This window comes from uncultured Paraglaciecola sp. (genome assembly GCF_963977085.1).
In the GTDB taxonomy this organism is placed as follows: domain Bacteria; phylum Pseudomonadota; class Gammaproteobacteria; order Enterobacterales; family Alteromonadaceae; genus Paraglaciecola.
The window spans coordinates 230,686-288,356 of sequence record NZ_CAXBNC010000005.1; the positions used below are offsets into that span (position 1 = coordinate 230,686).

At 40.6% G+C, this 57,671-nt stretch carries 48 protein-coding genes and 1 tRNA gene (1 of these 49 running past the window's edge); 25 read left to right on the plus strand and 24 right to left on the minus strand.

Translation table 11 applies throughout. The features are described 5' to 3' along the window. Both clpS and clpA read left to right on the plus strand, forming a co-directional pair. Nucleotides 1-163, plus strand: the 3' portion of a protein-coding gene (clpS, locus tag AAC000_RS08400) for an ATP-dependent Clp protease adapter ClpS (protein ID WP_339721774.1). Its footprint begins 158 nt before the window's first position; 163 of the gene's 321 nt are visible here — the last part of the coding sequence; the start codon falls outside the window, past its left edge; its stop codon occupies nucleotides 161-163. A gap of 57 nt (nucleotides 164-220) precedes the next feature. Continuing rightward, nucleotides 221-2,497 carry an ATP-dependent Clp protease ATP-binding subunit ClpA gene (gene clpA / locus AAC000_RS08405; RefSeq protein WP_339721776.1) on the plus strand — a complete coding sequence of 759 codons (2,277 nt, stop codon included), beginning with the start codon at nucleotides 221-223 and terminating at the stop codon, nucleotides 2,495-2,497. A gap of 127 nt (nucleotides 2,498-2,624) precedes the next feature. Here clpA and infA read toward each other — a convergent pair whose 3' ends face one another. The 4 genes from infA to trxB all read right to left on the minus strand — a co-directional run bounded on the left by infA (nucleotide 2,625) and on the right by trxB (nucleotide 5,393). Further along, nucleotides 2,625-2,843, minus strand: coding sequence for a translation initiation factor IF-1 (infA, locus tag AAC000_RS08410; protein WP_007618153.1), 219 nt, complete (start codon nucleotides 2,841-2,843; stop codon nucleotides 2,625-2,627). A gap of 84 nt (nucleotides 2,844-2,927) precedes the next feature. After that, complete coding sequence (locus AAC000_RS08415; protein WP_339721883.1) at nucleotides 2,928-3,626, minus strand: arginyltransferase; 699 nt, start codon at nucleotides 3,624-3,626, stop codon at nucleotides 2,928-2,930. 10 nt (nucleotides 3,627-3,636) lie between these two features. Next, nucleotides 3,637-4,350 carry a leucyl/phenylalanyl-tRNA--protein transferase gene (aat, locus tag AAC000_RS08420; protein WP_339721781.1) on the minus strand — a complete coding sequence of 238 codons (714 nt, stop codon included), beginning with the start codon at nucleotides 4,348-4,350 and terminating at the stop codon, nucleotides 3,637-3,639. An 89-nt stretch (nucleotides 4,351-4,439) separates the two neighbouring features. Further along, nucleotides 4,440-5,393, minus strand: coding sequence for a thioredoxin-disulfide reductase (trxB, locus tag AAC000_RS08425; protein ID WP_339721782.1), 954 nt, complete (start codon nucleotides 5,391-5,393; stop codon nucleotides 4,440-4,442). 346 nt (nucleotides 5,394-5,739) lie between these two features. Between trxB and yfbV the strand changes: the two genes are divergently transcribed. Further along, nucleotides 5,740-6,186 carry a terminus macrodomain insulation protein YfbV gene (yfbV, locus tag AAC000_RS08430; RefSeq protein WP_339721784.1) on the plus strand — a complete coding sequence of 149 codons (447 nt, stop codon included), beginning with the start codon at nucleotides 5,740-5,742 and terminating at the stop codon, nucleotides 6,184-6,186. Between the two features lie 312 nt (nucleotides 6,187-6,498). On the opposite strand, the gene AAC000_RS08435 is transcribed toward yfbV, so the two are convergent. Both AAC000_RS08435 and AAC000_RS08440 read right to left on the minus strand, forming a co-directional pair. Further along, nucleotides 6,499-7,260 (minus strand): arginine deiminase family protein, encoded by a 762-nt coding sequence (locus tag AAC000_RS08435; protein WP_339721785.1) that lies wholly within the window; start codon nucleotides 7,258-7,260, stop codon nucleotides 6,499-6,501. 193 nt (nucleotides 7,261-7,453) lie between these two features. Then, nucleotides 7,454-7,939, minus strand: a complete 486-nt coding sequence (locus tag AAC000_RS08440) for a SprT family zinc-dependent metalloprotease (protein ID WP_339721786.1) — start codon at nucleotides 7,937-7,939, stop codon at nucleotides 7,454-7,456. Nucleotides 7,940-8,024: 85 nt separating this feature from the next. On the opposite strand from AAC000_RS08440, the gene AAC000_RS08445 reads away from it, so the two are divergent. Then, nucleotides 8,025-8,516: an acyl-CoA thioesterase gene (locus AAC000_RS08445; RefSeq protein ID WP_339721787.1), complete on the plus strand. Its 492-nt coding sequence runs from the start codon at nucleotides 8,025-8,027 to the stop codon at nucleotides 8,514-8,516. 87 nt (nucleotides 8,517-8,603) lie between these two features. Here AAC000_RS08445 and sppA read toward each other — a convergent pair whose 3' ends face one another. Next, nucleotides 8,604-10,463, minus strand: coding sequence for a signal peptide peptidase SppA (gene sppA, locus AAC000_RS08450; protein ID WP_339721788.1), 1,860 nt, complete (start codon nucleotides 10,461-10,463; stop codon nucleotides 8,604-8,606). A 159-nt stretch (nucleotides 10,464-10,622) separates the two neighbouring features. On the opposite strand from sppA, the gene AAC000_RS08455 reads away from it, so the two are divergent. Beyond that, nucleotides 10,623-12,650 carry an NADPH-dependent 2,4-dienoyl-CoA reductase gene (locus AAC000_RS08455; RefSeq protein WP_339721789.1) on the plus strand — a complete coding sequence of 676 codons (2,028 nt, stop codon included), beginning with the start codon at nucleotides 10,623-10,625 and terminating at the stop codon, nucleotides 12,648-12,650. Nucleotides 12,651-12,664: 14 nt separating this feature from the next. Continuing rightward, a complete protein-coding gene (locus tag AAC000_RS08460; protein ID WP_339721790.1) occupies nucleotides 12,665-13,738 on the plus strand; it encodes a YHYH protein in 1,074 nt (357 codons plus the stop codon). A gap of 73 nt (nucleotides 13,739-13,811) precedes the next feature. Here AAC000_RS08460 and AAC000_RS08465 read toward each other — a convergent pair whose 3' ends face one another. From AAC000_RS08465 to AAC000_RS08490, 6 genes are all read right to left on the minus strand, one after another. Next, nucleotides 13,812-16,940, minus strand: a complete 3,129-nt coding sequence (locus AAC000_RS08465; protein ID WP_339721791.1) for an efflux RND transporter permease subunit — start codon at nucleotides 16,938-16,940, stop codon at nucleotides 13,812-13,814. A 49-nt stretch (nucleotides 16,941-16,989) separates the two neighbouring features. Further along, nucleotides 16,990-18,297, minus strand: a complete 1,308-nt coding sequence (locus AAC000_RS08470; RefSeq protein WP_339721793.1) for an efflux RND transporter periplasmic adaptor subunit — start codon at nucleotides 18,295-18,297, stop codon at nucleotides 16,990-16,992. After that, nucleotides 18,290-19,696, minus strand: coding sequence for an efflux transporter outer membrane subunit (locus tag AAC000_RS08475; protein ID WP_339721795.1), 1,407 nt, complete (start codon nucleotides 19,694-19,696; stop codon nucleotides 18,290-18,292). Before AAC000_RS08475 ends, AAC000_RS08470 begins: the two co-directional genes overlap by 8 nt. A gap of 366 nt (nucleotides 19,697-20,062) precedes the next feature. Next, complete coding sequence (locus AAC000_RS08480) at nucleotides 20,063-20,392, minus strand: hypothetical protein (protein WP_339721797.1); 330 nt, start codon at nucleotides 20,390-20,392, stop codon at nucleotides 20,063-20,065. A 75-nt stretch (nucleotides 20,393-20,467) separates the two neighbouring features. Beyond that, on the minus strand, nucleotides 20,468-21,703 hold the full coding sequence (locus AAC000_RS08485; RefSeq protein WP_339721798.1) for a M56 family metallopeptidase: 1,236 nt from the start codon (nucleotides 21,701-21,703) through the stop codon (nucleotides 20,468-20,470). After that, nucleotides 21,696-22,088 (minus strand): BlaI/MecI/CopY family transcriptional regulator, encoded by a 393-nt coding sequence (locus AAC000_RS08490; protein WP_339721800.1) that lies wholly within the window; start codon nucleotides 22,086-22,088, stop codon nucleotides 21,696-21,698. Before AAC000_RS08490 ends, AAC000_RS08485 begins: the two co-directional genes overlap by 8 nt. A gap of 299 nt (nucleotides 22,089-22,387) precedes the next feature. On the opposite strand from AAC000_RS08490, the gene AAC000_RS08495 reads away from it, so the two are divergent. After that, a complete protein-coding gene (locus tag AAC000_RS08495) occupies nucleotides 22,388-22,594 on the plus strand; it encodes a cold shock domain-containing protein (protein ID WP_007618104.1) in 207 nt (68 codons plus the stop codon). A gap of 186 nt (nucleotides 22,595-22,780) precedes the next feature. On the opposite strand, the gene lpxH is transcribed toward AAC000_RS08495, so the two are convergent. Both lpxH and ppiB read right to left on the minus strand, forming a co-directional pair. Next, nucleotides 22,781-23,509, minus strand: a complete 729-nt coding sequence (lpxH, locus tag AAC000_RS08500; RefSeq protein WP_339721803.1) for a UDP-2,3-diacylglucosamine diphosphatase — start codon at nucleotides 23,507-23,509, stop codon at nucleotides 22,781-22,783. Between the two features lie 87 nt (nucleotides 23,510-23,596). Beyond that, on the minus strand, nucleotides 23,597-24,091 hold the full coding sequence (ppiB, locus tag AAC000_RS08505; RefSeq protein ID WP_339721804.1) for a peptidylprolyl isomerase B: 495 nt from the start codon (nucleotides 24,089-24,091) through the stop codon (nucleotides 23,597-23,599). A 160-nt stretch (nucleotides 24,092-24,251) separates the two neighbouring features. Here ppiB and cysS point away from each other — a divergent pair, with 160 nt between their 5' ends. After that, nucleotides 24,252-25,631 (plus strand): cysteine--tRNA ligase, encoded by a 1,380-nt coding sequence (gene cysS, locus AAC000_RS08510; protein ID WP_339721885.1) that lies wholly within the window; start codon nucleotides 24,252-24,254, stop codon nucleotides 25,629-25,631. 40 nt (nucleotides 25,632-25,671) lie between these two features. On the opposite strand, the gene AAC000_RS08515 is transcribed toward cysS, so the two are convergent. Then, nucleotides 25,672-26,334 carry a hypothetical protein gene (locus tag AAC000_RS08515; RefSeq protein ID WP_339721806.1) on the minus strand — a complete coding sequence of 221 codons (663 nt, stop codon included), beginning with the start codon at nucleotides 26,332-26,334 and terminating at the stop codon, nucleotides 25,672-25,674. A gap of 215 nt (nucleotides 26,335-26,549) precedes the next feature. On the opposite strand from AAC000_RS08515, the gene AAC000_RS08520 reads away from it, so the two are divergent. Next, on the plus strand, nucleotides 26,550-27,011 hold the full coding sequence (locus AAC000_RS08520; protein ID WP_339721807.1) for a hypothetical protein: 462 nt from the start codon (nucleotides 26,550-26,552) through the stop codon (nucleotides 27,009-27,011). A gap of 74 nt (nucleotides 27,012-27,085) precedes the next feature. On the opposite strand, the gene AAC000_RS08525 is transcribed toward AAC000_RS08520, so the two are convergent. The 4 genes from AAC000_RS08525 to gloB all read right to left on the minus strand — a co-directional run bounded on the left by AAC000_RS08525 (nucleotide 27,086) and on the right by gloB (nucleotide 31,124). Beyond that, the gene (locus AAC000_RS08525) at nucleotides 27,086-27,544 is read right to left on the minus strand and encodes an isoprenylcysteine carboxylmethyltransferase family protein (RefSeq protein ID WP_339721808.1); all 459 of its coding nucleotides are present in this window, start codon (nucleotides 27,542-27,544) and stop codon (nucleotides 27,086-27,088) included. Continuing rightward, nucleotides 27,531-28,565 (minus strand): ion transporter, encoded by a 1,035-nt coding sequence (locus AAC000_RS08530; protein WP_339721887.1) that lies wholly within the window; start codon nucleotides 28,563-28,565, stop codon nucleotides 27,531-27,533. The genes AAC000_RS08525 and AAC000_RS08530 overlap by 14 nt, the downstream gene beginning before the upstream one ends. Nucleotides 28,566-28,589: 24 nt before the next feature. Then, a complete protein-coding gene (locus tag AAC000_RS08535; RefSeq protein ID WP_339721810.1) occupies nucleotides 28,590-30,260 on the minus strand; it encodes a LysM peptidoglycan-binding domain-containing protein in 1,671 nt (556 codons plus the stop codon). A gap of 93 nt (nucleotides 30,261-30,353) precedes the next feature. Then, entirely contained in the window at nucleotides 30,354-31,124 is a 771-nt protein-coding gene (gloB, locus tag AAC000_RS08540) for a hydroxyacylglutathione hydrolase (protein WP_339721811.1), read from the minus strand. Between the two features lie 64 nt (nucleotides 31,125-31,188). On the opposite strand from gloB, the gene AAC000_RS08545 reads away from it, so the two are divergent. Then, nucleotides 31,189-31,956: a methyltransferase domain-containing protein gene (locus tag AAC000_RS08545; protein ID WP_339721813.1), complete on the plus strand. Its 768-nt coding sequence runs from the start codon at nucleotides 31,189-31,191 to the stop codon at nucleotides 31,954-31,956. A 190-nt stretch (nucleotides 31,957-32,146) separates the two neighbouring features. Here AAC000_RS08545 and metG read toward each other — a convergent pair whose 3' ends face one another. After that, on the minus strand, nucleotides 32,147-34,177 hold the full coding sequence (metG, locus tag AAC000_RS08550) for a methionine--tRNA ligase (protein WP_339721815.1): 2,031 nt from the start codon (nucleotides 34,175-34,177) through the stop codon (nucleotides 32,147-32,149). Nucleotides 34,178-34,525: 348 nt separating this feature from the next. On the opposite strand from metG, the gene dcd reads away from it, so the two are divergent. The 9 genes from dcd (at nucleotide 34,526) to AAC000_RS08595 (ending at nucleotide 46,128) form a co-directional block, all read left to right on the plus strand. Then, on the plus strand, nucleotides 34,526-35,116 hold the full coding sequence (gene dcd, locus AAC000_RS08555; RefSeq protein WP_339721817.1) for a dCTP deaminase: 591 nt from the start codon (nucleotides 34,526-34,528) through the stop codon (nucleotides 35,114-35,116). A 25-nt stretch (nucleotides 35,117-35,141) separates the two neighbouring features. Further along, nucleotides 35,142-35,768 (plus strand): flavin reductase family protein, encoded by a 627-nt coding sequence (locus AAC000_RS08560; protein WP_339721818.1) that lies wholly within the window; start codon nucleotides 35,142-35,144, stop codon nucleotides 35,766-35,768. A 116-nt stretch (nucleotides 35,769-35,884) separates the two neighbouring features. Beyond that, nucleotides 35,885-35,961 (plus strand) — tRNA-Pro (locus tag AAC000_RS08565). Between the two features lie 291 nt (nucleotides 35,962-36,252). Continuing rightward, nucleotides 36,253-37,710 (plus strand): molecular chaperone, encoded by a 1,458-nt coding sequence (gene yegD, locus AAC000_RS08570; RefSeq protein ID WP_339721820.1) that lies wholly within the window; start codon nucleotides 36,253-36,255, stop codon nucleotides 37,708-37,710. Between the two features lie 1,105 nt (nucleotides 37,711-38,815). Further along, nucleotides 38,816-41,437: a TonB-dependent receptor gene (locus AAC000_RS08575; RefSeq protein WP_339721822.1), complete on the plus strand. Its 2,622-nt coding sequence runs from the start codon at nucleotides 38,816-38,818 to the stop codon at nucleotides 41,435-41,437. A 269-nt stretch (nucleotides 41,438-41,706) separates the two neighbouring features. Beyond that, complete coding sequence (locus AAC000_RS08580; RefSeq protein ID WP_339721824.1) at nucleotides 41,707-42,591, plus strand: helix-turn-helix domain-containing protein; 885 nt, start codon at nucleotides 41,707-41,709, stop codon at nucleotides 42,589-42,591. Between the two features lie 168 nt (nucleotides 42,592-42,759). Further along, nucleotides 42,760-43,383 carry a c-type cytochrome gene (locus tag AAC000_RS08585; protein WP_339721826.1) on the plus strand — a complete coding sequence of 208 codons (624 nt, stop codon included), beginning with the start codon at nucleotides 42,760-42,762 and terminating at the stop codon, nucleotides 43,381-43,383. Then, nucleotides 43,383-44,606: a cytochrome c peroxidase gene (locus AAC000_RS08590; protein ID WP_339721828.1), complete on the plus strand. Its 1,224-nt coding sequence runs from the start codon at nucleotides 43,383-43,385 to the stop codon at nucleotides 44,604-44,606. The genes AAC000_RS08585 and AAC000_RS08590 overlap by 1 nt, the downstream gene beginning before the upstream one ends. 1 nt (nucleotide 44,607) lies before the next feature. Next, nucleotides 44,608-46,128 carry a parallel beta-helix domain-containing protein gene (locus tag AAC000_RS08595; RefSeq protein WP_339721830.1) on the plus strand — a complete coding sequence of 507 codons (1,521 nt, stop codon included), beginning with the start codon at nucleotides 44,608-44,610 and terminating at the stop codon, nucleotides 46,126-46,128. A 75-nt stretch (nucleotides 46,129-46,203) separates the two neighbouring features. On the opposite strand, the gene AAC000_RS08600 is transcribed toward AAC000_RS08595, so the two are convergent. Then, on the minus strand, nucleotides 46,204-48,117 hold the full coding sequence (locus tag AAC000_RS08600) for an EAL domain-containing protein (protein ID WP_339721832.1): 1,914 nt from the start codon (nucleotides 48,115-48,117) through the stop codon (nucleotides 46,204-46,206). Nucleotides 48,118-48,604: 487 nt separating this feature from the next. Here AAC000_RS08600 and AAC000_RS08605 point away from each other — a divergent pair, with 487 nt between their 5' ends. The 4 genes from AAC000_RS08605 to AAC000_RS08620 all read left to right on the plus strand — a co-directional run bounded on the left by AAC000_RS08605 (nucleotide 48,605) and on the right by AAC000_RS08620 (nucleotide 53,159). After that, nucleotides 48,605-49,996, plus strand: coding sequence for an MFS transporter (locus tag AAC000_RS08605; RefSeq protein ID WP_339721834.1), 1,392 nt, complete (start codon nucleotides 48,605-48,607; stop codon nucleotides 49,994-49,996). Between the two features lie 249 nt (nucleotides 49,997-50,245). Then, complete coding sequence (locus AAC000_RS08610) at nucleotides 50,246-51,355, plus strand: GGDEF domain-containing protein (RefSeq protein ID WP_339721835.1); 1,110 nt, start codon at nucleotides 50,246-50,248, stop codon at nucleotides 51,353-51,355. A 137-nt stretch (nucleotides 51,356-51,492) separates the two neighbouring features. Next, a complete protein-coding gene (locus AAC000_RS08615) occupies nucleotides 51,493-52,191 on the plus strand; it encodes an SOS response-associated peptidase family protein (protein ID WP_339721837.1) in 699 nt (232 codons plus the stop codon). Nucleotides 52,192-52,217: 26 nt separating this feature from the next. Next, a complete protein-coding gene (locus AAC000_RS08620) occupies nucleotides 52,218-53,159 on the plus strand; it encodes an META domain-containing protein (protein ID WP_339721839.1) in 942 nt (313 codons plus the stop codon). Between the two features lie 85 nt (nucleotides 53,160-53,244). Here AAC000_RS08620 and AAC000_RS08625 read toward each other — a convergent pair whose 3' ends face one another. Beyond that, entirely contained in the window at nucleotides 53,245-54,144 is a 900-nt protein-coding gene (locus tag AAC000_RS08625; protein ID WP_339721841.1) for a fructose bisphosphate aldolase, read from the minus strand. A gap of 379 nt (nucleotides 54,145-54,523) precedes the next feature. On the opposite strand from AAC000_RS08625, the gene AAC000_RS08630 reads away from it, so the two are divergent. Both AAC000_RS08630 and AAC000_RS08635 read left to right on the plus strand, forming a co-directional pair. After that, entirely contained in the window at nucleotides 54,524-54,775 is a 252-nt protein-coding gene (locus AAC000_RS08630) for a DUF465 domain-containing protein (RefSeq protein ID WP_339721843.1), read from the plus strand. Between the two features lie 295 nt (nucleotides 54,776-55,070). Beyond that, nucleotides 55,071-56,099 (plus strand): alpha/beta hydrolase, encoded by a 1,029-nt coding sequence (locus AAC000_RS08635; protein WP_339721844.1) that lies wholly within the window; start codon nucleotides 55,071-55,073, stop codon nucleotides 56,097-56,099. A 149-nt stretch (nucleotides 56,100-56,248) separates the two neighbouring features. Here the strand turns inward: AAC000_RS08635 and AAC000_RS08640 are convergent, their stop codons facing one another. Further along, the gene (locus AAC000_RS08640) at nucleotides 56,249-57,562 is read right to left on the minus strand and encodes a sigma 54-interacting transcriptional regulator (protein WP_339721846.1); all 1,314 of its coding nucleotides are present in this window, start codon (nucleotides 57,560-57,562) and stop codon (nucleotides 56,249-56,251) included. Between the last annotated feature and the right edge of the window lie 109 nt (nucleotides 57,563-57,671).

Sequence of the window (57,671 nt, forward strand, 5' to 3'; positions counted from 1 at the left end):
AAATGGTGAAAAGGCGCAGCAAATTATGCTCACAGTGCACTATCATGGTAGGGCTGTTTGTGGCATATATACTGCAGAGATTGCAGAAACCAAGGTTATGCAAGTGAGTCGCTATGCAAAAGAACACCAACATCCACTCATGTGTACCATGGAGCAAGCGTGATGATTGGATTGAGAAAAGTACAATCTTCGAATAGGCTAGTAGTCAGAGGGCATTCTTATGTTAAATAAAGATCTAGAGCAGACGCTAAATGAAGCGTTCATTTTTGCCAGAGAGCATCGTCATGAGTTTATGACCGTTGAGCATCTTCTTCTTGCCTTACTTGATAATAATGCAGCGAAAGATGCGTTAAAGGCCTGTGGTGCCAATATTGAGTCAATAAAACAAGAACTGACTGATTTTGTAAAAGATACCACCCCATTATTGTTGGACGAGCAGGGTAACGAAAGAGAAACACAGCCGACTCTTGGTTTTCAACGTGTTCTGCAACGTGCAGTGTTTCACGTCCAGTCATCAGGAAAAGAGGAAGTGACAGGCGCCAATGTATTGGTCGCCATTTTCAGTGAGCAAGAATCCCAAGCAGTTTATATTTTAAAGAAATCTGATGTGACCCGTTTAGATGTAGTCAATTATATCTCACATGGTGTATCCAAAATTGATGATGATTCACCTACTCACAGTGAGAGCGAAGGTGAAAGCAGCGAGCAAGAAGAAGCTGAGTCTATGTTGGATAAATATTCCACTAACCTCAACCAAAGTGCTAAAGATGGCAAAATTGATCCGCTTATCGGCCGAGAAAGCGAATTAGAACGTAGTATTCAAATATTATGTCGTCGCCGCAAAAATAACCCCTTGTTGGTAGGTGAAGCCGGAGTAGGCAAAACAGCTATCGCCGAAGGTTTAGCGTATCGCATAGTAAATAATGAAGTGCCAGAGGTCATTGCCGAGGCCACTGTTTATTCATTGGACATGGGCGCCTTGTTAGCAGGCACTAAATATCGAGGCGACTTTGAAAAACGCCTCAAAGGTATTTTAAAAGAGTTAGCAGAATGTCCTGACGCTATTTTGTTTATCGATGAAATTCACACTATTATTGGTGCAGGTGCTGCTTCAGGCGGAGTGATGGATGCGTCGAACTTGCTTAAACCCAAATTAAGCAGTGGCGAATTGCGCTGTATGGGATCAACGACTTACCAAGAATACCAAGGTATTTTTGAAAAAGACCGTGCATTAGCTCGTCGCTTCCAAAAAGTGGACGTTATTGAACCTACTGTTAGCGACACCACTAAAATTTTGATGGGCTTAAAGTCTCGTTACGAAGCCCACCATAGCGTGCGTTTTACCCATAAAGCTATACGTGCAGCAGCAGAGTTATCGGCTAAATATATCAATGAACGTCATTTACCCGATAAGGCAATTGATGTGATTGATGAAGCAGGAGCTAGCCAACGGTTGTTGCCTGTGTCTAAGCGTAAGAAAACCATAGGTGTGACAGATATTGAACATATCATTGCTAAGATTGCTCGTATCCCTGAAAAATCGGTGTCAGCATCTGATAAACAAGTCTTGAAGCATTTAGACCGTGATTTGAAGTTAGTGGTATTTGGTCAAGATAAAGCCATTGATACCTTAACAGATGCGATTCGTTTGTCTCGCTCAGGTTTGGGGAATGAGACGAAACCTATTGGTAATTTCTTATTTGCAGGTCCTACTGGTGTAGGTAAAACCGAAGTGACGGCTCAGCTTGCTAAAGTAATGGGGGTAGAGTTATTACGTTTTGATATGTCTGAATATATGGAGCGTCATGCGGTGAGCCGTTTAATTGGAGCTCCTCCAGGCTATGTAGGTTTCGATCAAGGAGGATTATTAACCGACGCTGTTATTAAAAATCCGTATTCAGTGATCTTGTTAGATGAAGTAGAAAAAGCGCATAGTGATATCTACAACATATTGTTACAAGTGATGGACCATGGCACCTTAACGGACAATAACGGCCGTAAAGTAGACTTTAGAAACGTAGTCTTAGTGATGACTACTAACGCTGGTGTGCAGGAAACTATTCGTACGTCTATAGGGTTTAAACAGCAAGATCATAGCCATGATGCTATGTCTGAAATTAAGAAAATTTTCACACCTGAATTCAGAAACAGATTAGATGCAATTGTTTGGTTTAACCACCTTGATAGAGACGTTATATTGCAAGTAGTGGATAAATTTATCGTTGAATTACAAGTGCAGCTTGACAACAAAGGTGTGTCACTAGAAGTCAGCACCCAAGCCCGTGATTGGTTAGGTGATAAAGGGTATGACAAAAATATGGGGGCACGTCCAATGGCTCGTGTTATTCAACAGCATGTTAAGAAAGAATTAGCCCACGAGTTATTATTTGGACGTTTGACTCAGGGTGGCAGTGTTAAAATAGCATTGAAAAATGATGCGTTAAGTTTTGAGTTTTTCTCTGATAGTAAAGAAAAGCCAGAAGCACTCAATAGTTAACTTATTTGGTGAGTAACGCGTAAATAAAAAAACCGATATTTTTCAATATCGGTTTTTTTGTATCTATAAAACTTTAACTTGAGCTTGAAGAACTCGCTCACTAGCTCAAAAGTAAAATTATGGTCTATTATCTTGCGCGATAGATGATACGACCTTTAGAAAGGTCATAGGGCGTAAGTTCTACAGTTACCTTGTCGCCAGTTAAAATACGAATATAGTTTTTACGCATCTTGCCTGAAATATGGGCAGTAACAACATGACCATTTTCCAATTCAACACGAAACATAGTATTTGGAAGGGTATCCAACACAGTGCCTTCCATTTCAATACAATCTTCTTTCGCCATCTAACTCTGTTACCTCTAATCAATAAAATAAGTGTCTAAAAATGCCGCGCAGATTTTGCCCAATAAGGGGCCGAGTGTAAAGCTTTACCCTGCTTTTTTTGTAATTAGTTGCCATTTATCGTCAAAAAAGCGCTCATGGGGTAAAAAATTCTGTTTATAGCTCATTTTTTGACAGGTATCTATTTGATAGCCCAAATATAAGAAAGGTTTATTAAGGGACTTAGCCAGTTCGATTTGTTGCAAAATTGCAAAGCTTCCTAGGGAGCGTTGTTGCTCTTCTGGCTTAAAAAAAGTGTATAACGCTGACAGCGAAGTAATTAGGTTATCGGTAACTGCTACGCCGATAAGTTCGTTTTTTTCAATTATTTCAATAAACAAAGCATTTTTCCAAGGACTTAAAATAAATCCTTGGTATTGTTCAATTGTTGCTGGGTACATGCTGCCGTCATCATGACGTTGGTTAATGTAGGACTCATACAAGGGATAATACTCTGGCTTGTCACTGTTACTGATACGTATCGTCAGGTCTTGATTACGCTTCATGATGCGCTTCTGACTCTTTGAAGGTGTAAACAGGTTAACAGGCAAACGAATAGACTCACAGGCGTTACACGAACCGCAATGAGGGCGATACACTTGTGTGCCACTGCGCCTAAACCCTGCAGCAATTAAAAAGTCATATTCACGCATAGTGGGCTGAGTGTCGCTCATGAAAACTAATAGCTGCTCATCTTGCTCAGGTAAGTAGCTACAAGTAAATGCTGGGGTAATGCCAAATTTCATGCCCATAAGTTTATAACAGCTTCTCCAGGGTTATCGTTTGAGGTAGCCAAACGGTTTTATCAAATGATTGTTTGTTTTGTTCAGCTAACATAGTTAAAAATTGGGTTCTAGGTACTTCAATACAGCCTAAACTGGCTAGATGCGGATTTTGCATTTGACAGTCAATAAATTCTGCCCCTTGTGATTTAAGTAATTCAACTAAATACAGCATGGCTAATTTAGAAGCATTGGTGGCGCTATGAAACATTGATTCGCCGCAAAATACTTTGCCTACTACTATACCGTAAAGACCACCCACTAAACTATTTTCGCGCCATACCTCGACAGAGTGAGCATGACCAAGTTGGTGCAGGTTTTTGTAGGCGTTTATCATGTCTACTGTTATCCAAGTGCCAGAATCATCTCTAGGAATGGTTGCGCAAGCATCAATAACCCGGTCAAAAGCGTTGTTGAGGGTGATGCGATAGTTGCAGTTACGGGCAAATTTTTTCAGACTTTTACTACAGTTGAAGTTTTCTAAAGGCAAAATACCTCTCGGATTGGGTGACCACCACATAATAGGTTCATTTTGACTAAACCATGGAAATATTCCAGACGAATAGGCTAAAAGTAAACGCTTCGCACTCAAGTCGCCAGCAAATGCCAATAACCCATTAGGTTCGGTTAGAGCCATGTCGACAGGGGGGAATACAAGTTGATGGTCGAGTTTTGTCAGGGTAAGCATGGGGATATCGTTGTTGTTTGTTATACCAAGAGTGAATAAAAAAAGACCTCATGTCGAGGCCTTTATATGCAAATACTTAATTGAAGTGATTACTCTTGAGCGTCCAAGAATTTCTCAGCATCTAATGCTGCCATACAGCCTGTACCGGCTGAAGTTATGGCTTGACGGTAGATATGATCGCTTACATCACCTGCTGCGAACACACCTTCAACACTGGTTTGTGTGGCATTACCCTCGGTGCCGCTTTGCACTTTGATATAGCCGTCTTTCATTTCCAATTCACCTTCAAAGATCCCAGTATTAGGTTGATGGCCAATTGCAATAAATACACCCATCAAATCAAGGTCTTCTGTTGCATCAGATTGCGTATCTTTGATACGCACGCCAGTCACGCCCATATCATCACCCAAAACCTCGTCTAATTGACGGTCTAAATGTAAAACGACGTTACCATTTTTGGCTTTTTCTAATAAACGGTCAGCCAGTATTTTTTCACTTCGGAATGAATCACGTCTATGAATAACGTGTACTTCAGATGCAATGTTCGATAAGTATAAGGCTTCTTCAACAGCGGTATTACCACCACCTACCACTGCTACTTTTTGGTTGCGATAGAAGAATCCATCACAAGTTGCACAGGCTGATACACCTTTGCCCATAAACGCAGTTTCAGATTCCATACCCAAATACTTAGCTGAAGCACCAGTACAAATAATTAAGGCATCACAAGTATAAGTACCTTGATCGCCAATTAAAGTAAAAGGCCGCTTAGATAAATCAGTTTTGTTAATATGATCAAAAATAATTTCAGTATCGAACTTCTCAGCATGTTTTTGCATGCGAACCATTAAATCAGGACCCGTTAATCCTTCTGGGTCGCCTGGCCAGTTTTCTACTTCAGTAGTAGTGGTTAATTGCCCACCTTGCTGAATACCTGTTAACAATACTGGGTTTAAATTTGCCCTTGCAGCATATACTGCAGCAGCGTATCCAGCTGGGCCAGAGCCCAAAATTAGCAGTTTAACGTGTCTTGTTTCAGACATTTAACTCTCCAAATATTTTCTTTAAGTACCATTTGAATGGCACAACTTTTATTTACTTTATTCTGGCTAGACATGTGGGCATGTCTAGCAGTTTCAATATCCAAAGTTTAACTAAATTGGTCATTGGTTACTTTTTACTGCATGGCTTATTTGTTATAGCTAGGGCGAGTAGATCCAACCCACTGCATGCTCTCTTGCTATGTTAACGAATATCACTTATGAATTATAATGACATTTGAATAATTCTTTAGGTATCGATTGTTGATTTTATATAACTTTAGGGTGTTAGCTTAAATAATACTTAGCCGCTAGAATAGGGTTGAACGTAATTTTTGGAGTAATTAAGTTGCCACAAACTTTTACATCAATGGTGAAAGATGGTCAGCAATATATGCAAACTTGGCCTATGCAACATCAATTGTATGGCGTGTTTCCCGAGTGCCGTGTTATTGCGGCAACGAAGTTTTCAATAAAAGTCATGCCAGCGTTGGCAGTGTTGACTGTGACCGCATTAATTAATTTTCAGGGTATTGAAAGGCTGCCTCAAGCTTTGGCGATAGGAGTGCTGTTTTTATCCTTACCTGTGCAAGGATTGTTGTGGTTAGGTCATCGTTCGAATCAGTTGTTGCCACCCTCTTTAAAAAGTTGGTATTTAGATATCCATCATAAAATGCAGATGCAAGGTTGCGCACTGCAATCACCCAAAGCCAAGCCTGAATATAAAGAGCTTGCGAGATTATTAAAAACCGCTTTTGATGAATTAGACAAAGCGTTCACTAAACGTTGGTTTTAGATAACATAAGTTAACAAGAGACTATGGCGTCAGTAGCTAATTTAAAGCCTTTGGTGCTTCCCACATTACTCCATCTCTCAGCATCGAATTTAAGATGGCCTCCAATCGCTGATATTAGCCTTGGGTTTTATCACCTATTTATAACGGTGTTAATGAGCACCCAGAATTTGCGCCAACTGAGCAAGAATTTTGGGATGAAACATTTCTTAATCCAATCCTAAGCTGATTTTTTAACCTCGTTAAACGTTACAAGGAAGCCGGCATGCGACTGGTATTTCAATGGGACTATTGTTGCTCCAAGGCTCGCCGTTTTTAAAAGCGCAGAGACAAGCAACTTAAGCCTCCATCTAATTTCTGAAATTCAGACATGGCGACTTCTCGGGTTTTATAGCCTAACTGTTTGATTGCATTTAGTGCTTTGGGAAAACCTTTTGGGACTAACACAGTGCCATTTATCCACACACTGTTGGCGGCATAGTCTTCTTCTTTATCAATTTGAATACGATTAAAACTTTTGAAATCTGGGTGTGAGTGCATTTCACCGAAAGTCAGCAAGTTATTATCTTCTAAATAGCTCAAGCCCGTTTTTAAGTGCAATAATTCTGACATTTCCACCATAGAGCCAGTCAAATTGTATTTGCCTAATATCGCAATGAGTTCAGCAGCACCCTTAGGGTCTGTGCGTTCTGACAATCCAATACAAAAATGATTGTCTACCATCATAATGTCGCCCGCTTCTACGTGGCCGTTTGAGTTAATCCGTTCAATTTTTGGATAAAATAACTTAATGGCCTCTTCTATGTGTTGCACTTCTCCTCTGCGACTTTCGGCTCCGGGTGAAGTGAGAATGGCACATTGGGGTGTAAGCAAAGCCACATCTTCAACAAAACATGAGGCAGGGTAGTCTTCAAGGGCAGGCAATTCAGTGACCTGCAAGCCACACTCTTGTAGCGCATTGATGTAATCCTGATGTTGTTCACAGGCTATATCAAAATTAGGCAATCCCAAATTAGCTTGGGTTAGCCCTTTTAATATCGACCGGCAGGGTGTGCGCACTAATGCTTTTGTAAACATTTTTGCTCCTAATTTATTGATATATGTCCCATGCACCTATGATAACAGCATTGAAAACCTGCTAGTTAAAATGGCATAGGCCAATTGGCTAGGCTAAATATCTTTGCCATTGCAGTATTATACTTCCCAATACCTTGGTTACTTATCGACATCTATTTTGAGCAGGACATTTAAGCGTGGTTATTCATCTTTCTCATTCGCCTAGAGTCAGTGCAGTACTGCACTTACGACAAATATACTGTTGTTGACCTCTGATTACTTTATTGTGTCTCCTTACACTCAGTTTCACAATTCCACAATGACAGCGGTAGTTAAATTGTTGTCCAGCCACTTTAGATACATCCATCTGATGGTAGGTTTGTCCTTTTACGTTATACAGTTTCAGCATCAATCCTTGCCATTCTTTTCCATGTGGGCGTACTTTTCCAAAGAGTTGATAGGCTAATAAATGACAAACTTCATGAGGTACCACTTCTTTTAAAAATGCGTCAAGATTGTCTGCAAGTAAAACGGGATTAAAATGTAATTCATTTTTTTGCAGTCGCGCGCACCCAGCAATTTTTCCTCTTTGATTAAAATTAATCTTAGGCAAGGTAAAGTGTTTTTCAAAGTAAAAGGAAGCATGGCGAATACATTGTTCTACTTTTTGAATCACTAATTGTTGGGAGTTGAATGACAAAAATGTTCTACAAATAAGAAGAGTTACTGACAATAGAATCATTTTAACTAATAATCACTTAAAGCCAATCCTTTTGAGTATATCAATGCAAGATCAACAATTACGTCGTTCCTTAGACTTTCGATTTTTAGCCGAACCAACGGATGTTAATTTTGGTGGCAAAGTACACGGCGGTATCGTGATGAAATGGATGGATCAAGCCGGTTATGCATGCGCTGCTCAGTGGAGCGCCCATTATTGTGTGACGGTATCTATTGGTGGCATCCGCTTTATTCGCCCAATCTTAGTGGGGCAGATGGTGACGCTTACTGCAAAAATAGTACACACTGGGAAAACCAGTATGCATATTCATATTCGAATTGTCGCTGGGGATCCTAAACTAAATAAAATGGTTGAAACAGGTCATTGTATTATGGTTTTTGTGGCTAGCGATGAAGCTGGCTATCCAGTTGAAGTACCCACTTGGGAGCCTCAATCAAAGCAGGATTTTGCGTTAGAAAAATATGCAATTCAGGCTAAAGAGTCGGCACAAAGCTTAGATAAAGAATTATTAGAAGCGTTAAGCGCAGACAACTAAAAGGTTAGTGATGGTGTTAGTGATGAAACACTAAAATGTCCCAACCATGATGGCCATGATTGGAACATTATTATTTAGATGCCTAGCTTACAACTCACAAGCTAAACAGTAGGCGTAAACACCTTTAGGATCATTCAGTTTTGATACTGCTTCTATGTCTGCTGTGAGTTCTTTAACAAAACCTAAAATAGTATTGGATTTTTCAACTTCGAACGCACCTTTAAATGATACTGAAGCGCTTTGGAATAATTCTTTCCAAAACAACTCATTCTTAGACAAGGTTCTTTGAATATATTGGGTATCGTATGTATCTAGGTTGGCTAAATCAGCTGCCGCTTTTACACCATCTTGTAAATAACCTAGTTCATCTACTAAACCTAATTCTAACGCAGTATCACCAATCCATACACGTCCTTGCGCTATCTGATCAACTTGCTCTTTACTCATGTCGCGTTTATTAGCAACCAGTGAGATAAATTGATCATAGCCATGTTCTATGCCTCTTTGCATGATGGCAGCGACTTTGGGGTTAAGGGTTTTAGTGATACCCATTCCAGCGAATTCGGTTGTACCTACACCATCGGTATGAACACCTAAATAATCCAAGGTGTTTTCAAAGGTTAAAAACATTCCGAATATACCAATCGAACCTGTGATTGTGCTGGGTGCAGCCAGTATCTTGTCGGCCCCAGCAGAAATCCAGTAACCGCCAGATGCTGCATAAGTGCTCATTACCGCTACCACTGGTTTGCCAACAGCCTGCAAGTTTTCAACTTCCTGACGAATGATTTCAGAAGCGAAAGCACTGCCACCTGGAGAGTCTACATATAACACTACAGATTTTACATTCTTGTCATATCTGGCTTTGCGCAACAACTGTGCCGTGCTGTCTCCGCCAATTTGACCGGGTTTTTGGGTGCCGTTTAATATGGTGCCTTTAGCAACAACAATAGCGACTTTATCTAAGTTGTTAGCAAGATTAGGTAGGACAGGCTTGATAATATTCAGGTAATTTTTGTAGCTAATAGCGTTAAATCCCATACCTTTTTCGTCTTTACCTACTACAGCAACCACTTCTTGCAGTGCTTGCTCACGAGTTTTAAGTGCATCAACCCAACCAAAGTCCAATGCGTATTGCGCAAAGTCACCTCCTGATTGTTCAAACTTTTCCAAGAAAACATCGAGTTCTTCATCAAAATGATTAACATCTAACCCACGAGCTTGTGCAACACTGCTTTTGTATTGAGTCCACATAGCGGTTAACCAAGCTTTGTTTGCTTCTTTTGCCGCGTCTGACATATCGTCACGAATGTAAGGCTCAACGGCTGATTTATAGGTGCCAACTTTGAATACATGTGTTTCTGCTTTAAGTTTTTCAATTGCTGATTTGAAATACATGCCGAAACGACCGTAACCTTCAAACATCATAAACCCCATAGGGTTGAGGTAGAGATGATCAGCACGGCTAGCGAGGTAATATTGGTTTTGGCTAAAATAATCGCCAATTGCATAGATGGGTTTTTCACTGTCTTTAAAGTCTTCTAAAGCCACCGCAATTTGTTCTAACTTGTCTAAACCAGCATTGCCTAGTCCGTGTAAGTCTAAAACTAAGGCTTTAATTCGACGGTCTTGTTTAGCATTTTCGATAGTCAGCAATACATCTTGAAGCAATATTTCGGGGTTATCATCTTCTTGCTCAAAGGCTTCTTGCATAAATTCGGTAAAAGGATCAACTCCTTCTTTTTCTATCACCACATTGCCCACTAACTTCAGCACTAAGGCTGAATTACTGGGTACTGTGATTTTATTATTGTCCTTTAAGAAAACTGAAATAAAGGCTAGAAAAATAACAATGAAAATGATGTTTAAGAATAATTTACGACTAAAATTAAGGGCGTTCCATAAACCAATAAACAACGACTTCGTCCAACTTGTTCCTGAAGACATAATAGGTATATACACTCGTTACAAAATATTAAGGGATCCTATCTAAAAAAGCGCCTTGTGAACAATTTCAAATGTAATTCTTTGTAACTTTTTCATCTAAAGACAAAAATAGTACGATAGACTGCTTAAAGTCCAGAATAAAAAGGAAGCCAATTGAATATGACGGCAAACGCTTATTATCCACATTTATTTGAACCCCTAGATTTAGGTTTTACTGAATTACCTAATCGTGTCTTGATGGGCTCTATGCACCTTGGTTTGGAAGAAGAAAAACATGGACTAGAAAAACTAGCGGCTTTTTATGCGGAGCGTGCAGCAGGTGGTGTTGGACTTATAGTGACAGGTGGCGTCAGTCCCAATCGACAAGGATGGCTATTGCCTTTTGCTGCGCGAATGAGCAAGAAAAAACATGCCAAAGAGCATCAAGTTATTACTGAGGCTGTGCATCACCATCAAGGTAAAATTTGTCTGCAGATTCTACATGCAGGCCGCTATGGCTATCATCCTTTTGTAGTTGCACCCTCGGCCATCAAATCGCCAATCAACCCATTTAAACCTAAGGCTTTATCAAAAAGAGGGATTGTCAGTACCATTAACGACTATGCTAACTGCGCCTATATGGCCAAACAAGCGAGATACGATGGCGTAGAAATCATGGGCTCTGAAGGTTACTTTATTAACCAGTTTTTGTGCCCTCGTACCAACCAACGAGATGACGAGTGGGGCGGCAGTTTTGAAAATCGTTCGCGGATTGCAGTTGAAATTGTCAATGCAGTTAGGCAAAAAGTGGGTAGCGATTTTATCATCATATTTCGTTTATCTATGCTGGATTTAGTTGAAGGTGGCAGCAATTGGAATGAAGTTGTTGCCCTTGCAAAATTAATTGAAAGTTCTGGTGCTACTTTAATCAATACAGGTATTGGTTGGCATGAAGCCAGGGTTCCTACAATTGGCACTATGGTACCAAGAGGTGCATTTAGTTGGATCACTGAGCGTATGAAAAATGAGGTCAGTGTGCCGTTGATAGCGACCAATAGAATCAACACCCCAGAAATCGCTGAAAAAATACTGGCCAGTGGTCAGGCAGATATGGTTTCAATGGCTAGGCCCTTTTTGGCTGATGAAAACTTTGTACGTAAAGCACAGCAAGGGCGAGGAGACGAGATCAATACTTGTATTGCCTGTAACCAAGCTTGTTTGGACCATACTTTTAAACGTAAACGAGCCAGCTGTTTAGTGAATCCTCGCGCAGGATACGAAACTGAATTAAATTTCCCCTTAACCACACATAAGAAAAAAGTTGCTGTAGTCGGCGCAGGTCCCGCGGGTTTAGCCTTTAGCTGTTACGCCGCTGAACGAGGACATGAAATACATTTGTTCGAAAAAAGCAGCGAAATTGGCGGTCAGTTTAACTATGCCAAACGTATTCCTGGTAAAGAAGAGTTTTATGAAACCTTGCGATATTACAAAAAAAGGTTAGAGGTCACGGGGGTGCATTTACATTTAGACAGCCAGCAAAGTGTTGAGTCGTTAGCTGATGCCAAGTTTGAACAGGTAGTACTCGCAACAGGCATCAAACCGAGAGGTGTCAATATTGAAGGCATCCAGCATCCTAAAGTCTTGAATTATCTTGATGTGCTAAAAGACAATAAAGTGGTCGGCAAAAAGGTCGCAATTATAGGGGCAGGAGGGATAGGTTTTGATGTGGCAGAATTTTTAGTAGAAGAGCACTCTTTAACAACTCAGCCTGATCAATGGTTAAAAAGTTGGGGGATTGATAAAACATACAGCCAAGCAGGTGCATTAACAGAAGCTGATATTGAAGCGCCTGCCAGAGAGATTTTTTTATTGCAACGTAAAACTACTAAAGTGGGTAAAGGGCTAGGTAAAACAACAGGCTGGATCCATAGGTCGACGCTACAAAGAAAACAAGTGCAAATGATTGCAGGGGTTGATTATGTAAAAATTGACGACCAAGGCTTACATATTAGAGTGAATGACAAACCTCAAATATTAACAGTCGATAATATTATTTTATGTGCTGGTCAAGAACCACTTAGAGAGTTGCAAAAAGGCTTGGATGAGAAAAATATCACAACTCATTTAATTGGCGGCGCCGATGTGGCATCGGAACTTGACGCAAAAAGAGCAATCAGACAAGGTGCAGAATTGGCTGCAATTATTTAGTAATAGGGGGTGATATGCATCATTTTACCAAAAGGTCGTTTTTGTTTTGTTGTATTGCCAGTCTTTATGCTTGCTCCGACTCTGATAAAGCTGGCTCTACACTTAGTACTCAAGTTCATCAGCATGGTGATGGAGAATTGCATTCACATGGTGACCAAAGTGAATTTGTTGTTGATTGGCTGGCGCAATTTGAGTCTGAATCTATTATAGGTACGCCTCACATTGTGGATTGTAAGTTATCGGGAGGTACTGAGACCAGCTGTGTTTCTATTACTCTAAAACCAGCGCCTGCCAAAATGACTATTGGCCCATGGTGTCCAAGAAATATTAGTGATGGCCCAGAAAAATCGGGTATTTGGCTAGAAAGCGGCAAAGTTTACGATGCAGACGGCGACTTTATTAAAAATCTGGCGACTTTTTATAAAGATGATAAATGGTTAATGTTTGACGCCGTAACAGGTGCAGTTAACGTTACTGACACTAAGATATCTTGCGAAGCAGCCGCTAGACCAGACGTTGACCCTGAGTACCAAAATTATTGCGTTGAGTGCCAAGTATCCTATATGGACAAAGGAGCGAGTAATACTTACGTGATTCCTATCGAATCTATAAAAGCGGCTGAGCCAAGCAGAAACGTGGGCTTTTCAGGAGTGGGCATCGCCTTTAGTGGGGCTCGATTCGATGCCTCTGCACCTACACATGCCATTTTGGCTGCTCATACTTTAGCGCCTTTTGATGATTGTGGTGGCCATGTTAACTTGCATGCTGGCTATCATATTCACGCCGTAACAGGGGAGTGTTTGAAATCTGTAGCGGTTGAGCAAGATCATGCCGCAGCAATTGGTATTGCGATGGATGGTTTCCCGCTACACAATCGTCTTAACCTTGACGGCACTTTAGCTGTGGATCTTGATCAATGTGGAGGACATGAATTTGGCGAACTGGGTTACCACTATCATGTGGCTGAACCTGGAAAAAATGCGATTATTGCCTGTCACGTTGGGGAAGTTGGTTGTGCCCTAGATAATGATTCAGCTTTATGTGATGCCTCTGCACGGCCAGCAAGACCGCCTAGACCACCGCGCTAATTGCAGTTTTACTTGAATTTGAGGTTTAAAAGCTAAGACATATTTTGTCTTAGCTTTTAACTATGGTTTTAATTCAGTTCATTTGCACTGCGGGGGTCTTTGTAACTAAGGAACTGTTCTTAGTATTCCCTTTTAGCCTTTCAACCAACATATAATTGATTGGCACTAAAATAAGAGTAATAAACGTGGCAAATAAAATACCAAAGCCCAGTGACACTGCCATAGGTATTAAAAATTGCGCCTGAGTCGACTTTTCAAATAGTAACGGCATTAAACCAATAAAAGTCGTTAAGCTGGTGAGCATTATAGGCCTAAATCTTGATGCTCCGGCTATCAATACTGCATCCATTAGTGTGCCGCCTTCAAGACGTTTTTTATTGATAAAGTCTACTAATACCAGGGAGTCGTTCACTACTACACCCACCAAAGCTAACATGCCAAGTACACTCATAATAGTCAGCTCCATGCCCATTAACCAATGTCCCATCACAGCACCTATCATACTGAAAGGGATCACACTCATGACAATAATCGGCTGAATGTAAGATTTAAAGGGGATAGCCAACAATAAATAGATAGCAAAGAAAACCATTAATAAACCTACACTTAATGATGAAAAGGACTCTCGTTGTTCACGAGCTTCACCTTCCATTTTCCATGTTACGCCTGGGTATTGATTCACAAGTTGTTGCACAAATTCAGCTAACTCAGCCTGTAACACAGTCATATTGGTATTTAGTTTCTCTACATCTGCGGTCACGCTAACCGTTCGATAACGGTCAATACGTCTAATTTCTGAAGGGCTTTTACCGGGAATAAGGGTGGCCACATGAGATAAAGGCACCGAACCACCTGAAGGGGTTTGTACCAAAATATTTTGTAGGTCAGATAAAGAGCGTCGTTCATTTATGGGTAACCTCACCATAACCCGTACATCATCACGGCCACGTTGAATGCGTTGTACTTGGCTACCAAAAAATGCATTACGTACTTGGTTAGACACATTCACCCGAGTCAGTCCTAACGCCTTACCTTGTTGGGTCAACTCAATTTGTAATTCTTCTTTACCGTCAGAGAGACTATCTGCAATTTCAAATACCGTGGGGTAGGTGGCAAGTCGCGATTTAATTTGATCGGCAATTTCTTGCAATGTTGCTTGGGAATTACCACTTAATTGTACATCAATAGGATCTGATGAACGTCCCAATTCAGCGCGATATGTAATGCTTTCGGCTCCAGGAATTGGGCCAATAAGTTCTCGCCATTCTCGTACCAAGTCAGCAGAAGTGACTGAAGACTCTCTTTGTTCTGGAGGAATGATTTCGAATCGAACTGAACCTACATTAGAGGTACCACCACGACCACCAGTAGAAGCGAGTACATTGAGAATGACACTTTGCCCTGTGTCTGGGTCAACATATTTATCTCGCAGCTCTTCTGCTTTATCAGACATTTTAACTATGTATTGATTAGTGACTTCGAAAGTGGTGCCTGTGGTCATAGTTAAACTGGCCCTGACTGTTTCACTGGGCACACGAGGGAAAAACACAAATTTAGTCCAGCCGCTCATGAGCAGCGACATAATAATTGCGAATGTGCCGATAAAGGTCGCAAGGGTAGCCAGTTTATGACGTAAACAAAACCCTAGAAGTGGTTGGTAATAACGTAGAATTGCGCGCTCAAATCCATCTGCAAAACGTTGTTGCCATTGCTCTAAACGGTTACCTTTTGAGGACTTCTCATTACGTAATTTAATATTTTTAAGATGGGACGGTAAAACAAATTTTGATTCAATTAATGAAAACAACAACACGGGAATAACTATCACCGGAATTTGCGCAAATAGCGCCCCACGATTTCCTTCAATAAAGGCAAAGGGTAGAAAGGCCGCAATTGTAGTTAAAATACCAAAAGTGACTGGGGTGGCGACTTCTAGTGTGCCTTTGATTGCCGCTTCTTCACCTGACTCTGATGTGCGCAGGTGAGTATAGATATTTTCGCCAGTGACTATGGCGTCGTCCACCACTATTCCCAGTACCAAAATAAAGCCAAATAGACTCATCACATTTAATGTTACCCCAAAAAAAGGCATGGCTAAGAAGGCACCCATAAAGGAGACAGGGATCCCAATAAACACCCAAAATGCAATGGCAGGTCGTAAAAATAGGGTGAGTAAAAGCAAGACTAATATTCCACCCTGCAACGCGCTGCCTGTAAGAGTCGCAATACGATTTTTAACGATCTGTGAGTCGTCATCCCAATAACTTAATTGGTACCCCTCTGGTAATAAGGGCTGTTTGTCTTCTATATATTGTTTAACTTTATCGGCGACTTCTACAGCACTTTGTTGTCCGATTCGGTACACGTCTATGAATGCCGCTTGTTTACCATTAAAACGGGTGCGAACCGGTGTTTCTTCAAAGCCATCTTGAATGTCGGCAATGTCTTTTAGGCGCAGAATTGAACCGTCGCTATTGGTTTTAATAGGAATGTCTGCAAATTCATCTTTGCGGTACGCTTGGCCTTTAGAGCGAATTAATACGTCACCGCCATCAGTCTTGATATTACCAGCCGAAATATCGCTACTCGAATTAGCGACAGCAGTCGACACCTGAGCTAAGGTTAAATCATATTGACGCAAGCGGTCTTGAGGGATTTCTAAGGCAATTTCATAGTCACGTACACCGGCTAGTTCCAGTTGTGTGATACCGGGAATACGTAATAAATCATCACGCACCTGTTCCGCAAACTCGTTAATTTCTTTTTCGCCATATATGCCTGAAATAGTCACAGCTATCACTTCACGTGTGCGCTGAGCTAAAGATACAACTGGGTTTTCTGCATCTGCCGGAAAGGTATTAATAGCGTCTACACGTGATTTTATATCGGCTAACATTTCTCGGGCGTCATAATCAGAGTCTACGTCTATGCTTATTCTGGCTGAGCCTTCTGAAGAGACACTAATGATTTGTTCAATGCCTTCTAAATCTTGCACCGCCTCTTCTACCAAAATGGCCACACCTAATTCGGTATCTTCGGGAGTGGCACCACGTAAGGTCACTGATACACTAATAGTGTCAGTTTCAAATGAGGGAAACACTTCAAGAGGAATACGACTGGTTAGACTATAAATGCCGGCAAATAAAATTGTGATCATGAGCAAATTAGCTGCCACATGGTTTCGGGCAAACCAAGCAATCATGTTCGTTCTCCAGTCTTAGGAAATGGATGTGAGATAAGATAAATAGTCATTAGTGGTTACTTTGAGTGGTTGTAGCTGCCGAACCTGTGTTTTTAGCTGAACGTTTGGCGCGCAGTTCTTCTACTGTTACCCCCATTTTTTTTGCCATTTGTTGCAACTTAGCTTCTCTATCTGGAGAGGGGGAAGACTGGGGTTGTTGCTCGCCAGCTATGCTGACACGGGTACCAGAACTCACCTGACCTAAAGGTGTGGTCACTAATAATTCACCCGCGTTTAAACCGCTTTCAATAATAGTCTTTTGACTGTTCTGCCAACGTATATTGATATCGCGTCTTTTTAATAGGCCATTTTCCACTATATAGACATAACTGCCTTGATAAATAGCGCTATTGTTTATCACAATGGCATCGTCAAGGGTTTTTCCTTGTACCTCTGCGTTGACATATTGGCCTATCTTAATAGAAGGGCCTGGATGTAATGTGGGATTATATGGATCTTCAATTTGGGCAACGATATAAAGTTGTTGGGCATTACTGTCAATTGCACCTTCAGTGCGAATTATTTTGCCAAGCCAAGTTTGATTTTTACTCAGGCTAGAAGTAAAACGTGCTTCTATAGTCGATTGTAAACTATTGTTAGTACGGTACTCTTCTGGAAAATTCACTAAATCAATGTCACTGTTGTTGATAGGTAAACGAATTTCTACTAAATCAGTTGAGTAAATTTCTGCCACTTGAGTGGTTGCAGACAATACTTGACCAAAGTCAACGAGTTGCTCAAGGATCCGTCCGTCATAAGGTGCGGTAATCTGTGTTCTTTCTAGTGCTAGTTTGGCGATAGTTAAACTGGCTTCTGCGGATAATAAGCTTGCCTGAGCTGCTGCTAGTTGTGGTTTACGTAACACTAAATCACTCGGTTCTTGACCATTACCTAAACGTTTCCAATCAGTTTGTGCTTGTTTAGCGTTGGCTTGTTCTTCTAGCAATGCTTGTTCGGCTGAGAGTAAACCCGCTTCAGCAATTTTCACATCTGCAATATAATCTCGTTGATCTAGCTTCAGTAACACATCTCCTTTGGAAAAAAATCCACCATTCCGAAATTGAGGGCTCACATAGTTAATTTGACCTGATACTTGCGCTACCAATGCATTTTGCGTTCTGGGTTGTACAGTACCGAACGTATCAACGACGACAGTGAACTGTTCAGGTTGCAGCTCAGTAACTTTGACTGTTAGTTGTGAAGCGCCGGAAGGGCCACCTCGTTTACTTTCTGGAGGATTGTTAAAAATTACGTTGGCGATAACCAAGGTGATCACTAATATAGCCAGTGGAATTAACCACTTTTTTACCTTACTCATTGATTATCACATCCTCTTGTTCGTTATCTTGTAGATTTCTGGTATCAGTAAAATCACCGCCTAGAGCAACATGTAAGTCAATACGATTGGCGAGTAATTGGTTTTTAATTTGGATCAACGCACTTTGGGCACTAAATGAGCGGCCTTGTGCTTCAAGTACTGTAGTATAAGTCACCAAACCTCTCTGATATTGCTCAAACGCTAAGGTTTCAGCTGCTTCGGCGTTTTGCTGTGCGGCTAATGTGGCTTGGTAACGTTGTTTTAAACTATTTTCTGTGGTGATAGCATTCTCAACAGTTGAAAATGCAGTGTATAAAGTATCAAGATAAGTTTGTTCTTGCTGCTTAAGGCGTAAGCGAGCTATCTCTTCATTTGCTTTTAGATCCCCAGCTTTAAATAATGGCGCAGTTAAGCCCCCCAATAAAGACCATGCTAAAGAAGAGCCTGATAATAAATCAGTTAATTCGTCGCCACTATCAGAGATTGACGCGCTTAGGCTGATACTTGGAAAGCGCTGTTTGTGGGCAAAAGCTAATCCAGCGTCTTGGGCCAAAACTTGATACCAACTGGCCAATAACTCTGGTTTTCTAGTAATGATGTCTGACGGCAGTCCTATAGGAATGTCATTCGTCAATAAAGGTAATGTCAGCTGCTCTGTTGTTAGGCTGGCGTCTGGATATCGACCTAATAAACGTTCTAAACTCCGAGCCGCTTGATATTGAGTTGCCTCTTGCTGGGCTAAGTTTGATAACTCAGTATTCAGCTCATTTCTTGACAAATATACATCTAGCGCACCATTGAGCCCTTGTTGATAGCCTGATTCAATAATATCTAAATTTTGTTTGGCATTTTTAACTCTTTGTTCAAATAAACTCAATAACTGTTTTGCGGCTATCCAATCAAACCAGCTAGTGACTACGTTTGCTACTAATGTTTGCCTATCTTGTTGATACTTTGCTTTGGCAGCCAAATAGTTCAAATTAACTTGTTTTTGCGCAGCAGATAGTTTGCCCCAAAGATCCAATTCATAACTACTTTCAAGTTCCAGAGAACTGCTATTGCTGATAGTACCATTTGTGGATTTAGCGCGACCAGTATTGAGAGTTAAATCGAGATCTGGCCAAAAGTCTGCATCAGCTTGCACTAACTGTTGTGCTAATATTTGCACGTCATAGGCTTCTTGGCGCAGAGTTTGGTTGTTGTTTAGAGCCTCATCAACCAACAGGCTTAGCTTAGGTTGACTAAACTGCGCGAACCAATTACCTGCAATAGGCTGAGTTGTTTCACTAAACTGCCAGTTTTGTGGCACTTCGGCAGTACGCAGCTTGTTGTCTACTTGGCTGGTGCTGGCACAACCACAAAGTAAAATCGCAATGAATAATGAGGGAGTTAACTTCACTGAATATTGATACCTTAAAAAAACGACGGGTAGTGTAAAACATTGTGTATCAATGAAAGCTGACTTTACACAACTTTTACACTCATTTTCATTCAGCTTATTTTATTGTCGATTCGTCGTAAAAATTGGATTTTTTGAATCCCGAATTTATCGATTCTGAGGTTCTAAATGACTCCATGTATTAGTAGCAGTATTTAAAAGCATGATTTTATATACGAATTCCGTGTACAAACGTACATCCAGCAAAAGCAGCATAATTATTCATTGGGGTTAACTCAGATAGATACACCTCACCAATAGAGTCAGATTGCACATGGTTCGATAGTTCAAAGAACACGCCCCAATCTGAATCGTTAGAGCGAAGTTCTAAATAAGGGAAAACACTGATGTGCCATTTGCCTGTGGAGTTACTCCTGGCGGCAACAACATTAAGTCAATTGAATTTTCTTTGTACCAATGATTATCAATAAATAGCATACTGGTGTGATGTATTTCCCACCCTAAGTCACTCAATTTATTGATGATTTTGTTTACTGCGTTTTGATCCTTAATCACTAGAGAATTGGTTAACGACGATTGTGTTATAGATTTGGGATAATCTAAGACGTTAATGCTAACTCTAAAATCAGCCTCAACAAGTTCTTTATTAATTTTTTCTATGTCAGCTTTGGATAAATAGCGGGAATAAAGATGCACTGTGGTTTGGCTACAACAGCAAAAAAAACAGGGCCACGAATACAAAACATTTCAAAATATCAATGGCCTTATCTTTTATTGAAGAACTTTAATTTTCTCAATACTGGTGCTCATGTCGGGGGCGTCTTGTTTAGGGGGGTCCATTCGATAATCTAACTGTACAGTCAAACCCGTCTGTCTTTGTGCCTGTCCACCTTGGATCCTCGGTTTGTAGGTCCATTGTTTTAGCGCGGTAACTGAGACTTTATCGAATACTTGTTGAGGAACTGATTCAATGACTTGAATATTGTCGGTTGAGCCATCTTTGGCAATATCAAACTGCAATATTACCGACCCTTCTTGTTTATTTTGTGCTGCTTTAACTGGGTACTTTGGTTCAATTCTGATCACTGGTTCAGCCATATCGGATGTTTCTATTGAATGACTGGTTTCAGCCAAATTGGCTAATGCGACGCCTGCAAGCAAAGTACTACTTAATGCGATTGACAAGCCTATTAACGTGGGTTTTATTGTTGCTGGATTTTTAATACTGGAAATACGTTTAAACATAGTGTTTTTTTCTCCATAGGGTGAATAAATCGAAAAGCTGTGTAGTGAACGTTCAGCACATTGCAACAAAGCTTTGCTGTAGCTGATTTTATCGTTGGTTGTTGACTGTTTGAGTACCGCTGCGTCACAGGCTAGTTCTTGGCTACGCCTAAAAGCTCGATATGCTAGCCAAGTGAGCGGGTTGAACCAAAATACCGCCACAAACACTAAGGCAAACAGGTTGTAGAGGTTATCGCCTCTATGAAAGTGCACTAATTCGTGGCGTATCATTAAATGTTGTTGGCGCTCGGTGAACTGGCTTTGAAATCCTGCAGGAATAACTAAAGTGGGTTTAAAAATACCGCTCAATACTGGGCCCGCTAATTGGGAGTTACTGACAACATTTAAGGATTTGGGTAGCGCCATTCTAAGTTGAATTTTATGGGATTCAAGGTGGCTTAGTCGGTAAATTTTCCACTGGGCATAGGCACCAAGAAATAAGATAGCCAAGGTTCCAGATAACCAGATAAAGTCCCAGTTAAGGTGAATGTTTGTGGAATGGCTTTGTGCACCCATTGCCACAATGTGACGGTAAATAGATTTGTCATCCACAGCAATAACATCTTGGGGAAGGTTGTTAGCAATTAATAAAAGTGGCACTAATAACCAAAGTGCGTAAATAACATTCGCACCTAAACTTTTTATTGCTTTACCTTCTAGGGTAATCAAAAGGAGCAACAAAAAGCTGATCGCTATTTGTTGCTCAACTAGCCAGTTAGTCATTTTCCTGCTCCCACTTTTGTATCAGAGACTTAAGTTCATCTATATCACCTTGTGACAAAGAGTCTGAGTCAGCAAAGCCAGCAACCAAAGGGGCCACTTTTCCACCAAACAATCGGCTTACTAAACTCTTACTTTCTTTCTGGGTATAGGTACTGCGTTCCACTAGGGGAAAATACAAATAGCTGCGTTGTTGCTTGTCAAAATCGATAACCTGTTTTTTCACTAATCTACTCAACAAGGTTTTAACGGTTTTTTCATGCCATGCTTTGTTTTGGTTCAAGCGCTGAATAATTTCGTTGGCTGTTGCAGGAAATTGTTCCCATAAAGCATCGAGCACTTCAAATTCGGTTTTGCTGATATCTGATTTTTCTGGGTCAGTTGTCATAGTAGTGTCTTCAAATTTAATGGTAAGTAGATTACATTTGTAGTCGATAATTTAAGATTACACGTGTAATCTTAAATGGCAAGTTTTTTATTTGAATTTTTGGGGCGTTTTTAGGCCACTCAATAGCATTGGAGTTGATGTCATTTCTGTAGAATTAAATATTTAATCTATAAAGTTCAAAATATTCCGACATTTTGTAACTAAGCTGTTAAACTACGTCACGTAATTCAATATCCACTTGCGTAATGGTGATAGCGCAAGTGGAATTAAACTATTTCACTACAAGAAGAGAGTTCAAAATGAGTAAAGGTACAGTAAAGTGGTTCAATGCAGATAAAGGTTTCGGTTTTATCGCTCCAGAAGACGGTAGCAAAGATTTGTTTGTTCACCATTCAGAGATTCAAGCTGGCGGCGGTTACGCAACTTTAACTGACGGCCAAGCTGTTGAGTTTGAAGTAGGCGAAGGTCAAAAAGGTCCTTGTGCCAATAAAGTAGTTCCTTTATAAGAACCACTTATAAACTAGCGATTTAGGCTCGAAGTATGAGCCGGATCTTAACAAGCAACTTGTTAAGATCCTCGCTATTTGATTTTCAATTTACCTCGTAACAAACATCCCAATTTTCCCCTAATTCAATAGTGTTTTCCTGATACAAGCTAAATTTATCGATACCTTAGTTGCGCATAGTGGTGACTAAAATTGCATTGACGTCAATTCGATGTGATCTTTAGACACTTTAAGTACACTCCCTTGTTCATACCAATCTCCAAGCACAATTCGTTGCGCCGCTTGGGAATTTATCACTAGTTCATGAATAGCGGGTCTATGGGTGTGCCCATGAATTAGCCTTTTAACTGCAAATTTTTGCATAGTGTTTAGGACTTCTTCTGGTGTTACATCCATAATATCTGCGCTCAGCTTAGATTGTTTTTGTTGACTGGCTGCGCGTCCTTTAATAGCCAGCTTTCGCCGGGTCGCTAAGGGTAGGCTCAGCATAATCCTTGGCCACCACCAACTGCGTGCTTTTTTACGAAACCTTTGGTAATCGATATCTTTGGTACAAAGTTCGTCACCGTGCATTATCAGCGTGGCTTCACCATATAAGTCTATTACTACTTGTTCTGGCAATATTTTAAAGCCCGCCTGTTTAGCAAAAGGCTCGCGAATTAAAAAGTCTCGATTGCCATGAATAAAATAGACAGGTACGCCAGATTGACTCAAGGCATGAAACGCCTTGGCAATACTTAGCGTAAAGCTGTTTTGATCGTCATCACCGATCCACACCTCAAATAAATCCCCTAATACATACAAAGCATCAGCTTGTACTGCTTTTTCATGTAAAAACTCAAACAGACAGTGGTTAATATCCTCTCTGTCAGCAGATAAATGGAGATCGGAGATAAAGTAGGTAAAAGGTGTCATGTAGTGGGACAGAATATTGAATGTTTATAATAAGTGCCAAGAGAGTCAAAGGACTGGATTAACTTCAACTCTCTGGCCTTGGGGAGGTTATTCGACTATTTCAGCCTTCTGAATAACAACATCTTCTTTTGGTACGTCTTGATGGTAGCCAGAATTACCTGTGGCCACCGCCTTGATCTTGTTAACCACGTCCATTCCTTCAGATACTTCAGCAAATACACAGTATCCCCAACCATCAGCGCTTTCACTGCGGAAGTTTAAGAAACTATTGTCGCCTACATTAATAAAAAACTGCGCTGTAGCTGAATGAGGTTCGTTAGTGCGGGCCATGGCCACTGTGCCGAGGTTATTCGCTAAGCCATTATTGGCTTCGTTTTGGATGGTGTCTTTGCATTCTTTTTGATCCATTCCTGGCTCAAACCCGCCGCCTTGGATCATAAAACCGTCAATGACTCGGTGAAATATGGTGTTGTCGTAGAAACCTTCCTTTACGTAATCCAAAAAGTTGGCAACGGTAATAGGTGCTTTGTCGGCAAACAAAGTAAGGGTGATAACGCCATAATTTGTATGGATTTTAACCATGAAGTAGATCCTTAAATTAGCAAGATAAAAATAATCACCGCATTCTAGCTTAAAACTGAGAGTTTTTTAAGGCTTTAACGGTGATTGACAGATGCAGCACTGGATTCTGGGTGATAGAATCCCGTTTTTAGATTTTTACTCTCCAGAGGATTTTAATTCAATGTTACATATATACAACACGCTAACCCGTCAAAAAGAGCAATTTAAACCATTGCAAGAAGGTAAAGTGGGGTTGTATGTGTGCGGTATTACTGTCTATGACGTGTGTCATGTTGGCCATGCGCGTACTTATTTGAGTTTTGATTTGATGGTGCGCTACATGCGCTCACGTGGACTAGAAGTAAATTATGTTCGTAATATCACAGATGTAGACAATAAAATTATCTCAAGGGCAAATGAACAAGGTTTAACAGCAGAAGAATTTACTGAGAAAACCATTACCCGCATGCATCAAGATTTTGCAGCTATTGGTTTGCTTGAACCTGATGTTGAGCCTCGTGTGACTACCCATATTCCAGAAATTATTGATGTTATCCAACGCCTCATAGATAAAGGTTATGCTTATCAAGCACCTAGTGGTGATGTGTTGTTCGAAGTCAGTACTTATGCCGACTACGGAAAACTGGGACGGCAAGACTTAGAGCAACTTAATTCTGGTGCACGAGTAGAGGTTGTGGATGAAAAGCGAGATCCATTAGATTTTGTACTTTGGAAATCAGTTAAGCCAGGAGAACCTTTTTGGGAATCTCCTTGGGGTAATGGTCGCCCCGGTTGGCATATTGAATGCTCGGCCATGAATCATAAACACTTAGGTAAACATTTCGATATTCACGGTGGCGGCTCTGATTTGATTTTTCCCCATCACGAAAATGAAGTGGCTCAATCCTGCTGTGCATTTGACACACCTTATGTCAATTATTGGATGCACACAGGTATGGTGCAAGTCAACCAAGAAAAGATGTCTAAGTCTTTAGGCAACTTTTTCACTTTGCGTGATGTTTTAGATATCTATGATGCTGAAACAGTGCGTTATTTTTTAATGTCAGCTCAGTACCGCAGCCAATTAAGTTATTCTGATAGTTTTATTCAGCAGGCCCGCGCGTCATTAGAACGTTTGTATACAGCTCTGCGAGATATCACACCTAATATGGATGTGGATATCACCATGGGTGATTATCAAACGCGTTTTAATCAAGCTATGGATGATGACTTTAATACGCCAGAAGCCTTTGCGGTGTTATTTGATTTAGCAAAAGAAATCAATAAGTCTAGCGGTCAACAGGCAGCCGATTTAGCCGGTGTCATGATAAAATTGGCAGACATCCTCGGTATTTTACAACAATCACCAAATGAGTATTTGCAAGGTTCAGTGGCGGGTAGTCAAGATGATGTGGCAGAAATCGAATCATTGATTAAGGCCCGAAATGATGCCAGAGCGACTAAAGACTGGGCGGCTGCAGATGCCGCTCGAGATGCGCTTAACGCCTTACAGGTGGTACTGGAAGACGGTGAAAATGGCACAACTTGGAGGCGCGGTTAAAAATACTAGCGGTCTAGGGGGAGTGAACAACAAAATTGTATTAGTGCTGATTGCGTAAGTTAATTCCATTAAATTGTGCAGTCAGCACTTTTAGAGTGAGGGCACTCTGTAATAACGCAATTAGACAGATAATGACAACTGCCAGATTATGATCCACTCCTATTTGTGCCATTGCCAAGAGTGGTTCAGCGTAGTGACTGCCCCATAATATCCAATGTGGTAAACCCAAAAACGTGGGTAACAAAGAATAAAAAACTAAGTCGTAGTACAACAACACAAACGGAGTGCAGGTAATTAGAATTGCCTTATTCTTCTTGAATATCATTAAAAAACACAATGCTATTATCGATAATAACCAATTTAAACCACTGCCCATTAATGATATCCATGCATACTCTTTTTCGCTCAAAGACACTGAATTAACAGAACCCATTGCCTCAAACTGAATGTTTTGAGCTAGGTATACGGGGCTATTTTCAATCCTTAAAGCTGTTCTATGAAAACTAAATATTGTCTGGGCAATTGCACTTTTAGGCCAATCTGCTTGTCTAACCCCGTCAAATTCTGGGTAAATCTGCCAACCCGGCCACACAGTAATACTGGGACGACCCAATCCCAATGTGATACCTGTTATTGCATGACCCATTTCATGGGTGATGACTGAAAGGGGCAAAACAGTGCATATCACTATGCTAGTCATCATTAATTTGAGGCTAAGTTTCAAATTGTAAGCTAATCATTTTGTAGTAAGAGTTGGGACTCAATCTCTGAAAAAAGGTTCATTTGCACATTGTTTGCACATTTCAGTACGTGACTATTTGTTAACCTATCTAAGCTTAAATGATTATTCGAGGTGAATGGGGTGGGGTGATCATGATTGAGTATTTATTTATTATTCAAACTTAAAAGGAAAAACTTATGGTTGATTCAATTGGTAGCGCAAGCTTCCGCCCGCCGCCACCACCTCCTGGCGCTGGTGGTCAGTCTAGTCTTAGTGACGATGAAACGTCCTTAATCGAAGAAACCCTATCGAGTTATGATGCCGATAGCTTAACTGAAAGTGATGCAGCGAGTATTGTTGAAGCTTTTTCCGAAGCGGGGATTGCTCCCAATTCAGCCTTTGCAGATAAACTTGCTGAAATTGGATTTGATGCAAGAGAATTAGGTGACTTAGCTGGCGCAAAGCCTTCTGAGTCGGGGCAGCCACCTCCACCACCAAGTGGTTCAAGTAATTTGGATTTGACTGATGCGGTGGATTATCTTGAGACTTTGTTTGAGGATAAAGATCAAACTGCAACGGATAATTCCAGTATTACCGCTCAACTAGCTCAAAGGTTTGGGTTATCAGAAGGTGAATCCTTGATCAATATAACGGTTTAATTTTGGTTGATTTTAAAAAGCAATGAGTGCTGCAAGCTCGTTGCTTTTTTTATAGCTAATGTAAAATACGTAATCTACAGCCAGCGCCTGACTTTCTTTTTGTAGTCTAAATATGGCTCACCAAAAATGCCCGTAATAATGCGTTCTTCAGGCTTGATTTGAAATTCTGTGATATAAAAAATAAAGATGGGCAGGGCTATAAAGCCATAATAATTAGCCAATTTAAAGGCAGCAGCCATTATTATCAAACACATACCTAGGTACATAGGGTTTCTGGTAAATTGGTAGATCCCTCTTGTTACTAACTGAGTAGTTTTTTCTGGTTTAGTAGGGTTAATAGTTGTTTTTACTCTTCGAAATTCCCAGACGCCAGCAATTGCGATTAACCCCCCTGTCAACCCAATGAACCCGTATAAGCCTGATAATATCGATGGCATAGTCTGTTTTGGCAATAAGTGGTTGAGCCCATAAACCAACCCTAGGCAGAATAACAAAACCAGTGGTGGATGAACTTTTAGCTCAAGTATTTTCATTCAGAGGTGCGTCGTTAGAGGCATTTTGTGTGGCAAATGAGTCTTTCCAACGCTGCTGTGATACATGTTGTTTAACCAGCTCTAAACACTCATTAACGATAGTTAACACTTCTTGATCAAGCATATGATCTTCATTAGAAAAACGACCTAGTCCATGCTCAATAAAGTCATCTATTTTTTCTGGAGTAACATCTTTTAATAGGTTAATAATCGATTGGGTCACTATATCGGTGACAGATTGCTCCAGGGTTTTTTCTATAGTGTTTCCCAGCACAGGGAGTAATTTCAAGGTGGATACTTGTGAATTAGTGCGTACTGCTTTGCCCACACTTTTGTGAACATGACTGCGCACTGACTCGCCATGATCATTGTGTTCAATTGATTCACCAATATGTACCATAATAGATGACAACCACTGAGTTAAAATTGGCAAGCGAGTGGCAATGACTTGTTTACTGATATCTTCAATCAATGGTGAGCCAGCTGCGATATCCTTTTGGGCATCGGATAACACTTTAACCACAATTCGGTCACTGAGTTCTTCAACAAACACATCGTAGTAAAATAGCGTGAATCGGTACACTGCGGTATTACGCAAATCGATGATTTGGTATTTTTGAAGACGATAAATAATTGAAAAAATCCGTAAAAAACGGAAAATTCTGGCGCCCCCCAGTGGTATACAACCGACTAAATCATACCAATGGATAAAAGGAAAAAAGTACCAGCGAACATAAGTTTTGCGGACAACCGCTGCCACCCAGCGTACACAAAACTCAGTTAGAAAAATGATGACAAAAGCTAAGTCATAAAGTACAAAGTTTTCATGAATCGGGGCATAACCTGAAACAAGGCCGGGTGACATCGACGCTAAGATGGACTTAAAGGCTTGTGTCGCAAATAAGCCGTCAAATAACAGCCAAATGAGATTGATGATTAGCAACGCTAGCATCAACAAATCGACCATTATCCATGGTCCTTCGTGACTAGATTTAAGTTTGGAATAACTGAAGTTAAGCATCATTAAACTAGCCGGGCTGCTTGACTAAGTGCGAGTAACATCAACAAAAATTTTCAACTTTTGACCTGGCTGTAAATACTTTTTAAGTTTACTTTGATTCCATTTCTGTAAATCACTGACTTTGACGTTAAATTTTCCAGCAATTCGAGCAAGGGAGTCTCCATTGCGAACTGTGTAGGTTAACGAGCGCATTACCGCATCGTCATTTTGCCCTTTGGTAACCTGATTAACCCAAATCACTAAGGTCTTACCCGGACGCAAGGTATCTGTTGGTGCCATGCCATTCCACTTCGCGAGTTGCCGTAAATTGACTTTGTATTCACGGCTTAGGTCCCAAAATGTATCACCACTTTTTACTGTATGATTCAATTTATGTGAGCCACTTTTTTCCGATTGGGTTTTAACTAAACGCTGTTCTTGGGACAAGGAATACGAGTCTAAGGATTTTAACGCCACTGGCACAATCAAATGTTCACCGGCAATAATAACGTTACTTTTTAACTCATTGACTTGGCTAATAATATCGGGAGTGGTGTGATATTGCTTGGCGAGTTTTAATAAACTGTCACCACTTTTGACTTTATGCCTGACCCAATTCAGGCGTTCTGATTTATCTGTTTTTGCTAGTTTATCAGTAAAATTTTCAACCTTGTCTATGGGTAACAATAAATGATGGGGGCCATTGGGATCAGTCGCCCAGCGATTGTATCCTGGGTTAAGTGCATGTAATTCTTTTACTGTGAGACCTGCCATATCAGCGGCTAAGGCTAAATCGATTTGTGAGCCCACCATGACTTCTTCAGTCAATGGGACGTTCTCAATGACTGGCCAGTCAAAACTGTATTTGTCACCATTAGCCAAAATATCCGCCAAAGCGAGTAATTTTGGGACATAGGCTCGTGTTTCTTTGGGTAAATCTAAATTCCAAAAATCGCTGGGTTTGCCCACTTTTTTGTTTTTTCTAATGGCTCTTTGTACTCGCCCTTCACCGCTATTGTAGGCAGCTAATGCATGTAACCAATTACCATCAAACATTTCCACTAAATAATTTAAGTAATCAATGGCACCTTGAGTTGATGCTAAAACGTCACGTCGGCCGTCGTACCACCAGGTTTGTTTCATACCAAAACGTTTACCTGTCGAGGGGATAAACTGCCACATTCCTGCAGCGCGACCATGAGAATATGCGAATGGATCGAAGGCACTTTCAACTATGGGCAATAACGCCAATTCCATAGGCACATTTTGCTGCTCAATTTTTTCGACTATTAAGTGTAGAAAAGGTTTGGCCCTTAATGCGACACGTTTCATATAGCTGGGATGTTTAAGATACCAGTTACGCTGCGCTGCAATGCGTTTGTTATCTTCAAATGAAAATCTAAGCTGGCTACGCACCCGTTGCCATAAATCTTTCATTTCAACCTCAGCGGCAGCCTCGACTATTTCCTTGGGGACTTCAACTGCTACTTCTACCGGTTCAACTGGGTGAGTAATAGGAATGATGCCCGACTGGGCTGACTCACAATCAAAGTGATCTTCCGCTTGTTCTTTAGATTGCTCGCAGGAGACTAAGATTTGCTCAGCAATTTGATGTTCTTGGTCTAGTTGACTGGCCTGATCATTATTTGGTGATGTTGCAGTACATGCAGACAAAGAGCCGATTAGCACTAAAGATAAGAGTGTATGTGAACGCAATGTGTTTCCTTTTTATTATTATCTACTTTAATTTGTTTATATCTTTTTAGCGGGTGTAGCATACGAACCTAATCATAATACTTATTTTACCCATTAAAAGTTATCTTTCCAGCTTCTTAATGAAGCAAAAATGTCTTGTTCTGACTTTAAGATCGTTCCCATATTTTGACTTACATTTGTCACTAATTCTTGGCTATGGCATCGTAAAAACGGATTCACTGCCAACTCATTCTGAATGCTTGATGGTAGAGTGGGATTGTTTTGATCTCGTTGCTGCATCGCCCAGTGTTTATAGCTAATTAATGCTTGATTGTTTGGTTCTGCGGCCTCAGCAAATGCGATGTTAGCCATAGTGTATTCGTGCGTACAATAGACAGCAGTATTAGCTGGAAGTGCCGTTAACTTAGCTAAAGATTCAAACATTTGTTGTGGCGACCCTTCAAATAAGCGGCCACAACCAGCTGAAAATAATGTGTCTCCACAAAACAAACCGAGATCACCATAATAAGCGATATGATCTAATGTATGTCCAGGCACTTCAATAACAGAAAATTTTACCCCAAGATCAGCCAATTCTATTTCATCATCCTCAGATAAACGATCTGTAATTTGCTGAATTGTTTTATTTTGTGGACCGTAGACAGGAATATTGGGAAAGCGCGTCAGCAATGCGTCTACGCCATTTGTGTGATCCCAATGATGATGAGTAATCAGAATAGCGGTAAGGGTGAGTTGATTGTTTTGGCAATACTCTAAAACAGGTGCTGCATCACCAGGGTCCACAACAACGCATTGGCTTTGGTTACTTAAACACCAAATATAATTATCATTAAATGCCTTAATGGGGAAAACGCTTACAGACATATTGTGCCTTCTTTCATAAATATTAGGTTTAACAGTTTCTAGTTAATAGAGTACCATAAATTATATGAGACCAGCGTTAATCAAAAATCACCCTAGTAAACCAGAGTTATGGCGAGACCTACCTTTAGGTGAAGAGCTAAAATGTTTAATTGAATCTGAAATAGCTGAAGTGAGCCGTAAATTTTTTGGCTATCACTTGATTCGCTTAGGGAATTTAAGTAGCCAAATCGAGCTGTCGTTATGCCCGATAAAACATCAAATCAATATTACATCTAAACAACATAGCTACAGTAACTTAATCGCATCATCTGCTGATTTACCTGTGAGTGAAAACAGTGTTGATGCATTTTTGTTGGCTCATGAGCTAGACTTTGCCAAAGATCCTCATCAAATTTTGAGAGAAGTAGACAGAACTATTATGCCCAATGGTTACGTGGTCATTACGGGTTTTAACCCTTTTAGCTTATGTGGCTTATTTAAATATTTACCCATCAACAAAGGTAGCGTTTTACACGACGCACGTTTTTTTAGCTGTGGTAGGGTAAAAGATTGGTTGCAGTTATTGGGCTTTGAAATAGTCGATGTAAAATCGCTTTTGTTTAACGAGTTATTTTTACAACGAAAATTGATGAGCCAATCTAAATGGAGTGACTGGTGTCATCATTATCTGCCGTTATTGACCAGCATGTACATTATTATCGCCCGAAAACGTGTCGTCCCATTGTCGATGATCAAACCTAATTGGAAAGCCAAAACGAAGTTTTCAGCCGTAGGCGCCAGTGTTCGAAACGGTGTGATGCAAGTTGAAGCCCCCTGGAAACCAGAGAAATAAAAAGGGGGGACCACAGAGAACACAGAGCGCTTCGCTACACAGAGGAATCGATTATTAAGAATCATATTTTCTTTTCTCTGTGTCCTCCTTTTCTTCTGTGGTTAATCTTCTATTAGCTTTTAGAACACCAGCCGTAAAAGAATTTTCACCACAGTGAAGTGATGAAAATTCTAATTTGTTTTGAGAGTTATTACTTAACTTTCATTCCAGGTTGTGCGCCTTCATGAGGTTGTAATATCCAAAGGTCTTCGCCACCTGGGCCTGCGGCTAACACCATGCCTTCTGACATACCAAAACGCATTTTACGGGGCGCTAAGTTGGCCACCATTACTGTAAGTTTCCCTTCAAGATCTTCTGGCGAATAGGCAGATTTGATCCCCGCAAATACTTGGCGTGTATCGCCGCCTAAATCTAATTCTAGACGTAATAGTTTATCGGCTTTTTCTACGTGTTCTGCTTTCGCTATACGGGCAATGCGTAAATCGATTTTTGCAAAGTCTTCAAAGCTAATCGTCTCAGCGATGGGATCTTTTGCTAATGGACTATTAGGGTCGAGTGTTACTGTGGCCGCTAAGTTTTCTTTTGAATCTTCAATTAAGGCGTTCACTTTGTCCATATCTACCCTTTGCATTAGGGCTTTAAATTTATTGATCGTATGATCAGTCAATACATTTTGTGAACTTTCCCATGTGAGATGGTCGTTCAGAAAGGCTTCTGATTGCGCTGCTAAAGTGGGCACAACAGGTTTTAAATACACCACTAAAATGCGGAAAAGGTTAATCCCTAAAGAGCATACATCGTGAGTAAATTGCTGTTTGTTTTCGTCTTTAATCGTCACCCAAGGAGCGTTTGTGTCAATAAACTGATTGGCTTTGTCGGCCAAGGCCATGATTTCACGGATTGCTTTATGGTACTGACGTTTTTCAAACGCCTCTGCGATACTGGCTTGACCTTGATGAAACTCTGCCACCAATTCTGGTTCAAGCACATTATTTGATAACTTGCCGTCAAAACGTTTAGTGATAAAACTCGCACAGCGACTAGCGATGTTCACCACTTTGCCTACTAAATCTGAATTCACTTTTTGTGCAAAATCTTCAAAGTTAAGATCGATATCCGACACAGCATCACTGAGTTTAGAAGCAAAGTAATAACGTAAATATTCAGGATTCAGATGATCTAAATAAGTACGGCCTTTAATAAATGTCCCTTTAGACTTAGACATTTTGGCACCGTTAACTGTGACAAAACCATGCACATTGACGCCCGTTGGTTTTCTGAATCCGGCGCCTTCAAGCATGGCTGGCCAGAACAAACAATGGAAGTAGGTAATGTCTTTTCCGATAAAGTGGTACAGCTCGGCATCGGAGTCTTTGTTCCAATACTCGTCAAAGTTTAGGCCCTCAGTTTTATCACAGAGGTTTTTAAAGCTGGCCATATAACCAACAGGTGCATCAACCCATACATAAAAAAACTTGCCAGGCGCATTAGGAATTTCAAAACCAAAATAAGGCGCATCACGGCTAATATCCCATTGCTGCATGCCTTCTTCAAACCATTCTTTGAGCTTGTTGGCAATTTCAGGCTGTATAGCGCCACTTTGTAACCACCCTTGTAACATCTCTTGAAACTGAGGTAAGTCGAAAAAGTAATGCTCTGAGTCACGTAAAACGGGTTCGGCTCCGGATACAACAGAGCGTGGATTTTTTAATTCAGTGGGGTCATAGGTGGCACTGCATACGTCACAGCTATCGCCATTTTGATCTTCGGCACCACACTTAGGGCACGTACCTTGTACAAAACGGTCCGGTAAAAACATTTCTTTTTCAGGATCATATAACTGACTAATAATGCGTTTACTAATATAGCCAGCATCATCTAAGCGGTTATAAACCAACTCACACAATTCTTTGTTTTCGTCTGAATGAGTGACATGGTAGTTGTCATAATCTACCCCAAAATCCATAAGATCTTGGTGATGTTCATCACGGGTTTGTGCCACCATTTGTTCGGGCGTAATACCTAATTGTTGTGCTTTTAGCATAACAGGTGTGCCGTGTGCATCATCAGCACATACGCTGTAACAGCTATGACCACGCATTCGCTGAAATCTTGTCCAGATATCGGTTTGAATATGCTCTAAAAGATGACCTAAATGAATAGAACCGTTGGCATAGGGAAGGGCACTGGTAACGAGTATTTTGCGAGTTTGTTCGGACATGGTCACTTATGTTTAATTGAATTTTAAAAAAGGTCGCAAATAGTAGCGAAAATACGCCATCATTGCATTACGAAATTCCGTTTACGGTACACAAAGTTATGCACACTGGTGTTAATTGCCATCGCTCAGAGTCAAAATACGCTGGTTATTATTGGCAATGCCAACGTATATCTGCATGTTGTGCAATGTAACTAAGGACAATTCAATAAGTTAGAGCTATCGACAATTAAGCAGACAAACGGCAAAATATTATTACTTATAGAGCGTGCAAATAGCGTAAGCTTTCTGCATCAAAGACATATGGCCTGAGTGCCAGCATGAAAATCAATCATTAACGAGCTAATTCCTATGCGATTGTGTGACAAAGATATCTATCAATATATTCAAGATGGAAAAATAAAAATATCGCCTCAACCGGGTTACGAAGAAATAAGTGGCGTAACTGTGGATATTCGCCTTGGCAATAAATTCCGAGTATTTGAAGACCATCAGGCTCCTTTCATTGATTTGAGTGGTTCAAAAGAGTCTATGCAAGCTGCTTTGAATTCTGTCATGAGTGATGAAATTGTACTGCAAGAGGGTAAATCTTTTTTCTTACACCCTGGTGAGTTAGCGCTGGCGGTGACCTATGAGTCCATTACCTTGCCATCGAATGTAGTGGGTTGGCTCGATGGTCGTTCTTCTTTGGCCCGCTTGGGTTTAATGGTGCATGTGACAGCACACAGAATCGATCCTGGTTGGGAAGGTAATATAGTCCTAGAGTTTTTTAACGGCGGCAAGTTACCACTCGCCTTAAAACCCATGATGAAAATTGGAGCGGTTAGTTTTGAGGTGATGTCGGGCCATGCTGAAAAACCTTACAATTCCCGCAGTGACGCAAAATATAAAGGTCAAGATGGCGCTGACGCCAGTCGAATCAGTGCTGACGATAAATCTTAGTTGAAAACAAAAAGTAGGAGTGTTTGTGCCAGATAATGCGCATTTTTATCAACCCAAGGATGGCCATCAATTATCCCATGATCCATTCAATGCGATTATAGCCCCTCGTCCAATCGGTTGGATATCCAGCAAAAGTGCAACGGGGCAGGTTAATCTGGCCCCTTATAGTTTTTTTAACGCCTTTAATTACCATCCACCTATCATAGGTTTTTCCAGTATTGGCTACAAAGACAGCGTCAGAAATGCAGCTGAAACAGGACAGTTTTGCTGGAATTTGGTTACCCGTACGCTCGCAGAGTCAATGAATCAAACGAGTGCTGCAGTAAACTCGGACGTCGATGAATTTGAATTGGCAGGCCTTGTTAAGGGGCAATCCAAAATAATTGACGTGCCTTATGTTGCACAAAGCCCTGTGGTGATGGAATGCAAAACCTCACAAGTGATTCAATTGCAAACTGCCGAGGGCGCTAAGTGTGAAACTTGGATGGTATTTGGTGAAGTTGTAGGGGTACATATAGCCAAGTCAGCAATACAATCGGGTATTTATGATACTGCTGCGATGGAACCTGTGATGCGCGGCGGCGGAGCGGCGGATTATTTCTCTGTTAGCGAGCTGCAGAAATTTCAATTGTTTCGTCCAAAGCAAGATTAAAGCGTTAAATTTCACATTAAATAGCCAATCTTGGCTAAGGAATGTGCAACCAACACAAATTAGCTCGATTTAGCGTTGCAAACAAAAAATATTTCCGTAAACTGCCCAGCTTCGGTCGGTGTGTAGCGCAGCTTGGTAGCGCACTTCGCTGGGGGTGAAGGGGTCGTAGGTTCGAATCCTATCACACCGACCAATTAATTTATTATCTCCCATATTTGAATTATCGTCTCATGGTAGCGGTGTTCATAGCTGGGGGTGAAGGGGTCGTAGGTTCGAATCCTATCACACCGACCAATTCATTCTTTTGATTTGTAAGACGTTCAGGTTTCAACTTCTATAAAACTTCTTAATACCCCTATGAAATATCTCTACCTTAGCCATGCTACAAATTTAGATGACCTACTCACTTTATTAACTTCCAATATCTCATTTATATCATCTATTTAACTCTTAAAATATTAACTTGTTACAAGGCTCAATTCTTATGTTTGCAGGATTAGATTTCGGCACATCCAACTGCTCAATAGGCATCATTGAAAATGATGAGCCTGTACTTATTCCATTAGAAGACGGTGAAACAAGACTTTCGTCTTGCCTTTTTTTAGAGCACGGCGTTATCCAAGCTGGAGAGATTTCAGAGATGGAATTGTCTAAGCGAGTTAGCGCAGAAAAAGCCGCTCAATCACAACGAAATACTAGTGCTGACTCGTCCAAAGATACACGTACACTAAGTGATGAAGAACTGGTGAGTATTTTCCGTAAACAAATACGTAAAGAAAATCGTGAGGATGCTAAAACTAACCAAAAATCACAAAGTGTGATGCAAGCGCTGCAATCCAACCGCGAGGTTATCTTTGGTAAAGAAGCAGAATTAGCGCATATTTCTGATCCTGAAAACGGTTTTTATATCAAATCACCTAAATCATTTCTTGGCGCAAATATTTCCGCTGCTCAGCAGGTCGTGTTTTCAACAGTAGTTGAAAAAATGTTGTCTTTTATTAAACAAGAAAGTGAGTATGTTAAGGGCATTGAATTAGATCAAGTGGTAATCGGCCGACCTGTAAATTTCCATGGTTTACAGGGCAATGATGGTAATAAACAAGCCTTGAAAATTATCGACAACGCCGCTAAGAAAGTTGGATTTAAAGACGTTGAATTTTTGATGGAGCCAATAGGCGCTGCCTACCATTACGAAAGACAACTGACACAAGACAAGGTGGTGCTTATTCTCGATTTGGGTGGCGGGACAACGGATTGTTCTATGCTAAAACTTGGGCCTAGTTACATTCATTCTGACACCAGAGAAACTGGTATATTAAGTTATTCGGGTAAAAGGGTAGGAGGCATTGATCTTGATAACAAATTGGCCCTAATGACGATAATGCCCCATTTTGGTAAAAACGCCATGTTAAGCAACGGCCTACCTGTGCCAATTACCTTATTTAGCCAAGCAGTGAATATCAATGATGTCAGAGCACAGCAGGAGTTTAGTGCGAATAGAACTGGCATTGAGCTCGAAAGATTCTGCCGTATGTGCCAAGACAAACGACTCGAAAGATTAAAACATTTAAGGGATGGTAAGCTAGGACTTAGGCTCAGCCAAAGTGCTGAAATGGCCAAAATTCAGCTATCAGATAACGAAAATATAGATTTACCACTTCAGTATATAGAAAATGATCTGATGGTACCTATCAGTCGAGTGGCATTGAGCGACGCTATCAAGGATGAATTAAGGCAATTTGAAGTACTCATTAACGAATGTGTACAACTAGCGGGAACGCAACCCGACAGCATATTTGTTACCGGAGGCACAGCGATGTCACCCGTCATTCAAGGATGGATAAATTCAATCTTTCCAAACGTTGAAGTGGTAATAGGTAACCACTTTGGCAGTGTCACATCCGGCTTGGTGACACATGCACAGCGGGTGTTTAGAGGATAACTATTTATCCTTGGCACAGTTAGATAAGGCAGCAAGCCGCGCATTGCAACCCAAAAACGCAGCTTATGTTTTAGTACGCTTTTTAATTTTCCAATGTGAATTTATGACCATTTTTCTAATTTAGTCATCTATCTATTGTTATACTTTATTTTACATCCTCGGCTTACTAAAAACTGACAAGGATAGAATGTGAATTCAGGGAAAGATTATCCATACAAACACATCAACCGGAAAATAACTCGGATTCCTTCGTATTTTCCGGTTACGTTAAGCGTTATGTTTCTTTTGTGATATGCACTATTACGAGCAATCATTAGGCAGAGGTATGGAGCTCTTTGTTGGAGTAATTCTGATCTCCATACTTTGATTTTTGCAGTGCTATTCGGCTTCATTTTATCAAAGACTACATTTGGTTATTCTTCTGTTTTAGGCTCCATTATTTTAGCTATTTGTTCATTTGGGTTCGGTAAACTTGGTTATAGATTGCTGTTAAACAAACCCAGAAAAAATGGCGGTTTGTTAAGTAATAATGGTCTTAAATTGGGTTGTATCTTGTTTGGCGAGAGTTCAATTTTATGTGTGGGCATTTCTATAATGCAACACGAATTTAGCTTATTCATAACAGCTCTTGGTATGTTAACCGCCTGTTTGTATGGTTGGCAAATGGCTAAGAAGCGTCAAATCAATGAAAACATTACTCTCAAGAAGAACCGGTTAGGCAGATAACCGAAATCGATAAGGAAGGTAAAGTCGACCTTGCCTTTGAAGAGACGGAAAGTCTAAATACTAGGTGAAGGTCTCCCTTTTTCTAAAGTCACTGGTGGCACTTTTGCCAAATTTGTATTTTATCGACTGTTGCGATTGATTACAGTGTGCCGAATTCCACTCATTTCTGATTAAATCTATAAGAATTTTACATTTATTTTACAAGTGCATGTGCAACCTCATTACTCTGAAACCTCTAATTTTAAAGGGCTTTGCAATAATCCGTCAGCCTGATGGATAAATTCGTCTGTTTAATACTAATTTTTAGTAAGTATTAATTTTTTGGCACTTTTATAGTCGCGATTAGAAATACAATAATAACTCTAAACTGGGGTAAAGGATGAAAACTTCAAAAACGACTAAAGTTGTGCAGTTTATACCAAAGAAACACATTATTGCTCAGGGCGTGTATTTGGCCATGATATGTTTGACGACTAGCCCTACAGTGAGTGCCGAGGAGAGCGAAAAAGCTAGCGCATTTGAAGTGATTGAAGTAACTGCACAAAAGCGGGTGCAAAACGTAATGCAAGTGCCTATAACTGTGGGCATTGTTAGTTCAGACCTGCTGGAGCAAAGTAATTCTATTATGCTCGGTGATATTGATAAGTTTATCCCCGGTTTTGATTTTAATGATGGCAGCGTGACTCAAGCTGGAGTCAGTATTCGCGGTATTTCTAGCCCTAACATTTCCGTAGGCGGTGATCCTTCATCAGCGACGTTTTATGATGATGTTTATATGCCAAGGGCGGCACAAAACGTACTTTTCTCTGACATTGAGCGTATCGAAGTGCTTAAAGGCCCCCAGGGTACCCTATTTGGTCGAAATGCGGCCATGGGTGTTGTGAATATTATCCCTAAAAAACCAATCGATGATACCGAGGGGTTTGTGAAACTTAGTTTAGGTACAGATTCCTTAAAACGAGCCGAAGCAATGGTGAATATGGCGTTATCTGACTCTGTTTTTATACGGGCTAACTTGTTGAGTAACACCCAAGATGGTTTTGTTAAAAATATCTCTGAGCCCCAATGGAACAACAATTCTAAAATATATGACCTCGGGGCGCTGGATCATCAGGCCGCTAGACTCTCTTTATTGTGGGACCTAGCAAAGGGCAGTGAATTTCAATTGTCAGTCGAACTTGATGATCTAAATCAAGCGCCACCAATGGCTGTGGGGCTCAGTGAATTTGCCCTTAATGGTGGAAGTGATCCCTTCGCCGCTAAGGTTGAAAATGATGTGAAACACGGCATAGAAAGCAGAGACATGTACGCCGTTACCGCCAAGTTTTTACACGACTTTGATGAAAACTGGTCAATGAAATTTGTGACCAGTTATCGCAACTGGGAAACCGTAAATCGTGAAGATGAAGACGGAACGGCTAGGCTTAGCCGTTACTTAGATACCTCGAATAATGAAGACTCAAGTATTTTTTACACTGAGTTACAAGTGAATTATGTCAGCGATAAAGTCAGTGCTGTGGCGGGCTTTTCTTATTCCAAAGAGGATGTTTCGCAGCAAACAGAATTGAACCTTACAGCCGATACCATAGCTCGCCTGACCACTGGTGAACTAAATAATACCATTCGTGCTGGTGTTGCCCAACAACTTGCCGCCGCGATAGGGGGTAATTCTGATGACATTGCTGCAGCTGTGTTTGGTCCCGGCGTAACTTTTGAAGCAGCAGTCGACAGCACCTTCGCAGCGTCAGGTTTTCCTGTTGACCACATTTGGAATGCCGACGAGTGGGCTGGCGCTTTGAATGCTTTAGGTTTTGCAGAGCCCATCCTGCAAGCGTTAGGGATGCCAGGGGCGACTCTCAATGGTGACATCATCGCACAAACCGGTGACTTAACTTATGACTTAGTCTCTGGGCAACTAGGTGTGCCCGAGATATTTGGTCCAAGTCACAGTGGTGAGTTTTGGCAAGAGAATATATTTAATACCGGAGATTTTACTAATTGGGGCGTTTTTGCTGATGTGGATTACGCCCTTACGGCTAAATGGCATGTTATTGCAGGTCTGCGTTATTCAAAAGATTCAAAGGATTTTAGCTGGTTTATCCCTGTAACCAGTTTCGCTGAAGTAAGGCCTGGAGTCAGTAATCAATTATTTCCACAAGTTGATATTACGGCTTCTGACTCTTGGAGTAAAGTGACGGGGCGCTTAGTAACTAATTACCAAATTGATAAAAATCAGATGGTATTTGCGTCTTATTCAACAGGTTATAAGTCTGGTGGATTTGACTCCTTATCCCCTATTGATCAATCTGCAGGACAATCCGCATTTGCCCCAGAAGACTCAAGCAATTTTGAGGTCGGTTATAAAGCCCTGCTTGGGGAAAGTCTAATAACCAACATCAGTTTTTATCAATCCGAGTTAGATAATTTTCAGGTTGCAGTTGAATCGCGTCAGCCTGATAGTACAACGGCTGTTCCGACTATTATTAATGAAAACCGACAGATTGCTGGTGTCGAATTAGATATGCGTTGGATGGCCACTAACTCACTGACTCTGGGTCTGGTTACCGAGATTCGTAATACCGATATCGATACTCCTGCTTTTTACGACAGCACAGGCGAGCTATTACCTGAACAGTCGCGGTCATCTGATGCCAACACCAATTACACACTGACATTGGATTGGGCTCCGGATTTCGATCTAGGTGCAGTAAACGTACACGTGGATTATGTGTTTGTTGAAAATAGCAACGCGGATCGTGCTGATATACAGGCCTTTGAATTGGCTATCCCTGCTTATTTGAGTGACCGTAAAAGATTAAACACGCGATTCTCTATAACAACTCATGACGAGACCATGGAGTTTGCCCTTTGGTCTCGTAATCTATTAGATGAGCGTTATGTAGAGTCCATAAGCAATATTAGTACTGCCACTATGGGTACCCCCTTTGCAAAAATTAACCGGGGTCGTGAAGTAGGAGTAGAATTTAAATATAGTTTTTAAGTGAGTATTTTAATGGGATCCACCTTCAGGGTGGATTTTTTATGTTGAGTCTGAATTCATAGCAATGCTACTGTTGTTATTCGTATTACATAATTTATAAATACACTATGTCAGAGTTTTTTGTACATTTCGCATTTGCACAGATGGCACTGTGTTTTATTTTACTCTTGCCACTTCTGAAAAAAAATCGCTCAATTCAACTGTTTGCTTTGTTAATCCTATGTGGGTGCGGTTATCTGTTAGGTGAGCTTTTTGGCCCGTTAAACAGAATGTCTATTGTTTGGTGGGCAGAATACATGGCCGGTAATGCACTTCCTGGGGTTTTCTGGTTGGTGTCATTGAGTGTCTTTTCGGATCGACAAGAGCTCAAGCGCTGGCAATTTTACGTCGCGTCAATGACCTTACTCATACCTACTCTATCCACACTTATTCAGTTGACTTTTGGTTTTGATTTACGCCAATTTACTGGGTTTTATGGGCTAGTCACCTATGGAGCGTTGGGCTTAGAATTGGTGCTTATTTGTCATGCGTTAGTGGTTGTTATAAAAAACTGGCAAGCAGATTTAGTTCAGGAAAGACGTTATATGCGCGGCAGTGTGATTGGACTTAACGCTTGTTATCTAGTGTTAGTGATAGTTGTAGAACAATTATTTGACCTTGAATGGAGTTGGTTAGACCCAGTTAAATATGCGCTACTTACTATGTTGACCACCACAATCAACATATTGTTGTTCTCGCTAAAAGAAGGTACCTTATTTGACCCCCCTCATAAAAAGCCCCAAAACATTGAACCAAAGAAAAGCCACTCACCCGAACTTAAACGGGTTTTGGAGTGTATGCTAAATGAAAAGCTCTATCGTCAGGAAGGCATTACAATAAGTGTCTTTTCCCGGCACTTGGGGATACATGAATATAAATTACGCCAAATCATAAATGGTGAATTGAATTACCGTAATTTTAATGATTTTCTAAACTTCTATCGTATCCAAGAAGTTACTGAGAATTTATCTCACACTAGCCATCAGCAACTCCCTGTTTTAACCCTAGCCTTAGATAGTGGCTTTCGTAGTTTAAGTTCCTTCAATAAAGCCTTTAAAAATCAGCACGGGATCACGCCTACCGAATACCGTAATCAACAGGCATTAAGTAACTGATGCCCTAGCGTTTTCCCCGTGAAACACCCTAAACAATAGACCGATTGATATAAAAGCTGAGTGATTTTGGAATTCGTCAGCTTTTTTCAGTATTAAGTAAGCCCTTGAGTTTCTTGAAGGCTATAGTCCCAGCAACATTTTATTTACATAAAGTTAAAAGGGCTATAAATGAGAATAGGACATTGGATCATTAGGGCGCTTTGTTATGTTGCGGTGATAGCCCATACCTACGTCCACGCCAATGATGCTCAGCAATTATACCAAAGCTGCGTTGCATGCCACGGTGAGCAAGGACAGGGAAATACAGCCTTGAATGCGCCGGCACTCGCTGGCCAATATGACTGGTATCTACAACGACAACTACAATATTTTGCTACTGGCATAAGAGGTAGCCAAGCTGAAGATACTCACGGAAAAATCATGGTGCCTTTTGCCAAAAGCATTACTGATGAGAAACAACAACAAGCGCTAGTAACTTATATTAGTGAACTCGAACCAGTCACTGCCGAGACAGATATAAAAGGCGATTTGAAAAATGGATCTCGCTACTATCATGGCAAATGTGGAGCCTGTCATGGCGGCCAAGCTCAAGGAAATACTTCCTTTAACGCACCTAAGTTAACAGGGCTAGATCCTCAATATTTTCTTAGACAAATGAATCACTTTCAACTAGGTATTCGCGGTCAGCACCAAGACGACAAATGGGGCCGGCAGATGGCCATGATGTCTAAAACCATTTCAGACAAAGAGCTAAAGGATATTTTGTTTTTTATTTCAGAGCAGGGTGAATAATGCGTCCCCTGACTGTGATGATTAGATGGTGTAGCACTCTGGCTTTAGCTTTAGTGTTTCTTCAGATCAAAGCTGAAACATCGTCTTCATTCATGCTCTCAGATGCTTGTCCGCCAGGATTCGAATTATCTGCAGAGCAGCAATGTCTTTTGGTGAATTTTTATCAATTATATAATTCGGTTCAAGGTCGTGGAGTAGGGGGGACACAAACGTCTTTGCCCAAATACCGCGACGGTTTTTCGCCGCAACAAATTGATCTTGGCCGTATATTGTTTTTTGATCCTGCTTTATCTAAAGACGGCTCTATGTCGTGTGCCAGTTGTCATCAGCCAGACAAAGGTTTCAGTGATGGTCTAGCCAGAAGCAAGGGCATTGATGGTCGACAACTAACACGCTCCGCACCATCTCTGTGGAATGTTGCATTTTTGGATAAATTTTATTGGGATGCCAGAGCCAACACACTAGAAGAGCAAGCAATAGGGCCGTTATTTGACGCTAACGAAATGGCCAATACTCCAGAACAGTTATTAGAAACACTGAATGGGAATAGCGATTATTTAGCGCTTTTTAAGCAAACTTATCCATCACGTTCGCAGATTGAATTAGATCAGGTTGTTAGCGCACTTACGGCATTTCAAAGTTCGTTGATCTCTCTCAATAGCCGTTATGACCGTTATGCACATGGCTACCATGAGGCACTGAATAAAAACGAAATAGCCGGTTTAAATGTATTTAGATCTTTTGTCGCTAGGTGTGCTGAATGTCATCAACCTCCATTATTTACTAATAATCAAATTGCGGTTATCGGAGTCCCTGAAAAAGACGGTATACCCTTTGATATTGGGGCGCAGCAGACCTATCAAGCCGCCAAATTAAGGGGAGGATTTAAAGTGCCTACATTACGTAACATCACTAAAACCAAGCCTTATATGCATGCAGGTAATTTTGATGATTTACGGGAGGCAGTTGAGTTTTACAACAAAGGGAGAGGCCATGCGATACCAGAAGGCGAAACATTACAAATACATTGGCATATATGGGAGCCAAATTTAACTGAACATGAATTAGACCTCATAGTGGCATTTCTTGGCACATTAACAGACGAAGCATTTACTCCAAAGGTGCCAGCTAGTGTGCCGTCAGGGTTGTCACCAGTCGATGCTAACTATCAACAGCAACATAATAAAAATAATCAAAAATTACTATCGAGAGCGGGAGAGTAAAATGCAAACCAGTAAAATCATTTCGGTAACGTTAATATTGGCCGCCTTTGCAGCAGGAATTTATCTTGGCAAAGGAAGCGATGACACGACTATTATTACCAACAGTAAAGGTGGTGCAAGTTACTCGGGTGGCTATGACAAAAATCAGGGGCAACAGAGTAACAGTTTAAAAAAATCAGCTGTCTCCGAGAGGACACAAGAGGGGCATACCCATGTGGTAAAGCCGGGTGATTCAATTATGGAGGCTGTAAAAGCAGCTAACCCTGGTGACACTATTCAGGTTATGCCCGGCACTTACCATGAAACCGTCTATGTAGATAAAGACGATATACGCATTATCGGGGTCATCAAACAAGGTAAACGGGCAACTATGGACGGAAAAGGCGTGTTAAACGATGCTATTTTATATTCTGGCAACAACATAGTGATAGAAAACCTGTTGATTACTAAATACAAAGGTAACGGCATAATGGGCCAGGCCGGTAATAATTTTGAGATTCGTAACAATATCATTGTTGATACCGGCATTTACGGCATTTTCCCGCAACTCGGTCAAAACGGGATTGTGGCGCATAATGTAGTGTCGGGTATTGAAGATGCGGCTATTTATATAGGCATGAGTGACAATATACACGTAGCCCACAATGTGGTATTTGATTCAGTTGCAGGTATAGAAATTGAAAACAGTCGCCACGCAATAGTGGAAAACAATTATGTATTCAATAACACCGGTGGAATTTTGGCTTTTATTACTCCTGGTTTGCCTATAAAAACTACCTTTGACGTTATTATTCGTAATAATTTTATCACCGACAATAACACTGCGAATTTTGGTGCGCCGGGTTCAACCGTCGCTGGCATTCCAGCGGGTACAGGAATTTTGGTGATGGCGGCTGACGAGGTCATCATAGAAGATAACATCATCACTGGAAATAAAACTGCTGGGATCATTATCACTGACCATGAAAATGCACCAAACACCACTATTGATCCTGGAGCTGATTCAATTCCAGACAAAATCATGCTCCTCAATAACCTGATGTCAAATAACGGTTATGACACTTTAGATGAAGTGAAAGCCTTTATGTTGACTGAGTTTAAACAAGGTAACCCCGATATAATTCAGGTTGGAAATAGTCGCGAAAGTTGCATCATCAATCGTCATCGTTATGTCACTGTTGGAATAAATGGCTGGGCAGAATGTGAGTTTACCAATACTGCCGCTATTGATAGTTATATCTTAGATGAACCTGTTGCCGCTCGCATTATTGATGGCAGTGAAAAAGGAAAAATTGCCTACTTAGGCGTTTGTGCAGGTTGTCATACCTATACAGGACGAATGATAGGTCCTCCTGTGCAAATTATTCAAGCTCTGTATATGGACAACCCACAAGGTGTGGCTGACTACATAAACAGTCCAACTAAAAAACGTGATGATTATCCAGAAATGCCACCACAGAATTATTTGGATGCAGAAACGCGGTTAGCCGTTGCGAAGTATATGTTGCAAGTTAAAAGCTAATGATAATTTTCACGTCTTGTCACTTGGACAAATGCTAATACTTTTATGACTGTATATATCAGTTGTGTATACAGTCTATAAAGGAGCGCTACTAATTGCTTGATGCTCAGCCAGTAGCGCTGTGAGTGCATCTGCTGGTATAGGTTTTGACCAATAATATCCTTGCCCAATGTCGCAACCTAATGCCACTAGTTTGTTACGTGTGGCTTTATCTTCAATGCCTTCAGCTACGGTTTTTAACCCTAAGCTTGTTGCCATACTAATAATCGCTTTGACAAGAGGCTCGTCGTGATCCGCTACACAAAGTGAGGTAATAAAAGAACGGTCTATTTTAAGTGTAGTCGCATTAAAATTACGCAAATAGGCAAGATTTGAATAACCTGTGCCGAAATCATCAATGGCTATGGTGATGCCTATTGCACTTAATGCATGGAGTTGTGTTTGAATTTGATCCGCATCATCTATTAACAAGGACTCAGTTAACTCTAATTCTAAGGCATCTGGCGGTAACCCCGCATCGAGTAAGGCGCTTTCAACGATACCCTGTAGATGCCCATCTTTGAATTGTATTGCAGAGAGATTGACTGCCACCCGCAGATTTGCAAAACCTAGTTTACGCTGCTTGGCACAGTTAATACATGCCTGCTGTATTACCCAACGGCCCAATTCATTGATTAAACCACTGCTTTCGGCTAACGGAATAAATAAGTCAGGGGCAATCATACTGCCATCGGGTTGTGGCCATCGCAGTAGTGCTTCAACAGAGGAAATTTCATCACTCTGTAAATTCACTATAGGTTGATAATAAAGTTGGAACTGTTGTTCTACTAAAGCAGGACGTAACAACTGCAATAACTTGAATTTATCATCGCTGATTTTATCCAAACTTGCATCGTAAAAGTGGTAGGTATTACGGCCATCTTTTTTGGCTTGATACATGGCAATGTCGGCTCGACGACACAATTGTTTAAAATCTGTACCATCTTTGGGCGCGCATGCAATGCCTATTGAGGCAGAGATAACCACCTGATTTTGCTGTATTTGGAATTTACCAGCACATTGGTGTACCAAGGTTTCGGCTATGGGAGCTAATTCTCCGTCGTATTCTGTAAATGGAGCCAGTAGCAGAAATTCATCACCACCAAATCGAATCAGATGCTGACTTGGCTGTAAAACTTCGCTTAACCTGAGTGTGAGCTGCTCCAGTAATATGTCTCCTGCGGCGTGTCCCAAAGCATCGTTTACGGGTTTAAAGTTATCCAAATCAATAAATAAAAGCGCAAGCTTTTGTTGTTTTTGTTCGCAGTGTGCTAAGGATTGGGCAAAAAGTGTTTCACCATAAAGTCTGTTAGGTAAATTGGTCAGGGGATCGTGATGGGCCAGATGTTGAATTTCCGCTTTGTTTTGTTGTACTTTGGCATTTTCTCGCTGTAATGACAGCATCAGACGTTTAATATCATGTACTAAAATGTAAACACTAAATCCTGTCACCACAAAAATAACAACGATAAAGGTTAAATGTGACCAGCTTAATGTGGGGATATTAGGTGTTACAAAACCACTGAGTGTTAGCCACACGATAGAGCCGGTTAGTAAAATCACAAATAATAAAACAGATACAAATAACCCCACACCTCCCAGTAGCGCACCGAAAATTAGTAAAGCTGGATACCCAAGGATTGCTAAATCAAACAAACCCGCACCCGTAAGCGCCAATGCAAATAACATGGCAGCCAAAGACCCTATTAAAGTAAATGCTGACGTTTGTACTTTGTGTTTAAAAGCAAAGCCTAAGGCTATTATGAGAAAGCCAAGACCAACAGAAAAAATAGTAAGAGTAATGCCTCTAGCCACAATAAGCGCAACCATTAATCCGAGAGCACTTGCTACGCAGATTTGCATCAACCTGTGACGACGGATCTCGCCAAAGACATCTTTTTCAGCAAACCCCTGCGTTACACTGACTTGGGGCTTTTTGTTTTTGACCATAGTGTATCCTTGGATTGGGTTGTGCTTACTTTAACGTCTAAAGCCAATAAAACCAAACAAGGAAGATGCTGATACGACTTTAAATGCATATTCTGTAATTTTTCTGTTTGATGCGCCCAAAAAATACAGAATTTGCTAGGTTGGTCTACTGTATAAACGCAATATTTTTGTTTTTAGATCATTTTTGTAGATTGCTATTTTCAAGCGAATTTAAATGGCGAATCGAGAAAATAATCGTAAAACCTAGGGGAAATGCTTCACGTGTTTTTAGCGGCTTTATGTTGATAATGATTGAGACATGACGCTCTTAGATAATGCTTAAAAGAGTTAGTAACGGCTGCTAAATATAGTCAATTCAGATATCAAAAAGGGAATTACCTAAAGTATGCTGTTAGTTGTTTTTATAATCATTGAATGTTGGATCGTATTTACTCTATTACGCTAGTATGATCTCACTTACCTCACCTCATAAGGATTGATTTCCGCTTTGCCACAGTTTTCCACTGAAAAATTAGCCGTTGCTAAATTCGCATTAATTATTGTATGTCTGGGATCAATAATTGGCCCTTTGGGGATGGCCTCTGTGAATATTGCTATCCCAGATTTAGCGGCTGATTTACAAGCCAACGCCAAGATGGTGTCTTGGTTGCCTACATTGTTTATTTTAAGCAGCGTGATATTTATGCTGCCGGCTGGGAAGTTGGCAGACAATTATGGAAGAAAACGTATCTATTCATACGGTCTGGCGTTAAATGCATTTTCTTCTTTTATGTGTGGACTGGCTACCAGCATAGAGTGGGTGCTGTTTTGGCGTTTTGTTCAAGGCGGGGCATCAGCAATGATTTTTGGTACTGGAGTCGCAATTATCACCTCGGTTACCCCTGCTAATAAACGTGGCGCGGCTTTAGGGATCACTGGCGCTTGCATCTATGTGGGGTTAACGGTTGCACCAGCAGTAGGTGGCTGGTTAACTGAGTTATGGGGCTGGCGCGCGGTGTTTTTATTTCAGGTACCTATCGTTATTGCACTTCTAGTCTTAATTAAGATGCGCCTCAAAGGTGAATGGAAAAACGCAGAGCCCACCCGTTATGATTGGTGGGGAACCGCTATTTTTGCAGTGTTTTCTTGTTCATTAGTCTATGGATTAAGCTTATTGCCGAGCATTTTGGGTATGTTTATGCTTGGCTTAGCAGCAATCAGTTTAGGGCTTTTTATTTTACATCAAAGTCGCAGTCGTCGGCCGCTTATTCGGGTACAAATGTTTCGTGAAAGCCGGGTGTTCTCCATGTCTCTAACCACTTCATTGTTAATGTATGCGAGTAATTTTCCTCTGGTATTTTTGATGAGTTTGTATTTGCAGTACGTTAAAGGTTTAAGTCCTTTACATGCTGGGCAGATTATTTTGGTTCAGGCTTTGTCGATGGCAATAATGGCACCTCTAGCTGGCAAGTTGGCCGATCGAGTTCAACCTAGGTTGATAGCCACTCTTGGTTGCGTCATTGTTGCTTGTGGTTTATTAATTCTAAGCCTAATGAATACCACAACCAGTTTGACTTATATTACCGGTTCGTTATTACTGATTGGTGTTGGCTTTGGTTTGTTTTCTACACCCAATAACAATGCCATCATGGGCGGCGTGCAGCTAAAAGAAGTGGGAGCAGCGGCCGCCTCTATGAATCTAGCGCGGACTATTGGCAATTTATTTGGGATGAGTATGGTGAACCTTATGGTGCATTATTACCTTGGTGATGCGCAGTTTACTCAAGAACAAAACCCGGCACTGATCCTGACCGTTGCAATGGCAATGAATATGTCACTGGCATTTGTAGTGGTAGCCTGCGGAATATCAGTTTTACGAGGCAGATCCCATTCGACTTAATTCACAGTATTAATGTGTATATAAGTCTCTTTTTGTTGATGGATTCAGATACTGTTATAGGTGTTCTAGAGCATTACTCTGGTTTAAGGGAGTTGCTGTAGTTTGGCTAATATCAATTTAAACAGGCAGTTGTAAAATTAAAATTACTTTTCGAAGACATTGAACCTAAATGTTTAATTGTGTTTGATTTTGGTAAAATAGGCTTACTCTGATAGTTATTGTCAGCCCTAACTTAAAGCGAATATACTATTGATTCACAAAGACTCAGTAATTCAACGCCGGATCGACATGGATATGTTGAGTCGCTCAATGACAGGTGCGGTATTGTATGCGTTTTTGCTACCTGTAGTTATATGGCCTTTTGACTTTTACATATTGCAACCAATGCTAAGCACAGTGTTCGCCTTAAGCATGTTTTTTATCAGTATTCTGCGAGGTTTTCATAAATTGATAACCGAGCCGCTTTACCGGCTTTCCCCTCAGGTATGGCGTGGCTTATTTTTCTTCTTATCTTTATGTCATGCCGGTATTTTAAGTACGTTCTTTGTTCTATCCATTTACGATGAGCGATTTATCTCAGTAATTCACGTCACTATGCTCGCTATAGGAGGGATTTCAAGTGGGGCTGTTGTTGCACTGATCCCCAGAATTAGATTTTCCTTAGTCAATTTAAGTGTATTACTTGTTCCTTCAATTGTGGCCGGCATCATTATCAAAGATAAGTTGCCCTATGCTGGAATTTTAGCTGCGTATTTTGGATTTATTGCGATGATTGGTATTCGTTCTTCTAAAGAATATATTCGTTCATTTAAAATAGAATTGAAACTTGATGAACAGAAAAAAGAACTAGAAAAACAAAGTAAAACTGATGCTCTCACCAATATTTATAATCGAGGTTTTTTTAATGTTGAATTAGAAAAGCAATGGGAATACGCCAGCCGATTGAAATTAAGATTATCGCTTATGTTAATCGATGTAGATCATTTTAAGGCCTTTAACGACAACTATGGACATTTACTTGGTGATGCCTGCCTTGTACATATCGCTGAGATTATTAAGCAGGTGGGCAAAAGAGGAACCGATTTAGCCGCTAGATTTGGCGGAGAAGAATTTGTATTACTCATTATTGAGCGGGAGGGAAAAGAAACCTCTAGAATAGCTGAAGAGTTGCGTCAAAAAATTGCAGATAGTCCCTTTTATGTTGACGGTAAATCGTTTCCAGTTACCGTGAGTATTGGAGTCGCGAGTATTCAACCTAGTCACAAAATTGACTCAAGGCAACTCATAGAGTTTGCAGACTTAGCACTATACAAAGCGAAAAACCAAGGTAGAAACCTGGTTGTAGTCCATTCAAATTAACCATCAAATTGTGCTTTCGTTTCATAGAACAACGCCTTAGCTTGTAGTTTATTCTCTGTTACGCAGTTATTTTTCTATTTTTAGTGATAAACGGTTAAAGTGACTGAGTGCCCCTTAATTTTAAGTAGAGATGAAACATGTGCGGATACATTGAAGTAGACGGAGAACGCCAGCAGCCAGTTATGCAATTTCCCGAGCGTGAAATTTCTAGGCGATTTTTTTCTAAGGTGTTCAAAGGTTATTATCCTGCGTTTGGTCAAGATGCAAATAAAACCATAGATATTGTCATTGAGGAAAATGGCACGCTGAAACAAGTTGCTGCAACTTGGTGGTTTGATTGTGTAGACTCTATTGAAGGATTACGGGTAGGAACACGAACCACATTTAATGCCCGCAATCTAGACAGCCCATATTGGCGAGGGGCACTGCATAATAACCGAGCCATTGTTTTAGCCACCGGAATTGGTGAGTCTAAAATAGTAGGAAAAACCAAACATCAATACTATATGCAAAGTGATGAGGTGTTTATACTGGGTGCGTTATATCGCAAGTTTAGTGAAGGGCGATATAGTTGTGCGGTTATCACCAGAGATGCTCACCCTAAAATGGAGCCTTACCATGATAAGGCCTTTCCGACTTTCTTACCTAACAATGACCCATTTTTAAAACTATGGCTGAGTAAGTCTGTACAACAACACTTAGCAATAGATAACGAGCTTAACCATGCAACCCTGTACCCGAGTCTTAAAGTACAGCGAGTTAAAACCTACAAAGATAAAGTGCCCTATAAATCATTTGAACCTGTGATTTTAACCTCTGATTTAATAAACAATTAAACGTTTAACAATAGGATACAGTTTATATGCCTAAATATTTTGGCGTTTTTCTACGAATTACAAATACTACTTTGTGGCTGAAATACTTAGCTTTTTTAATAATGTTGGTGTTGACGCAAGCCTGCCAGTATATCGGGGACCAAGCATTAAATATTTCAAAACATGACACTGATCCAATTAACACTCGTTTCAATATTAACCAAAGTGATATTCAGCTTATTAATGGTTATGCCGAGCAAATAGCCGCGCCAGATTCTTCCAGTAAGATTACGACCCAAGTCTGGGGAGAGCCCAAAGTCACAGATTTAAATGCGGATGGCCAGCAAGATGCAGTTTTAATTTTGAGTCAAAATACGGGTGGTAGTGGCACTTTCTATTATCTGGCTGTGGCAATCCGTGAGGGCAATCATTACAAAGGCAGTAAGGGGATATTGTTGGGGGATCGTATTCAGCCTCAAGAAATTCAAGTTGTAACAAATAGAGTGACAGTAGAGTTTTTGGAACGTTTTATGAGTGAGCCTACTGTAACATCACCCTCCATGCCTAGAGAGCAAGTCGTTATTTACGATACTGACACTCAGCAACTTATACCAGTAGAACAAAACTTTGAAGGAGAAGCGGACCCTGCAGTCATGACATTAGGGATGAAAACCTGGTACTGGAAAGAAACTCAATACAACAATGACTCAGTTCTCAAGCCGAAATCACCCAAGAAGTTTAACCTTAAATTCGCTACAAATGGCAAACTATTGATTAGCACTGATTGTAATACTATGGGGGGAGAATACAGTATCGCTGATAAGCGAATAGCAGTTTCTAACATGTTATCGACGCGGATGTTTTGTAAAGACTCTCAGGAACAGACTTTTGCTAAAATGTTAAGCAGTGTCAGTTCTTACTTTTTTACCAGTAAAGGCCAGCTTGTTTTGGAACTAAAATACGATAGCGGCACTATGATATTTTGGTAATCACTGCTCCATAACAAAGCAAAAACCAGCTTATTAGTACCTAAAATCCCTTGTATATTCAGTCACTTTTAGGCGCAATAAAACTTTAGGCATGTGATGCCTGATAAATGCTATCGATTGACTCATTGATAGTCGACTCAAATTCATCGTGAGACATGAGCTCGAAAAGTTCTTCAGATAACGCTCTTGAAAAACTGGCAATCATGCCTTTGTTTTCTGATAACAAGCGGTTTGCTTTTTCGCGACTATAGCCACCAGACAAAGCAACAACTTTCAAAACCTTAGGATGAGCAATGATTTCATCATAAAAGCCTGCAATTTTAGGCAAGGTTAATTTTAGTATTACCTGCTTATATTCGGGTACTGCATCTAAGTGTTTTAGAAGCTCAGCACGAAGTAGTAATTCTGCCGCACCTTTTTCTGGACTATTAATCTCAATTTCTGGTTCAATTATCGGTACCAATCCTTTGGCTAATATCTGCGCTGCAACGGCAAATTGTTGCGCGACAATTATGTGAATGCCACTACAATTTGCGAGTTTAATGACTGAACGCATTTTGGTACCAAATATGTTTTTATTCACAGCTTTGTCTAATAAAGCACTCAAACCCCGGATCGGCTTCATTAATTGCACTCCGTTATGTGGGTCTTCTAGGCCAATATCTACTTTCAAAAAAGGCACGATTTGTTTTATTTGCCACAGATAATCTGAGGAACCGAGCCCTTGAATTTCCCTGTCTAAGGTGTTTTCAAACAAAATAGCACCTAAAATCCTATCACCAGAAAACGCTTCGCTAGTCATGATACGGGTGCGCATTTGATGCACTTTAGTAAACATCTCTTCGTCACCTGAATAACGATTTGCTGCAATGCCATATAGTCGCAAAGCTTCTGGCGTGCTACCGCCGCTTTGATCTAAAGCAGCAATAAAGCCTTTTTCAGTTTTCATTTTATTCAACATATCTGCTAGAAGTTGTGATGTCATTGACCTTTTCCTCCTATGGCTAATTGTAGGGTCAGAGATTAACGCTTGGAGCTTTTTTTAATAATGCGCCTCCTACAGAAAAAAGAAAGGTAACTTTTTCAACAATTCCGTGAATGACAAGTGGAGCGCTAGGACAGTAACAACTACTGTTATTGAAAATGTGTCTCATGCAAGTATCGAATAGATAAAGTAAATGTGATTAACCCAAGGTTAACTTGTGCAGATTTCAGCGTTTTTGGCTAATGCCAGGGTTAGGTTAATCAACATAAAACGAATAACTGCAATGTAATAAGTCGAAAAATGATGTAGATCAATAACTGTGAGGTGTTAGTCAATACAATGTTTTTTCCAATCAAATTCCCTAACAAGGTAAGTGCCAATGAACATAGAGAAACATACTCTACTGAATGATTTTCCAGATCATCATCATACTATTCGTCACCTTAAAATGAACGACAATCACTTTGCAAAATTGTTTGATGAATACCATGAAATAGCAGGTGAAGTTCATGCTATTGAAGAAAGCAACCAACCTGTAGCAGACGAGTATTTAGAAACCCTAAAAAAACGTCGAGTCCATTTAAAAGATGAGTTGTTTACTTTAGTGGTTCAAAAAGAAAAAACCATCTAAATTTGTAGCGTTTTAATAATTCAATGCGTAGAGATTTATCCTTTATCAAATTTTGAAAAGGCTTGCAAAACTTGATAGTGGTAAACTACAGCCACTATGGGGTCGTTTTTTAGCGACCTCCGATTTATGGAGGTCGACTGTAATTAAGTAAACTGCCTGATATGAGACCTAACAAACTCCTTTCAATGTGAATCATCCCGTTTGCCATACTTTAAATAAAATGTTTTACACCGCATAAAACGGCATAAATTTCCTGTATTCTTGGGGAATACCCACAAAAAAATCGGAGTAATAAATGAGTTTAATTGGTGACGATCCAAGAATAGATCCGCGCATTAAGGCTGTTTTTGGCTCAGTAACTATGGCTGGTGGACGCAATGTAGAAAGTCGAGACGCGGCACTAGAGTCAGCCAATTCACCCAGAGCAATAGCTGCAAGACAGATGGTTTCTGGCTTTATCGAACAGTGTGATAACGAGCTAGTTGCGCCCTCAGATGGACTGATAATCACTGATAAAACATTTATTTCTGAGCCTGATGGTAACACCATTAAGATACAGTATATTCGCCCTGATAATACCGACATTTTACCCTGTGTTTATTACATTCATGGCGGTGGAATGGCCACCATGTCTTGTTATGATGGCAACTATAAAGCATGGGGAAGAATACTGGCGGCCCAAGGTGTAGCAGTGGCTATGGTGGATTTTCGTAACGCCTTAGTACCTTCATCGGCACCGGAAGTGGCACCTTATCCTGCAGGACTGAATGATTGTATGTCTGGTTTGAAGTGGATCCATGACAACAGTGAATTGCTTTCGATTGATCCGTCGCAGATTATCATTTCTGGAGAAAGTGGAGGCGGTAACTTGGCAATCGCTGCAGGGTTACGCCTCAAAAAAGAAGGAGACTTAAAGCTTATTAAAGGGCTCTATGCCCTTTGTCCCTATATTGCTGGGCAGTGGCCTTTGCCAGAAAATCCCTCTTCAGAGGAAAACAACGGTATTTTGCTTGATTTACATCATAATCAGGGGGCCATGATTTATGGAATAGATGAATTTAAAAAGGGTAACCCTCTGGCTTGGCCGAGTTTTGCTACAGAAGAAGATGTACGCGGATTAGTGCCAACCATTATTAGCGTAAACGAGTGCGATCCACTTCGTGACGAAGGCATCAATTTTTATAGACTGTTAATGGGGGCTGGAGTCAAAGCCCAATGTCGACAAGTTATGGGCACAATTCATGCTATTGAGGTTTTCCCTATCGCCTGCCCTGATATTAGTCGTAATACAGCCGCTAGCATCGCTCATTTTTGCTTCAGTTAGGACAGACTGACAAAAAATAGTTGTTCTTAACGAGGCGAGTGCTAGCACTAGCACAATAGCTGGAAGGGCTTTTAACTGAGGTTAATTAATACCCTTAATATAGTGTGGATTTTATAGGCACTTTAAATTCACTATTGTATGCCGCTTTGTCACAGCTTTAGATCAAACCTTTGTAACTTACGATAGAGAGTACGAGTACTCACATTAAGAATTGATGCAAGTTCATCTGGTGTGCCAGTAAATTCGTTACATAGTTTGGTGAGATAGGCTTGTTCAATCTCATCAAGGCTTTGTATGTTGCCGTTATGTAATTCAATGTTGTCCGATTGCCTGACAACATCGGGCAAATCACTGGTATGGATAGTGTCTTCGTTGGCCAACAACGCTGATTGTTCTATGATGCTTATAAGCTCTCTAATGTTGCCAGGAAATCCATAGCCACATAATTTAGCTAAGGCATTGTCAGAAAAATTTTTGTTGTGGTGTTCGGAGTGTTTTAAAAAATGGCTAACAAGTTCTGGAATGTCCTTTGAACGTTCTTTGAGTGACGGTAACATAATGGGAAAGCCTGCAATTCGATAATATAAATCTTGTCTGAATTCCCCTTTTTCGACTAAATCCAATAAGTTTTTATGGGTGGCGCAAACGAGACGAAAATCAGAACGTTTTTGTTTTAGTCCTCCAACGGCTCTAAAGCTTTGAGTTTCGAGTAATCGTAAGAGTTTGACTTGCATATTCAGAGGTACATCACCAATCTCATCAAAGAATACCGTTCCACTATTCGCCACTTCAATTAATCCTTTTTTGCTATTAGTGGCTCCTGTAAAGGCGCCTTTTTCATAGCCAAAAAGTTCACTTTCAAATAAGCTTTCGCTTAAACCTGTGCACTCGATTACCACAAAAGGTTTTTCGCAACGTGGGCTCGCGTCATGAATTGCCTGTGCAACTAATTCTTTGCCTGATCCGGTTTCTCCTTGCAGCAAAACCGCAATCTTTGATTGCGCTGCGCGGTTTATCTTATTAAGCATTGACCTAAAGACGTCCGAACTACCGATCATCTTACCTTTTTCAGATTCTGATGAGGCGTAATTGATTTTGTCGAGTATTTCTAGAAAACCTAGGGTGTTTCCATCTGCATCAATAATAGGTTTCATTAAAATATCGCAATACGATTTCCCTTCACCAGTTGCGTGAATGTGCACCACACTGACTGCTCGCTTTGATGAAACACATTGTTGAAGAGGGCAATCTTCACCGTATTTATCGCAGGGCTTTGGGTTTCTATGGGATATTTCATGACACTTGCTTTGGCCAACTACAACTTCTGTTTGGTAGGTTTCTTTGTATGTTTGGTTGACAGCCTGGATAACGTAGTCAGGAGTGATAAAAATAGTAGGTTTGTCGATGGCATTGATCATCGACTGTATGACTGTGTTATTTAAGCTTGGCTGTTTACTTGTCATATATGACACTCATTACTCCATCATTTGTCAAAAATGTCATGAAACCTCCAGTTTTTCAAACATTTTACCCAAAAATTGTCTCATGACCCTGCAAAGACACGTCTAAACA

Coding starts and splice junctions, on each gene's coding strand:
- AAC000_RS08495 (WP_007618104.1), top strand. CDS start 22,388: ATGAGTAAAGGTACAGTAAAGTGGTTCAATGCAGATAAAGGTTTCGGT.
- AAC000_RS08470 (WP_339721793.1), bottom strand. CDS start 18,297: ATGAGTAAGGTAAAAAAGTGGTTAATTCCACTGGCTATATTAGTGATC.
- AAC000_RS08625 (WP_339721841.1), bottom strand. CDS start 54,144: ATGACATCACAACTTCTAGCAGATATGTTGAATAAAATGAAAACTGAA.
- AAC000_RS08415 (WP_339721883.1), bottom strand. CDS start 3,626: ATGAAATTTGGCATTACCCCAGCATTTACTTGTAGCTACTTACCTGAG.
- AAC000_RS08485 (WP_339721798.1), bottom strand. CDS start 21,703: ATGACTAACTGGCTAGTTGAGCAACAAATAGCGATCAGCTTTTTGTTG.
- ppiB (WP_339721804.1), bottom strand. CDS start 24,091: ATGGTTAAAATCCATACAAATTATGGCGTTATCACCCTTACTTTGTTT.
- AAC000_RS08525 (WP_339721808.1), bottom strand. CDS start 27,544: ATGAAAATACTTGAGCTAAAAGTTCATCCACCACTGGTTTTGTTATTC.
- AAC000_RS08435 (WP_339721785.1), bottom strand. CDS start 7,260: ATGTTTACAAAAGCATTAGTGCGCACACCCTGCCGGTCGATATTAAAA.
- AAC000_RS08595 (WP_339721830.1), top strand. CDS start 44,608: ATGCAAACCAGTAAAATCATTTCGGTAACGTTAATATTGGCCGCCTTT.
- AAC000_RS08585 (WP_339721826.1), top strand. CDS start 42,760: ATGAGAATAGGACATTGGATCATTAGGGCGCTTTGTTATGTTGCGGTG.
- AAC000_RS08530 (WP_339721887.1), bottom strand. CDS start 28,565: ATGCTTAACTTCAGTTATTCCAAACTTAAATCTAGTCACGAAGGACCA.
- AAC000_RS08615 (WP_339721837.1), top strand. CDS start 51,493: ATGTGCGGATACATTGAAGTAGACGGAGAACGCCAGCAGCCAGTTATG.
- clpA (WP_339721776.1), top strand. CDS start 221: ATGTTAAATAAAGATCTAGAGCAGACGCTAAATGAAGCGTTCATTTTT.
- AAC000_RS08600 (WP_339721832.1), bottom strand. CDS start 48,117: ATGGTCAAAAACAAAAAGCCCCAAGTCAGTGTAACGCAGGGGTTTGCT.
- AAC000_RS08515 (WP_339721806.1), bottom strand. CDS start 26,334: ATGATGACTAGCATAGTGATATGCACTGTTTTGCCCCTTTCAGTCATC.
- cysS (WP_339721885.1), top strand. CDS start 24,252: ATGTTACATATATACAACACGCTAACCCGTCAAAAAGAGCAATTTAAA.
- AAC000_RS08545 (WP_339721813.1), top strand. CDS start 31,189: ATGAGACCAGCGTTAATCAAAAATCACCCTAGTAAACCAGAGTTATGG.
- gloB (WP_339721811.1), bottom strand. CDS start 31,124: ATGTCTGTAAGCGTTTTCCCCATTAAGGCATTTAATGATAATTATATT.
- sppA (WP_339721788.1), bottom strand. CDS start 10,463: ATGTCTTCAGGAACAAGTTGGACGAAGTCGTTGTTTATTGGTTTATGG.
- AAC000_RS08465 (WP_339721791.1), bottom strand. CDS start 16,940: ATGATTGCTTGGTTTGCCCGAAACCATGTGGCAGCTAATTTGCTCATG.
- AAC000_RS08575 (WP_339721822.1), top strand. CDS start 38,816: ATGAAAACTTCAAAAACGACTAAAGTTGTGCAGTTTATACCAAAGAAA.
- trxB (WP_339721782.1), bottom strand. CDS start 5,393: ATGTCTGAAACAAGACACGTTAAACTGCTAATTTTGGGCTCTGGCCCA.
- AAC000_RS08635 (WP_339721844.1), top strand. CDS start 55,071: ATGAGTTTAATTGGTGACGATCCAAGAATAGATCCGCGCATTAAGGCT.
- AAC000_RS08630 (WP_339721843.1), top strand. CDS start 54,524: ATGAACATAGAGAAACATACTCTACTGAATGATTTTCCAGATCATCAT.
- yegD (WP_339721820.1), top strand. CDS start 36,253: ATGTTTGCAGGATTAGATTTCGGCACATCCAACTGCTCAATAGGCATC.
- AAC000_RS08520 (WP_339721807.1), top strand. CDS start 26,550: ATGGTTGATTCAATTGGTAGCGCAAGCTTCCGCCCGCCGCCACCACCT.
- AAC000_RS08460 (WP_339721790.1), top strand. CDS start 12,665: ATGCATCATTTTACCAAAAGGTCGTTTTTGTTTTGTTGTATTGCCAGT.
- AAC000_RS08445 (WP_339721787.1), top strand. CDS start 8,025: ATGCAAGATCAACAATTACGTCGTTCCTTAGACTTTCGATTTTTAGCC.
- AAC000_RS08490 (WP_339721800.1), bottom strand. CDS start 22,088: ATGACAACTGACCCAGAAAAATCAGATATCAGCAAAACCGAATTTGAA.
- AAC000_RS08580 (WP_339721824.1), top strand. CDS start 41,707: ATGTCTATTGTTTGGTGGGCAGAATACATGGCCGGTAATGCACTTCCT.
- AAC000_RS08590 (WP_339721828.1), top strand. CDS start 43,383: ATGCGTCCCCTGACTGTGATGATTAGATGGTGTAGCACTCTGGCTTTA.
- metG (WP_339721815.1), bottom strand. CDS start 34,177: ATGTCCGAACAAACTCGCAAAATACTCGTTACCAGTGCCCTTCCCTAT.
- aat (WP_339721781.1), bottom strand. CDS start 4,350: ATGCTTACCCTGACAAAACTCGACCATCAACTTGTATTCCCCCCTGTC.
- lpxH (WP_339721803.1), bottom strand. CDS start 23,509: ATGACACCTTTTACCTACTTTATCTCCGATCTCCATTTATCTGCTGAC.
- dcd (WP_339721817.1), top strand. CDS start 34,526: ATGCGATTGTGTGACAAAGATATCTATCAATATATTCAAGATGGAAAA.
- infA (WP_007618153.1), bottom strand. CDS start 2,843: ATGGCGAAAGAAGATTGTATTGAAATGGAAGGCACTGTGTTGGATACC.
- AAC000_RS08455 (WP_339721789.1), top strand. CDS start 10,623: ATGACGGCAAACGCTTATTATCCACATTTATTTGAACCCCTAGATTTA.
- AAC000_RS08640 (WP_339721846.1), bottom strand. CDS start 57,562: ATGACAAGTAAACAGCCAAGCTTAAATAACACAGTCATACAGTCGATG.
- AAC000_RS08620 (WP_339721839.1), top strand. CDS start 52,218: ATGCCTAAATATTTTGGCGTTTTTCTACGAATTACAAATACTACTTTG.